At 73.5% G+C, this 45,339-nt stretch carries 32 protein-coding genes and 1 pseudogene; 15 read left to right on the plus strand and 18 right to left on the minus strand.

Features of this window, described 5'->3' with window-relative positions; translation table 11 throughout:
- Positions 1-125: 125 nt before the first annotated feature.
- Both ACFWJO_RS13750 and ACFWJO_RS13755 read right to left on the minus strand, forming a co-directional pair.
- Positions 126-1,838, minus strand: a complete 1,713-nt coding sequence (locus ACFWJO_RS13750; protein WP_386864906.1) for an alpha/beta fold hydrolase — start codon at positions 1,836-1,838, stop codon at positions 126-128.
- Complete coding sequence (locus ACFWJO_RS13755) at positions 1,835-3,253, minus strand: alpha/beta fold hydrolase (protein ID WP_386864907.1); 1,419 nt, start codon at positions 3,251-3,253, stop codon at positions 1,835-1,837. The genes ACFWJO_RS13750 and ACFWJO_RS13755 overlap by 4 nt, the downstream gene beginning before the upstream one ends.
- Positions 3,254-3,972: 719 nt before the next feature.
- On the opposite strand from ACFWJO_RS13755, the gene ACFWJO_RS13760 reads away from it, so the two are divergent.
- Both ACFWJO_RS13760 and ACFWJO_RS13765 read left to right on the plus strand, forming a co-directional pair.
- A complete protein-coding gene (locus tag ACFWJO_RS13760; protein ID WP_386864908.1) occupies positions 3,973-5,232 on the plus strand; it encodes an extracellular solute-binding protein in 1,260 nt (419 codons plus the stop codon).
- A 107-nt stretch (positions 5,233-5,339) separates the two neighbouring features.
- Positions 5,340-7,829 carry a glycoside hydrolase family 9 protein gene (locus ACFWJO_RS13765; protein ID WP_386864909.1) on the plus strand — a complete coding sequence of 830 codons (2,490 nt, stop codon included), beginning with the start codon at positions 5,340-5,342 and terminating at the stop codon, positions 7,827-7,829.
- Positions 7,830-7,981: 152 nt separating this feature from the next.
- Here ACFWJO_RS13765 and ACFWJO_RS13770 read toward each other — a convergent pair whose 3' ends face one another.
- Both ACFWJO_RS13770 and ACFWJO_RS13775 read right to left on the minus strand, forming a co-directional pair.
- A complete protein-coding gene (locus ACFWJO_RS13770) occupies positions 7,982-8,467 on the minus strand; it encodes a universal stress protein (RefSeq protein ID WP_386864910.1) in 486 nt (161 codons plus the stop codon).
- Positions 8,468-8,470: 3 nt separating this feature from the next.
- Positions 8,471-9,730: an SLC13 family permease gene (locus tag ACFWJO_RS13775; RefSeq protein WP_386864940.1), complete on the minus strand. Its 1,260-nt coding sequence runs from the start codon at positions 9,728-9,730 to the stop codon at positions 8,471-8,473.
- 204 nt (positions 9,731-9,934) lie between these two features.
- Here ACFWJO_RS13775 and ACFWJO_RS13780 point away from each other — a divergent pair, with 204 nt between their 5' ends.
- Positions 9,935-11,260 (plus strand): cytochrome P450, encoded by a 1,326-nt coding sequence (locus tag ACFWJO_RS13780; protein WP_386864911.1) that lies wholly within the window; start codon positions 9,935-9,937, stop codon positions 11,258-11,260.
- A gap of 98 nt (positions 11,261-11,358) precedes the next feature.
- Here ACFWJO_RS13780 and ACFWJO_RS13785 read toward each other — a convergent pair whose 3' ends face one another.
- The 4 genes from ACFWJO_RS13785 to ACFWJO_RS13800 form a co-directional block, all read right to left on the minus strand.
- Entirely contained in the window at positions 11,359-12,435 is a 1,077-nt protein-coding gene (locus ACFWJO_RS13785; protein WP_386864941.1) for a polyprenyl synthetase family protein, read from the minus strand.
- 47 nt (positions 12,436-12,482) lie between these two features.
- Positions 12,483-13,634: a tetratricopeptide repeat protein gene (locus ACFWJO_RS13790; RefSeq protein WP_386864912.1), complete on the minus strand. Its 1,152-nt coding sequence runs from the start codon at positions 13,632-13,634 to the stop codon at positions 12,483-12,485.
- Positions 13,635-13,851: 217 nt separating this feature from the next.
- Complete coding sequence (locus ACFWJO_RS13795; protein WP_386864913.1) at positions 13,852-14,964, minus strand: LacI family DNA-binding transcriptional regulator; 1,113 nt, start codon at positions 14,962-14,964, stop codon at positions 13,852-13,854.
- Positions 14,965-15,149: 185 nt separating this feature from the next.
- Positions 15,150-15,479 carry an L-rhamnose mutarotase gene (locus ACFWJO_RS13800; RefSeq protein WP_386864914.1) on the minus strand — a complete coding sequence of 110 codons (330 nt, stop codon included), beginning with the start codon at positions 15,477-15,479 and terminating at the stop codon, positions 15,150-15,152.
- 150 nt (positions 15,480-15,629) lie between these two features.
- On the opposite strand from ACFWJO_RS13800, the gene rhaI reads away from it, so the two are divergent.
- The 9 genes from rhaI (at position 15,630) to ACFWJO_RS13845 (ending at position 26,262) form a co-directional block, all read left to right on the plus strand.
- Positions 15,630-16,796: an L-rhamnose isomerase gene (gene rhaI / locus ACFWJO_RS13805; RefSeq protein ID WP_386864915.1), complete on the plus strand. Its 1,167-nt coding sequence runs from the start codon at positions 15,630-15,632 to the stop codon at positions 16,794-16,796.
- A gap of 97 nt (positions 16,797-16,893) precedes the next feature.
- On the plus strand, positions 16,894-18,939 hold the full coding sequence (locus ACFWJO_RS13810; protein ID WP_386864916.1) for a bifunctional aldolase/short-chain dehydrogenase: 2,046 nt from the start codon (positions 16,894-16,896) through the stop codon (positions 18,937-18,939).
- Entirely contained in the window at positions 18,936-20,444 is a 1,509-nt protein-coding gene (locus ACFWJO_RS13815) for a rhamnulokinase family protein (RefSeq protein WP_386864917.1), read from the plus strand. The genes ACFWJO_RS13810 and ACFWJO_RS13815 overlap by 4 nt, the downstream gene beginning before the upstream one ends.
- Positions 20,444-21,175: a (Fe-S)-binding protein gene (locus tag ACFWJO_RS13820; protein ID WP_386864918.1), complete on the plus strand. Its 732-nt coding sequence runs from the start codon at positions 20,444-20,446 to the stop codon at positions 21,173-21,175. The genes ACFWJO_RS13815 and ACFWJO_RS13820 overlap by 1 nt, the downstream gene beginning before the upstream one ends.
- Positions 21,172-22,590, plus strand: coding sequence for a lactate utilization protein B (locus tag ACFWJO_RS13825; protein ID WP_386864919.1), 1,419 nt, complete (start codon positions 21,172-21,174; stop codon positions 22,588-22,590). The genes ACFWJO_RS13820 and ACFWJO_RS13825 overlap by 4 nt, the downstream gene beginning before the upstream one ends.
- A gap of 86 nt (positions 22,591-22,676) precedes the next feature.
- A complete protein-coding gene (locus ACFWJO_RS13830) occupies positions 22,677-23,318 on the plus strand; it encodes a lactate utilization protein C (RefSeq protein WP_386864942.1) in 642 nt (213 codons plus the stop codon).
- Between the two features lie 5 nt (positions 23,319-23,323).
- Positions 23,324-24,493, plus strand: a complete 1,170-nt coding sequence (locus ACFWJO_RS13835; RefSeq protein WP_386864920.1) for a Gfo/Idh/MocA family protein — start codon at positions 23,324-23,326, stop codon at positions 24,491-24,493.
- On the plus strand, positions 24,490-25,401 hold the full coding sequence (locus ACFWJO_RS13840; RefSeq protein WP_386864921.1) for a PmoA family protein: 912 nt from the start codon (positions 24,490-24,492) through the stop codon (positions 25,399-25,401). The genes ACFWJO_RS13835 and ACFWJO_RS13840 overlap by 4 nt, the downstream gene beginning before the upstream one ends.
- Before the next feature lie 129 nt (positions 25,402-25,530).
- Positions 25,531-26,262 (plus strand): rhamnogalacturonan acetylesterase, encoded by a 732-nt coding sequence (locus ACFWJO_RS13845; RefSeq protein ID WP_386864922.1) that lies wholly within the window; start codon positions 25,531-25,533, stop codon positions 26,260-26,262.
- A 23-nt stretch (positions 26,263-26,285) separates the two neighbouring features.
- Here ACFWJO_RS13845 and ACFWJO_RS13850 read toward each other — a convergent pair whose 3' ends face one another.
- Entirely contained in the window at positions 26,286-27,965 is a 1,680-nt protein-coding gene (locus ACFWJO_RS13850; protein ID WP_386864923.1) for a rhamnogalacturonan lyase B N-terminal domain-containing protein, read from the minus strand.
- Between the two features lie 341 nt (positions 27,966-28,306).
- Here ACFWJO_RS13850 and ACFWJO_RS13855 point away from each other — a divergent pair, with 341 nt between their 5' ends.
- A complete protein-coding gene (locus ACFWJO_RS13855) occupies positions 28,307-31,189 on the plus strand; it encodes a glycoside hydrolase family 2 TIM barrel-domain containing protein (protein WP_386864924.1) in 2,883 nt (960 codons plus the stop codon).
- A gap of 25 nt (positions 31,190-31,214) precedes the next feature.
- Here ACFWJO_RS13855 and ACFWJO_RS13860 read toward each other — a convergent pair whose 3' ends face one another.
- From ACFWJO_RS13860 to ACFWJO_RS13900, 9 genes and pseudogenes are all read right to left on the minus strand, one after another.
- Complete coding sequence (locus ACFWJO_RS13860) at positions 31,215-32,267, minus strand: rhamnogalacturonan acetylesterase (protein WP_386864943.1); 1,053 nt, start codon at positions 32,265-32,267, stop codon at positions 31,215-31,217.
- A 14-nt stretch (positions 32,268-32,281) separates the two neighbouring features.
- Positions 32,282-35,022, minus strand: a pseudogene (locus tag ACFWJO_RS13865) (Tat pathway signal sequence domain protein).
- Positions 35,023-35,236: 214 nt separating this feature from the next.
- Positions 35,237-35,854 carry a hypothetical protein gene (locus ACFWJO_RS13870; protein WP_386864925.1) on the minus strand — a complete coding sequence of 206 codons (618 nt, stop codon included), beginning with the start codon at positions 35,852-35,854 and terminating at the stop codon, positions 35,237-35,239.
- Positions 35,851-36,687: a carbohydrate ABC transporter permease gene (locus ACFWJO_RS13875; RefSeq protein ID WP_386864926.1), complete on the minus strand. Its 837-nt coding sequence runs from the start codon at positions 36,685-36,687 to the stop codon at positions 35,851-35,853. Before ACFWJO_RS13875 ends, ACFWJO_RS13870 begins: the two co-directional genes overlap by 4 nt.
- Positions 36,684-37,730, minus strand: coding sequence for a carbohydrate ABC transporter permease (locus ACFWJO_RS13880; protein ID WP_386864927.1), 1,047 nt, complete (start codon positions 37,728-37,730; stop codon positions 36,684-36,686). Before ACFWJO_RS13880 ends, ACFWJO_RS13875 begins: the two co-directional genes overlap by 4 nt.
- Positions 37,730-38,956: an ABC transporter substrate-binding protein gene (locus ACFWJO_RS13885; RefSeq protein ID WP_386864928.1), complete on the minus strand. Its 1,227-nt coding sequence runs from the start codon at positions 38,954-38,956 to the stop codon at positions 37,730-37,732. Before ACFWJO_RS13885 ends, ACFWJO_RS13880 begins: the two co-directional genes overlap by 1 nt.
- A 242-nt stretch (positions 38,957-39,198) precedes the next feature.
- Positions 39,199-40,722: an alpha-N-arabinofuranosidase gene (locus ACFWJO_RS13890; RefSeq protein ID WP_386864929.1), complete on the minus strand. Its 1,524-nt coding sequence runs from the start codon at positions 40,720-40,722 to the stop codon at positions 39,199-39,201.
- 84 nt (positions 40,723-40,806) lie between these two features.
- Positions 40,807-42,072, minus strand: coding sequence for an MFS transporter (locus ACFWJO_RS13895; protein ID WP_386864930.1), 1,266 nt, complete (start codon positions 42,070-42,072; stop codon positions 40,807-40,809).
- 11 nt (positions 42,073-42,083) lie between these two features.
- On the minus strand, positions 42,084-43,463 hold the full coding sequence (locus tag ACFWJO_RS13900; RefSeq protein WP_386864931.1) for a rhodanese-like domain-containing protein: 1,380 nt from the start codon (positions 43,461-43,463) through the stop codon (positions 42,084-42,086).
- A 108-nt stretch (positions 43,464-43,571) separates the two neighbouring features.
- On the opposite strand from ACFWJO_RS13900, the gene ACFWJO_RS13905 reads away from it, so the two are divergent.
- Complete coding sequence (locus ACFWJO_RS13905; protein ID WP_386864932.1) at positions 43,572-44,348, plus strand: ArsR/SmtB family transcription factor; 777 nt, start codon at positions 43,572-43,574, stop codon at positions 44,346-44,348.
- Positions 44,349-44,406: 58 nt separating this feature from the next.
- Positions 44,407-45,339 (plus strand): DUF5937 family protein (locus tag ACFWJO_RS13910; protein ID WP_386864933.1); only part of this gene is annotated, 933 nt, incomplete at its 3' end.

The raw sequence follows: 45,339 nt of genomic DNA on the forward strand, positions 1-45,339 counted from the left end.
AAGAGAAAGACACCACAATCCCGTCTTCGACTTTCCTGTTGCCCGCGGGGAAGACCGAGGGGGTGTTTCGTGTCCCCCTTGGGGGGGAAGCCCGTCCCGGGCCGGTGCCGGGAGGGGTCGGGCGCCTACGGCGCGATCTCGAACGTGGGCGGCCTGAGCCCTGCGAGACAGCTGGTGTCCGGCGCGTTCGGACGGTCGAAGAACGAGACGGTCATCGTCTGCGCGCACTTCGAGTCGGCGAAGACCACGTGGGCCACGTAGGGGACCGTGACGGCGGTGGAGCGGCTCAGCGTACGGGCGGCGTACGGCCCGCTGCTCGGCGCGGTCTGGGCGTCGAAGCCGCCCGAGAGGACGAGGGTCGGGATGTCGCTGTACGTCCGCTGCCGGATCGAGGGGTCCGCCGGGGGAACGTCCCAGGCCCGGCAGTCCGCGTGCATCCAGCTGAGGAGCGGTGCGTTGGCCAGCACCGAGCGGGGGAAGGACGGGAACAGCCGCCGTCCGGCACGGATCACGTCGGCCTCGCTCTCGAACGGTGTCCACTCGCTGCAGAAGACGCCGAAGACGAGTCCGTGGGAGACCCTGCCGATGGCCTGCGGGCTGAGCTTGCCGCCCGCGTACTGCTCGGCGATCCGCCGGGGGTTGCCGTGGGCCAGTTCGTCGATGGAGCGGGGCACGCCGGCCGCGAGATGGCTGGCGAAGGTCAGCCAGTTCACCAGGAGTCCGCCGTCCAGGACGACCTTCACCGGCTCCGGGTGGCCCGGAACCGTGACGGTGGTGGTGACCGGCCGGGCCTCGAGTTCGACCACGAGGCGCTCGAAGGTGGCCTTGAGGTTCGGATAGCGGGTGTTGCAGGCGGGCTGTTGCTCGCACGCCCTGAAGATGCCGTCGAAGCCCTCCCGTGCCGCCTTCCAGGTCACGGCACCGCCGGCCAGGGACGGCGGCAGGACGCCGTCGATGCCGACCGACCGGATGCCCTCCGGGTGCAGACGCATGTACTGGAGTGCCAGATCGGTGCCGTACGAGATGCCGAACACGTTCCACTGCCTGATGCCGAGCGCCTTGCGCAGGGCGTCGTAGTCGGCGGAGCTCTCGGTGCCGTTGTACGCGCTGAGGTCGACGCCGCGGCTCACCAGCCGGTCGCGGCACTTGCGCGTCTCCTCGACGTGCAGGCGGCCGGTGGACGGCGCGCCGAAGACGAGGTCGAGGGACTCCGCGGCGAACTCGTCGATGTTCCGGCAGGTGAGCTCCGGGTCGGCCGAGTACGTCCCGCGCTGCGACATGAAGATGACGTCGCGGTCGCGGTTCAGACCGCCGGCGAGCGCCATCGGGATCTCGGAGACCGCGTCGTCGCCGGGCCCGCCGGCGAGCCACACGATCGGGTCGGGTGCCGGTCGGCTCGTGGCCGCGGGGATGATCGCGACCGCGAGGGTGATCGTGCGGCTCGGATGGTCCTTCCGCCCGTGCTGGTCGTCGCGGTCGTGACCGTGGGGCCAGTGGTGATCCACGGGAGCCTGGTGACCGTCGTGGCCCTGGTTTCCGTCGTGGCCCTGGTGACCGTCGTGCCGGGAACGCTTCTCCGGCACCGTGAGCGTGCCGCAGCGGGCGCGCTCCAGCGCGGGGATCGGGTCCGCCGTCCTCGGGCAGGGGCCGGGCTCGAAGCGGGCGCCGCTCGCCGTCCGGGCGACCGTGCCGAGCGGCGCTCCGCCGTCGGACCCGGCCTGTGCGGGCGTCGCGCCGAGGCCGGCGACGAGGACTCCGGCCGTGGCTCCGGCCAGGGTGGCCGCGAGCCGGCGCGACGCGCGCCGGGGGTGGGGGCGGGGTGGGCGAGGAGACGTCATGTTCTCTCCGGGTCTGGGGTGATGGTGAACGGTGCCGGCGCGAGTCCTGCCACGCAGCCGGTGTCGGGCGCGGTCGGGCGCGCCAGGAAGGAGGCGAGGACGCGTTGCGCGCAGGGCGACTGAGGAACCACGAAGTGGCCGATCCCGGGAATCAGCACGGCCGTCGAGCGGGGCAGGGTGCGGCCCGCGTACGGTCCCCAGCTCGCCCCGGTCTTCGCGTCGAACGTTCCGGTGATGATCAGCGTCGGCACCTTGCTGCGGGTCGGCACCCGCTGGATCGCGGTGCGGTCGGGGACGTTCCAGACGCGGCACAGGTCGTGCTCGAAGGGAAGCTGCGGTGCGTGGGCGAGCACCGTGTCCGGCCATCCGGGAAAGGCCCGGCGTCCCGCCTCCAGCAGGTCCGACTTGCCGTAGCCCGGCACCCATTCGGCGCAGGCCACCGAGTGCGTCAGGCCGTGGGCGAACTCGCCGATGGCGGGGGTGGCGCCGGCGGCCCGGATCCGCGCGAGGCGCTCGGGGTTGCCGCGGGCGAGTTCGTCGAGTGCCGCGGGGACGTCCGCGGCCGGCAGCGCACGGCCGTCGGCGACCAGCAGGTTCACCAGCGTGCCGCCGTCCAGGACGACCTTCACTGGATCTCCGCCCCCGGGCGGCCGCACGGTCAGGCGCAGCGGTTTCGCCTCGAGGCGGCGGACCTGCTCGGTCAGGGTGCGGTGGAGGTCCGGGTAGCGGCTCTTGCAGCGGGGCTGGGCCTCGCAGGCCGCGAAGATCGCGTCGATCCCCTCCCGCGCGCTGTCCCAGGTCCAGGGCAGGCTCACGATCTGTGGAGGCACCACGGAGTCGATCGTCAGCGAGCGGATTCCCCGGGGGTGCCGGCGCAGGTAGGTGAGGCCCAGGTCGGTGCCGTAGGAGTAGCCGTAGACGTTCCACTTCCTGATACCGAGTGCCTTGCGCAGGGCGTCGAAGTCGGCGGCGTTCTCCGTGGTGTTGTAGGCCCGCAGGTCGATGCCGTCGGCGGTGAGGCGGTCCCGGCACTCCTTGGCGGCGCGCACCAGCAGCCGTCCGGTCGAGGGCGCGTCGTAGGGCAGTCCGACGGCCTTCGCTTGGAAGCGGTCGATCTCCGGGCAGGCGAGGTGGGGCTGGGAGTAGGGCCCGCCGCGCTGGGTCATGACGATCAGGTCCCGGTCCTGGTTCACGCGGGAGGCGATCAGGAAGGGGATGGCGTCGATCGCGTCGCCGCCGGGGCCTCCTTCCATGAACACCACCGGATCGTCGGCCGGCTTCTTCGACACGGCCGGAACGATGACGACGGCCAGCCGGATGGTCCGCCCGCCGCGGTGGGCGCGGTTCTCCGGCACCTCCAGGACCCCGCACCGGCCGGGGACCGGCTCGGGCGCGTCCGGGCAGGGGCCGGGCACGAACCGCCCCGGAGCGCCCGGGTGGGGCCCGGTGCCGGGCGGTGACGCGGCCCCGGCCGGTGCCGGAGCGACGGCACCCAGGAAGGCGAGACCCGCCGCGGCGAGCGCCGCCCCGGTACGCGCGCCCCGGAGGCGTCGCCGCGCGTACCGGTGGTCCCCCCGCTTGCGTACGAACCTGCCGCTCCCCCGAACGGACGGCAGGCGGCCCGTTCTGATGCCGTGTTGCGTCATGTGAACCCGTCTCTCGCGCGTGGTTGAGCGTCCCGGCCGTCACGGCCGGGTGTGCCGTCCGGCTCCGCGCGGCATGGTCCGGGCGGGCGGGGACAAGGGTCAGCCTGCGTGCGATGCGGGAGGTCCACCACCGGTGAACTCCACTCGGAGCAGCGCCGTGGTCACTCTCCGTGTCCGCTTGGGTGCCGCCCCGGGCATGATCGGCGGGCCCCAGCCGTGGCCGTGCCGGAGTGGGCTCCGGTTCCGTCCCCGGGTCCTCCGTTTCGTCAATGTTCCTTTCCGAAGTCCTTTTGGACACGGTGGAGGGTTCTACGCGCGTCGGATTCGACGGCCCCATATCGGAAAACACCAAAGGGAATGACGCCAGTTGGAGCTACGACCACAAAAGCTCCGCGGGGGGCGCAATTACGGCCACCGCCGGGCGAGAATTTCGGACGCACTGTCCAAAAAGATCAAGAGGAAAATCCGTGCGACCGAGACTCTTCGGCATGACCGCCTCCGTGGCCGCGTTCGGACTGCTGGGCTCCTTCGTCACCGCCTGCGGTTCGCTGTCCGGGAGCGACGGGACGACGCTGCGCCTGGTGGCCCCCGAGTACGGCGACAGCCCGGCGACCAGCTCCAAGGCGTACTGGGACAAGCTGACCGCCGCCTTCACCGCCGCCCACCCCGGCACGAAGGTGGAGGTGACCCTCTACCCGTGGGCCGACGTCGACCGCGAGGTGACCCGGATGGTGGAGGAGGACGACGCCCCGGACGTGGCACTGATGGGTGCGTACTCCGACTTCGCCGCGCAGGGCCGCCTCTACGCCGCCAGCGAGGTGCTGTCGATCAGGACGGAGGCGAACTTCCTGCCGCCGCTCGCGGAGGCGGGCTCGGTCGACAACACCCTCTACGGCCTGCCCTTCGTCGCCAGCAGCCGGCTGCTCTTCTACAACCAGGAGCTGTTCGAGAAGGCCGGAGCGGAGCCGCCGAAGACCTGGTCGGACCTGCGGGACGCGGCGGAGGCGCTGAAGGAGGAGGACGTGCCCTATCCGTACGCCCTGCCCCTCGGCCCCGAGGAGGCGCACGCCGAGGCCCTGATCTGGGAGCTGAGCAACGGCGGCGGCTACACCGACAACAACGGCCGGTACAACATCGCGTCCGAACGGAACGCGCAGACGTTCCGCTGGATCAAGGACAACCTGGTCGCCCCCGCCCTGACCGGCCCGGTCCCGCCGGCGCAGCTCAACCGGCAGGACGCCTTCGCCGCCTTCCTGCGCGGTGACGTCGGCATGCTCAACGGCTATCCGTCGCTCCTCCACCAGGCAAGGGCGAAGGGCATGAAGGTCGGCACGCTGCGGATGCCGGTGTCGGACACGCTGGGCAAGGAGAAGACCCCGCCGGCGGCCGGCGTCGCCGACTGGATGATGGCCTTCAGGCACGAGGGCAATCGCGAACTGGTGGGCTCGTTCCTGAACTTCGTCTACGAGGACAAGAACCTCAACGAGTTCGCCGGGCGGTACCAGCTGCTGCCGTCGACGGTGACCGCCACCCAGGCGTCCCAGGGCGCGGCGGCGGACCCGAGCACCGAGCAGTTCCTGACCGCGCTGCGCACCGCCGAGCTCTACCCGGTCAACGAACCGTCCTGGCTGCAGGTCAGCAACACCATCAAGCGGAACATCGGCAAGGCCGTGGCGCCGTCCGCGGACCCGAGGGCCGTGCTGGAGCAGATCGCCCAGCAGGCCCGGGACGCGGCCCAGCAGAGGTAGGGACATCCCCTTCCGTCCTTCCCGCATCTTGACGTCACCGCTACCGGATGCGCCATGGTGGTGGGAGCGCTCCCAATCCTCTGCCCCCACCCGAGGAAGGCCCTCACGTGCCCCCTGTCCTCTCCGTCCGTCGGCTGCCACGTCGCGCGGCCGCGGCGCTCACCGGCCTCGCCCTGGCCGCCGGCAGCCTGACCGTCGGCGCGTTCACGGCGGACTCCGCCCGCGCCGCGACGGCGGGCGCCCTCGCGGCGCCCGCCGACTACCCCGTCCGGGTCAACCAGCTCGGCTACCTGCCCGACGGCCCGAAGCGGGCCACCGTGGTCAGCTCCGCGACCACGCCGCTCGCCTGGCAGCTGCTCGACGCCTCCGGTGCGCAGGTCGCGTCGGGCAGCACCGCCGTGCACGGCGCCGACCAGGCGTCCGGCCAGGCCACGCACCTGGTGGACTTCGGCACGTACACCGGCACCGGCACGGGTTTCACCCTCGTCGCCGGCGGCCGGTCCAGCCATCCCTTCGACATCTCCGCCTCGCTGTACGACGGCCTGCGCGCCGACAGCATGTCGTTCTTCCACCAGCAGCGCAGCGGGATCGCGATCGACGCGGCGCTGACGGGCAGCGCGTACGCGCGTCCCGCCGGGCACCTGGGCGTGGCACCGAACAAGGGCGACACCAGCGTGCCCTGCCAGGCCGGGGTGTGCGACTACCGGGTGGACGTACGCGGCGGCTGGTACGACGCGGGCGACCAGGGCAAGTACGTGGTCAACGGCGGCATCGCGACCTGGCAGGTCGTCAACTCCTTCGAGCGGGCGCGGCGCTCGGGCGGTGACGCCGCGCTCGGCGACTCGACGCTCCGGATTCCGGAGCGCGGCAACGGGATGCCGGACGTGCTCGACGAGGCCCGCTGGGAGCTGGAGTTCCTGATGCGGATGCAGGTCCCGGCGGGCCGGCCGTCGGCCGGCATGGCCTTCCACAAGGTGCACGACGCGGAGTGGACGGCGCTGCCGACGCGGCCCGAACTCGACGACAAGCAGCGCGAGCTCCACCGGCCCTCGACCGCCGCCACGCTGAACCTGGCGGCCACGGCCGCGCAGTGCGCCCGGGTGTACGCCCCGTACGACGCGGCCTTCGCGAGCCGGTGCCTGGCCGCGGCGCGCACCGCCTGGACGGCCGCCAGGGCCAACCCGGGCGTGCTCGCCCCGGCGACCGACAACACGGGCGGCGGCGCGTACGAGGACGCCGACGTCTCGGACGAGTTCTACTGGGCCGCGGCCGAACTCCTCGCCACCACCGGCGAGGCGCAGTACCGCGACGCCGTGACCTCCTCGCCTCATCACGGCAAGCCCGCCGACGGGTTCTGGTGGGGCGGCACGGCGACGCTGGGCCGCATCACCCTCGCCACCGTCCCCGGCGTGGCCCTGCCCGCCGACGACCTGGCCCGGATGCGCGGACTGCTGACCGCCGCCGCCGACGGCCACCTCTCCACCATGGCGGGCCAGGGCTACGGGGTGCCGATCCCAGCCACCGGTTACGTGTGGGGCTCCAACAGCGCCGTCGCCAACAACGCGATGGTGCTGGCCGTCGCGTACGAGCTGACGGGTGCCCAGCGCTACCGGGCGGGCGCCCTGGAGTCCCTGGACTACCTGCTGGGCCGCAACGCCCTGGACCGCTCGTACGTCACGGGCTACGGCGAGCGGGCCTCCGAGAACCAGCACCACCGGTTCTGGGCGCACCAGAACGACGCCTCGCTGCCGCACCCGCCGGCCGGTTCCTTCGCCGGCGGGCCGAACGCGGGGCTCGAGGACCCGGTGGCCAAGGAGCAGCTGTCGGGCTGCGCGCCGGCGGCCTGCTACGTGGACGACATCGGTTCGTACTCCACGAACGAGGTGGCGATCAACTGGAACGCCCCGCTGGCGTGGCTGGCGGCCTTCGCGGCGGAGCGGCGCGGCGCACCGGCCGTGCCCGCCGTGCAGGTGACCCCGGCGGCCGTGACGGTCGCCGAGGGCGGCTCGGCGACGGTGGGCGTACGGCTCTCGGCCGCGCCGCCGCAGAACGTCACCGTGACGGTGGCCCGGGCCTCCGGCGACCCGGACCTGTCCGTCACGGCGGGGGCGACGCTGGTGTTCACGCCGGCCGACTGGGCGACGGCACGGCAGGTCTCGGTGAGCGCGGCGCAGGACACGGACGCGCTGGCGGGCAGCGCCGCCTTCACGGTCGGCGGGACCGGCGTGCAGCCGGCGACGTTCACGGCGACCGAGGCGGACGACGACGCGGCGCCGCCTTCGGCGTCCTGCGCGGTCGAGTACCGGGTGGACAACGCGTGGGGCAACGGCTTCACGGCGACCGTGACCGTGAAGAACACCGGGGCGGCGCCGATCTCCGGCTGGACGCTCGGCTGGGCTTTCGCGGGCGACCAGCGGATCGGCAGCGCCTGGAACGCGACGGTGAGCCAGTCGGGCACCACGGTGTCCGCCCGGGACGCCGGCTGGAACGGCACCCTGGCGCCCGGCGCCCAGGCGAGCTTCGGGTTCCAGGCGACGTACTCGGGTACGAACGCGTCCCCGTCGCGGTTCACGCTGAACGGCGCGGTCTGCTCCTGAGCGGCGCGGACGCCCGGGCCGCATGAGGAAAGGGCCCGCCCTGCATGCGAGGGCGGGCCCTTCGGCCGGGGGGGGACGGGTGGCGTGCGGTGCGGCCGGGACGGTCCGCTTCGACTGGTTCGCCTACGAGCCGGGGTCGTCCTCCTGACGGATCACCCGGTCGGCGGTGGCGGAAGCGTGGCCAGGCCGGGGGACGGTTCCGGCCACACCAGCAGGACCGGGCAGGGCGCGTGGTCGACGACGAAACGGGCGGCCGGGCCCAGGCTGTGCGGGCCGAGGTGCGTGCGGTCGCCGTCGCGGGCGAGGACGAGGAGCTCGGCGCCCTCGGTGGCGGCGACGACCTCGCGTTCGACGCGGCCGGTCCGTTCCACGGAGGTGCTGGGGCGACCGAGGCGCTCGGCGGCGGACCGCAGGAGCCGTTCGGCCGACGCCGTGGCGAGGCCCTCCATGCGGGTGCCGGGGTCGCGCTCCGGGTGGCCGCGCCCGAGCAGTCCGGCGAACGCGCCGTGCGCCGCACCGGGCACTTCGGTCGGGCTGACGTGGAGCAGGACGATCTCGGCGTCCGCCGGGGCGTGGGCGCGCGCGGCGTCCACGCAGGCGGGCCAGGTGCCCTCCACGATCCAGACGACCACGGCCATGGCTCAGCCTCCTCCGATGACGGCCAGCGAGGCCCACAGCGCGACCACCGCGACGCCGAGGCTCATCGGTACGGTGTACACCCCGAGCCGGGTGAACTCCTTCAGATCGACCTCGGTGTCGTGGGAGTGCACGATACGCCGCCACAGCAGGGTGGCCAGCGAGCCGGCGTACGTGAGGTTGGGGCCGATGTTGACCCCGAGCAGCACCGCGAGCACCGCGCCCGGGCCGGAGGGCACCGTCAGCGGCAGCAGCACCAGCACCGCGGGCAGGTTGTTGATGAGGTTGGCCAGGAGCGCGGCCAGCGCGGCGAGGGCCAGCAGCACCGGCAGGGAGTCGCCCTCCGGGATGACGTGTCCCAGGGCCCCGTCGAGGCCGTTGTCCACCACGGCCCTGACCACGATCCCGAGGGACAGGACGAAGGCGAGGAACGGTACCGACGCCGACCGCAGCAGGGCCACGGGGGTCACCCGGCGCCGCAGAAGGGCGCGTACGGCGAGCACGAGCGCCCCCGCGAACGCGATCCACGCCGGGTCGACGCCGACCGCGGAGGACACGGCGAACCCGACCAGGGTGCAGCCGACCGTCACCAGCGCGAACAGCGGCGTCTCGGAGGCCTCGGTGGCCGGCGGGGCGTGTGCCCCGGCGTCCAGGTCGGTGGCGAAGAAGCGGCGGAAGACCAGGTACTCCACCGCGATCGCGGCCAGCCACGGCAGCGCCATCAGGGCGGCGAACCGGGTGAAGCTCAGCCCGCTGACCGTGAAGGCCAGCAGGTTGGTCAGGTTGGACACCGGCAGCAGCAGGGAGGCGGTGTTGGACAGGTGCGTGCAGGCGTAGACGTGCGGCTTGGGGCGCACGCCGAGCCGCGCGGCGGTGGCGAAGACCACCGGGGTGAGCAGCACGACCGTGGCGTCCAGGCTCAGGACGGCCGTGATCGCGGACGCCGCGAGGAACACCTGGGTGAGCAGCCGGCGCGGCCGGCCCGCGGCCCGGCGTGCCATCCACGCGCCGCAGGCCCGGAACAGGCCCTCGTCGTCGCAGAGCTGAGCCAGCACCAGTACGGCCGCCAGGAAGCCGACCACCGGGCCGAGCCGCTCGGCCTCGGCCAGCGCGTCGTCCGGGGAGACCGCGCCGGTGACCAACACGAGCCCTGCCGCGGGGACCGCGACGACGGCCTCCGACCAGCCGAAGGGCCTGATGACCGCGCAGGCCAGCACGAGGGCGAGCAGCGTGACGGACAACGCCTCGGCGAGCGGGGTGTTCAGGGCGGGTCCTTCCACGTGACGACCGATTTGCGGCTTGTGAACCGGGCAGACCCTATCCCAGGTGCCCCGGCGCGTCGGACGGGGCCCGCCCGGACGGGCGCGGGTCCGGTGCCGCGACGGCCCGGCCGCGGCCGGGCCGTCCGCGGGTGATCCCCCGCACACACCGGCCGGTACGCGCCCGTTCGCGTGCTAGCGTCCGCCGGCGTGACCTCCGCCCTCGACACCGCCGCGTCCCGCCCGGACACGGCCGGCACCTGCCCGTACGCGCACCGGGCGACCCCGCAGGACCCCCTCGGTCTGCTCGACCTGTTCGACGAGGGCTTCGTCCGCGACCCGTACCCGTGGCTGGACCGTCTCCGGTCCGAAGCTCCGGTCCACCGCGACGACGCCACGGGCCTGTGGCTGGTCAGCCGGTACGAGGACGTCCGCCGCGTACTGCTCGATCCGGACGCCTTCCGGCCGGACAACGCCCAGCACGCGGTGACGCCGCTGGGCGTTCCGGTGCTCCGGGTGCTCGCCCGTGCGGGATTCCGGCTGCGTCCCGCACTCGCCAACAACGCGTCCGGGAGCCACGCGGGCCTGCGGCGCGTCGTCATGCGCTTCTTCAACGCCCAGCGGGTGGCGGCGGCGGTCCCGGTGATCGAGCGGGTCGCCGACGAGCTGCTCGACATGGTGCGGGCGGAGCTCGACGCGACGGGCCGGAGCGACCTCTTCTCCGCCTTCGCGCACACGCTGCCCTGCCGGGTGATGACGGAACTCCTCGGCATCGAGGGCCTTGACACGGCGACCCTGGTGCGGTGGAGCGACGCCTCGCTCGAGCTGTTCTGGGGACGGCCTTCGCCCGAGCGCCGGCTCGAACTGGCCGTGCTCGTCGGCGAGTTCCACCAGTGGCTGACGGACCTCGTGAACGACCCCGCGGCGCCGGCGGACAGCTTCGTCGGGGCGCTGGTCCGCCACCGGCTGCCCGACGGGACCCTGCTCGACCCGGAGACGGCGGTCGGCGCGTGCTTCTTCGTCTTCATCGCCGGGCAGTCCACGACGGGACAGCTCATCTCCACCGTCCTGCGCCGTGCGCTGGCCGAGCCCGGGCTGTGGCCGCGCCCCGCCCACGACGAGGCCTTCGCCGCGGCGTGGGTCGAGGAGGTGCTGCGGCGCGAGCCGCCCGTCACCTCGTGGCGCCGGGTCACCGCCCGGCCGGTGGAGCTGGGCGGTGTGCGCCTCCCCGCCGGCGCCGAGCTGCTGCTGATGCTCATGGGCAGCGGCTCGGACCCGGAGGTCTTCGAGGCCCCCGGGCAGATGCTTCCCGGCCGAGCCAACATCCGCCACCACCTCGCCTTCGGCGTGGGTCGCCACCGCTGCCCGGGCGCGGCCCTGGCGCGTACGGAGGCGGCGGTGGCGCTGCGCGCGGCCGCCCGCCGGCTGCCCGCCGTCCGGCTCGCCCCCGACGCGGCGGAGGCACCCACGCTCGGTCTGCTGTCCTTCCGCGCTCCGCTGCGGGTCCCGGTCGTCGAGCCGTCACCGGCGGGGTGACCGGCGGGGGCCAGGCCGTCTCTTCCTGATCCCGGCCGGGTCCGCGACGCCCGGCACGGCCGGTCCGGCCCGATCCGAGAGAGACGGCCTGGCGGTGATCACCGCGTCCGGTCGAGCACGTACGTGAACAGGCCGTCCAGGCGCCGTGCGGCCGTGGGCGTGAGCGACGCGTCGCGCAGCGCGCGGCGGGCGGTGTCCAGCTGCCGGCGCGCCTCCTCGCGGGCCGCGGTCCGCCCGCCCGCCTCCTCCACCAGTGCCGCGACGCGTGCGGCGGCCTCGTGGCCGAGCGGCCGGGGCGGGTCGAGCAGCGCCGCGAGTTCGCGGGCGGCCCCGCCCGCGCCGGACAGCGCGGCGAGCATCGGGTACGTCTTCTTTCCCCTGCGCAGGTCGGCGTGGACGGGTTTGCCGGTCACGGCGGGGTCGCCCCAGATGCCGAGCATGTCGTCCACCGCCTGGAAGGCGAGGCCCAGGTGGCGGCCGGCCCGTTCGAGCGTGGTCACGGTCGTGCCGGGGGCCCCGCCGAGGACCGCGCCGAGCGCGAGGGCGCAGCCCAGCAGGGCGCCGGTCTTGTGCTCGGCCATCGACCGGTACTCCTCGGGTGCGACGGCGCCGGGGCCGCACCACGGACGGTCCTCGAAGGACAGGTCCTGGGCCTGCCCGGACACCAGGGCGTTCAGGGTCCGGCACAGGCACCGGACCGCGGACGCCGCGTGCGGGCCCGCGGTCTCGGCCAGGGTGGTCACGGCCCGGGCGAGGAGCGCGTCGCCGGCGAGGACCGCCGGGCCCGTCCCGTAGGCCTTCCACACCGCCGGGCGCTGCCGGCGCAGGGCGTCGCCGTCCATGATGTCGTCGTGCAGGAGCGAGAAGGTGTGCACGAGTTCGACGGCCACGGCGCCGGGGACGGCGTCCGCGCCGTCCGCCCCGACCCCCTCGGCGCCGAGCAGGACGAGCGCCTGGCGCACTCCCTTGCCCTCGGTCGCGCCGGGATCCGGCGTCCCGGCCGGGTCGGACCAGCCCAGCGCGTACGCCGCCATCTCCCCGGTCCACGGCTGGAGGCGGCCCACCGCCTCCACCAGCGCGGGCCGGACCAGGGCACGGCAGCGCTCCAGGACGCGGACCGGCGCGTCGTCATGTTCGGGACGGTGCTCACGAGTAGGACGCGCCGGGGGCGGCACCGCGGCGCCCGGCGAGTACGCCGGCGTCAGCGGCGTCGGGACGGCGCTCACCGCAGGCCCGCCACGTCGGCGGCACGAAGGGCGTCCGCCCCGACCGCCGGCAGCACCGGCCTCGCGGCGCCCGGTTCGTGGCCGCCGTGGTCCGGCAGGGGTCCGACGCCGAGCTCGGCCGCGGCCTTGTCCACCATGTCCCGGGCGTGCCGCAGCCCTATGCGGTCCAGCGTGGACCGCAGTTCGGCCAGTTCCGCGGCGGTGTGCGCGGCGTCGCGTCCCAGGCGGGCGGAGGCCTTGACGAGGCCGAGGCGCGACAGCGCCGTCCCGCGCGGCTCGTCCATGTCGCGGAACTCCTCGAGCGCCCGCGCGTACAGCTCACGGGCCTGCTCGTACCGGCCCGCCCGGTACAGCACGTTGCCGCGCATCTTGTGGTTGTAGGCGAGCGCGCTGGACAGCCGCATCTCCCGGCAGGCCTCCTCGGCCAGGGAGAGCAGGGACAGGGCGCGCTCGGTGTCCCCGTCGCGTACGGACACCACGTCCGCTATGCCGCGCAGCGCCCAGGCCCAGCCACGCCGGTCCTCGGCGCGGGACGCCGTCTCGGCCGCCTCCTCGAACAGGGCCAGGGCCTCGTCGTACTCGCCGGTGTTGCGGTGCATCTGCGCGATGCCCTCCAGCGCCCACACCGTGTGCCGGGCCTCGCCGCGGCGGCGGGCCTCGGCGAGGAGCTGCTCGTGCAGCCTCCGCACCGCCGCGTAGTCGCCCTGGATGCGCCCGGTCTCGGCGAGTCCGGCCAGCGAGTAGCCGCGCACGACGACGTCACCGCTCCGCTCGCCCGCCTCGGCCGCCAGCCGCAGCAGCCGGTACGCCAGCCGGAACGCACCGCGCTGCCGGGCCAGCGTGCCGCCGCTCCACAGCGCCCACGCCATGGCGCCCTCGTGGCCGGCCGCACGCGCCGCCCGGTAGCTCGCCTTCCACGCCCGGTCGGCCTCCTCGATCCGGCCGAGCCTGCGGCAGGCCTCCGCCACGGCCAGCCCGCAGCGCGCCTCCTCCCGCCGGTCCCCCGCCCGCTCCGCCGCCCGGAGCTCCTCGATGCCCCGGGCCAGCACCTCGGGCAGGGAGGCGTTCACCGACAGCGACTCGAGAGCCCCCTGGTACTCCGGCGCCGACGCCTTCGCCCGCCTCGTTTCCCGCACCTGACCTGCCATCACACCCTCCTCGGGTCGACTCGACGATCAAGTCGACACGAGGACCAAGACGGCGGCCGCGGGCCGGGGTTCCGTTCCGGGCGAGAAGTCAGTCTCCGTACGGGCACGGGGTCATACTCAAGTGCTACGCGGCCGTCGGGGTCTCCTCAGCCAGATGTACACCGGGCCCCGGACCGGCCGGTCCGGCTCGCCCTGTCCGGCTCCGTCGCGGCGGCGCTCAGCGGGGAGTGAGGCTCGAACGGCGGACGACCAGCTCCGGCTGGAGCACCAGGTGCTCGTGACGGTGGTCCTCCGCCTGGTCGCCGGTCTCCTCCAGGAGCAGCTCGGCGGCTCGCGCGCCCAGGGTGACGGCCGGCTGCCGCACGGAGGTCAGGGGTACGGTGGCGGCCGCCGCGAACTCGATGTCGTCGTAGCCGACGATCGCCATGTCGTCCGGGACCCGCACGCCGGCCGTGTAGAGGGCCTGGAGGACGCCGAGGGCCAGCAGGTCGTTGGCGCAGAAGACGGCGGTGGGGCGGTCGGGGAGGCCGAGCAGGCGGGAGCCCGCGTCGCGTCCCGAGGCGACGTCGAGGCGTTCGACCGAGATCTCCCGGAGGGCCGAGGCGGGCAGCCCGGCCTCGGCGAGCGCGAGCAGGGCTCCCTCGCGCCGGTCGCCCACCTGCTGGAGGTGGGACGGCCCGCTGACGTACGCGAAGGTGCGGTGGCCCGTCGCGGTGAGGTGACGGATCGCCAGGGAGCCGCCCACGACGTCGTCGACGGAGACCGAGCAGCCCGCGCCCGCGCCCGCGCCCGCGCCTGCGCCCGCTCCCGTGCCGTCGCCGTCGCCGGATACCTCGGCCTCCGGGCCGCCCTCCGGCTCGCCCTCTCCGGCGACGCGGTCCACGAGCACGTACGGGATGCCGTGGCGGCGGAACTCGCGCAGGTTCGCCCCGCTGGGGTCGGCGGGGGTGACGAGGACGCCGCGGACGCGCTGCTCGGCGAAGAGCGCGAGGTAGTCGGCCTCGGCCTCGGCGCTCTGGTCGCTGTTGCAGACCATGACGCCCAGGCCGGCCGCCCGGGCCGTGCGTTCGGCGCCCCGCGCGATGTCCACGAAGAACGGGTTGCCCATGTCGAGGACGAGCAGCGCCATGATCCGGCTGCGGCCGGCCCGCAGCTGCCGGGCGGACTCGCTGCGCACGTAGCCGAGGCGCTCGATGACCCCGCGCACGTGCTGGAGGGTCGCGGGCGAGACCCGGTCCGGCTGGTTGATGACGTTGGACACGGTGCCGACGGAGACGCCCGCCTCGCGTGCCACGTCCTTGATGCCGACCGTCCGCGCGGTGCCCGCCATCCGTCCCACCTGGTCCGTTCCTGCCCGTCCCGCCCCGCCCGTACGAGGTCCGTCGCCTCGTGTTTCATCCTATGCGGACCCGTTCGGGGCCCCTCTCGGCCGACGCCTCCCGGCCGACCCCGTCGGAACCCGTGCGATCCCGCCGGTCCCGCCGGTCTCGCTGGTCCCGCCGGTCCCGTCCGAGGTCAGTCGAGGTGGAAGACCTCGGTCAGCGGGCGCATGGCGGCGTCGGGCGCCCGTCCGTCCAGGTCCTCGAAGAACTCCGCCATCCCGGCCTGCCAGCGGGCGTTGACCTCCGTGGCCTCCATCGCGGCGCGCGAGCGCTCGAAGTCCTCGGTCTCCAGGTAGCCGACGAGGAGGCCGTCCTCCCGCAGGAACAGGGAGTAGTTGCGCCAGCCCGCCTCCGTGAGGGCCGTGCGCATGTCGTCCCAGACGTGCTCGTGGCGCCGCCGGTACTCCTCGGCGCGGTCGGCCCGCACCTTCAGCAGGAAGCAGACCCGCCGTGCGTCCGCCATCCGACCCTCCTCGGCTGAAATGTTTCATTGAGAGGACCACGACGCTAGGGCGCGCGCCTTTTCAAGGTCAAGAGTCTTGACGGCACTCAGGCCGCTGGCTAGCTTCCCTGGTGCAGTGAATCGATTCATTAACGAGGCTCCGAGGTGGACATGCCCGACATCGCCGCGGTGAAGGCCGCACTCGCCGCCCAGCGGATCGAAACTCCCTCGTGGGGCTACGGGAACTCCGGCACCCGGTTCAAGGTGTTCGCCCAGCCGGGCGTGCCGCGCGACCCGTACGAGAAGCTGGACGACGCGGCCGAGGTGCACACGTACACGGGCGTCGCACCCCGGGTCGCGCTGCACATCCCGTGGGACCGCGTCGACGACTACGCCGTCCTCTCCTCGTACGCCCGGGAGCGCGGCCTCGAGCTCGGCGCGATCAACTCCAACACCTTCCAGGACGACGCCTACCGGCTCGGCAGCGTCTGCCACCCGGACGCGGCCGTGCGGCGCCGGGCCGTGGACCATCTCCTCGACTGCGTCGACATCATGGACGCCACCGGCTCGGCGGACCTGAAGCTGTGGTTCGCCGACGGCACCAACTACCCCGGCCAGGACGACGTCGTGGCCCGGCAGGAGCGGCTGGCGGAGAGCCTGGCCGAGGTGTACGGGCGCCTCGGCGAGGGGCAGCGGATGCTGCTGGAGTACAAGCTGTTCGAGCCGTCCTTCTACACGACCGACGTGCCCGACTGGGGCACCGCCTACGTGCACTGCCTCAGACTCGGCCCCCGGGCCCGGGTGGTCGTCGACACCGGCCACCACGCGCCCGGCACCAACATCGAGTTCATCGTCGCCCTGCTCCTGCGGGAAGGGCGGCTCGGCGGCTTCGACTTCAACTCGCGCTTCTACGCGGACGACGACCTGATGGCCGGCGCCGCCGACCCCTTCCAGCTCTTCCGGATCATGTACGAGGTCGTACGGGGCGGCGGCCTCGCGGACTCCGCGGGCGTCGCCTTCATGCTCGACCAGTGCCACAACATCGAGGCGAAGGTCCCGGCGGTGATCCGCTCGGTGCTCAACGTCCAGGAGGCCACCGCGAAGGCGCTGCTCGTCGACCGCGAGGCGCTCGCGGCCGCGCAGCGGGACGGGGACGTGCTCGCCGCCAACGCGGTGCTCATGGACGCCTTCCACACCGACGTGCGCCCGATGCTGCGCGACCTGCGCGAGGAGCAGGGCCTCGATCCGGACCCGGTCGCCGCCTACCTCCGCTCCGGACGGCAGGAGCGGATCGCCGCCGAGCGGGTGGGCGGCGCGCAGGCCGGCTGGGGCGCGTGAAGCCCGTAGGGGGTGTCTCGCCGCCCCGATCCGCCGGACGGGGCCGAGGCCCCGCCCGGTCCCGCACTCCTTCGCCCTCGCATCCCTAAGGAACGTCATGGCCTCCGCCACTCCCCCCGAAGTCGCCGCACTCCTGGAACGCGCCCACCGCCTCGGCGCGGATCCCCGCACCACCAACTACGCGGGCGGCAACGCCTCCGCCAAGGGTGTCGTCACCGACCCCGTGACGGGCGGCGAGACGACGCTCATGTGGGTCAAGGGCTCCGGCGGCGACCTGGGCACCCTCACCGAGGAAGGGCTCGCGGTCCTGCGCCTCGACCGGCTCCGCGCGCTCACCGCGGTCTACCCGGGCGTCGAGCGCGAGGACGAGATGGTCGCCGCCTTCGACCACTGCCTGTACGGCAAGGGCGGCGCCGCGCCCTCCATCGACACCGCCATGCACGGCCTGGTGGACGCGGCGCACGTCGACCACCTCCACCCGGACGCCGGCATCGCCCTGGCCTGCGCCGCGGACGGCGAGAAGCTGACGGCCGACTGCTTCGGCGACACCGTCGTGTGGGTGCCCTGGCGCCGCCCCGGCTTCCAGCTCGGCCTGGACATCGCGGCCGTGCAGGCGGCGAACCCACGGGCGATCGGCTGCGTCCTCGGCGGTCACGGGATCACCGTCTGGGGCGGGACCTCCGAGGAGTGCGAGCGCAACGCGCTGCACGTCATCCGCACCGCCGAGGCCTTCCTCGCCGAGCGCGGCCGGCCGGAGCCCTTCGGGCCGGTCGTCGAGGGGTACGCGGCGCTGCCGGCCGCCGAACGCCGGGAGCGGGCCGCCGCCCTCGCCCCGTACGTGCGGGCACTGGCGTCCCAGGACCATCCGCAGGTCGGGCACTTCACCGACAGCGACGTCGTCCTCGACTTCGTCTCGCGCGCCGAACACCCCCGGCTCGCGGCCCTCGGCACCTCCTGTCCCGACCACTTCCTGCGGACCAAGGTGCGGCCGCTCGTCCTGGACCTGCCCGCGGACGCGCCGCTGCCGGACGCCGTCGCCCGGCTGCGGGAGCTGCACGCCGCTTACCGGGAGGAGTACACGGCGTACTACGCGCGGCACGCGACGGCCGGCTCGCCCCCGATGCGCGGCGCGGACCCGGCGATCGTGCTGGTGCCCGGGGTCGGCATGTTCTCCTTCGGCCGGGACAAGCAGACCGCGCGGGTCGCGGGCGAGTTCTACGTCAACGCGATCAACGTGATGCGCGGGGCGGAGGCGGTCTCCTCGTACGCGCCGATCGACGAGGCGGAGAAGTTCCGCATCGAGTACTGGGACCTGGAGGAGGCGAAGCTGCGGCGGATGCCGGCGCCCAAGCCGCTCGCGGCCCGGATCGCGCTGGTGACCGGCGCGGGCAGCGGGATCGGGCGGGCGATCGCGCACCGGCTGGCCGCCGAGGGCGCCTGTGTGGTCGTCGCCGACGTGGACGGCGGGAAGGCGGCCGCGGTGGCCGGGGAACTCGGCGGTCCCGACCGGGCGGTGGCGGTCACCGTGGACGTCACCTCCGAGGAGGCGATCGTCGCGGCGTTCCGGGACGCGCTGCTCGCCTTCGGCGGGGTGGACCTGGTCGTCAACAACGCGGGCCTCTCGATCTCCAAGCCCCTCCTGGAGACCACGGCGCGGGACTGGGACCTCCAGCACGACGTCATGGCGCGCGGTTCCTTCCTGGTCTCCCGCGAGGCGGCGCGGGTGATGACCGCGCAGGGCCTCGGCGGCGACATCGTGTACATCGTCTCGAAGAACGCGGTCTTCGCCGGTCCGGACAACATCGCCTACTCCGCGACGAAGGCCGACCAGGCCCACCAGGTCCGACTTCTCGCCGCCGAGCTGGGCGAGCACGGGATCCGCGTCAACGGCGTCAACCCGGACGGCGTGGTGCGCGGCTCGGGCATCTTCGCGGGCGGCTGGGGCGCGCAGCGGGCGGCCACGTACGGGGTCGCGGAGGAGGAGCTGGGGGCGTTCTACGCCCGGCGGACGCTGCTCAAGCGGGAGGTGCTTCCGGAGCACGTGGCGGCCGCCGTCTTCGCGCTGACCGGTGGCGACCTCACGCACACCACCGGGCTGCTCGTGCCGGTCGACGCCGGCGTCGCCGCCGCGTTCCTGCGATGAGCGGGGCCGTGGACGTCCGCCGCGAGGGCGTGTTCGCCGCCGCCGATCTCGGCGCCACCAGCGGCCGGGTGATGCTGGGCCGGGTCGCGCCGGGCGCACTCGGCCTGGAAGAGGTCCACCGCTTTCCCAACTCACCGGTCCGGCTGCCCGACGGCGGTCTGCGCTGGGACGCCCTCGCGCTCTTCCAGGGCGTCCTTGACGGGCTGCGGTCGGCGGCGCGGGCGGCGGCGGGGCAGGTCGACTCGGTCGGCGTGGACGGCTGGGCGGTGGACTACGGGCTCCTGGACGCGGACGGCGAGCTGCTCGGCGCCCCGTACCACTACCGCGACGGGCGGACCGACGGCGTCGCCGCGGAGGTGTGGGAGCGGGTCGGAGGTCCGGGCGAGCTGTTCCGGGTCACGGGTCTCCAGCACCTGCCCTTCAACACCGTCTTCCAGCTCGCCGCGGCCGACGGCTCCGCACAGCTCGCCGCCGCCCACCGCCTGCTGCTCGTCCCGGACCTGATGGTGCGCTGGCTGACCGGTTCGGTCGGCGCCGAGGAGACGAACGCGTCCACCACGGGGCTCTTCGACGCCCGCGCGGGGACCTGGTCGCAGGCGCTGCTCCGGCGGCTCGGGCTCGAACCCGGACTGCTGCCGCCGCTGCGCGCGCCGGGCGACCCGGCCGGCCGGATCCTGCCGTACGTTTCCGCGTACACCGGCCTCGACGCCGCGACGCCGGTCACGACGGTCGCCTCCCACGACACCGCGTCGGCCGTCGCGGCCGTACCCGCCACGGCGCCGGACTTCGCGTACATCTCGTGCGGCACCTGGTCGCTGGCCGGTCTCGAACTGCCGGCCCCGGTGCTGACGGAGGAGGCCAGGGCCGCGAACTTCACCAACGAACGGGGCGTCGACGGCACGATCCGGTTCCTGCGGAACACCATGGGCCTGTGGCTGTGGGAGGAGTGCCGCAGGACCTGGGCGGCACGAGGGCGGCCCGCCGCGCACGAGGACCTGCTGGCCGAGGCCGAACGGGCCGAGCCGTTCGTCTCGTTCGTGGACACGGACGCGCCGGAGTTCCTGCCGCCCGGCGACATGCCGGGCCGGATCCGGGCGTACTGCCGCCGGACCGGTCAGCCGGTGCCGGAGGACCGCGGCGCGGTGCTCCGGTGCGTCCTGGAGAGCCTGGCCCTCGCCCACCGGCGCACGCTGCGCGAGGCCGCCGCCCTGGCGGGCCGGGACATCGGCCGGATCCATCTGGTGGGCGGCGCGGCCCGCAACCGGCTGCTGTGCCGGCTCACCGCGGACGCGACCGGTCTGCCCGTCGTGGCGGGGCCCGTCGAGGCCGCCGCCCTGGGCAACGTCCTGGTCCAGGCCCGGGCGGCGGGGCTGGTCGGCGACCTGCCGTCGATGCGGGCACTCGTCGCGCGGACCCAGCCCCTGGAACACTACGCACCGGAAGGCGACGGCGCGGTCTGGGACCGGGCCGCCGCCCGGCTCGAACCGTCTCCGAGGAACCACTGATGCGTGTCGCTCTCTTCGTCACCTGCCTCAACGACGCCGTCTTCCCGGCGACGGCGGTGGCCACGGTCCGGCTGCTCGAACGCCTGGGCGTGCGGGTGGACTTTCCCGCCGCCCAGACCTGCTGCGGCCAGCCGCAGTTCAACACGGGATACCGGGCGCTGGCCGCTCCCCTGGTGCGGCGCACGGTGCGCGCCTTCGAGGGGTACGACCACGTCGTGACGCCGTCCGGATCGTGCGCGGCCATGGTGCGGACGCACTACGGGCGGTTCGGCCCGCAGGCGGCCGAACTGGGCCCGCGGACGTACGAGCTGACGGAGTTCCTGGTCGACGTGCTGGGCGTCACCGACGTCGGCGCGTACTTCCCGCACAAGGTGACCTACCACCCGTCCTGTCACGGGCTGCGCCTGCTCGGGCTCGGCGACCGGCCGCGCCGGCTTCTGGAAGCGGTGAAGGGCCTGGAACTCGTCGAACTGCCCGGGGCGGAGGAGTGCTGCGGCTTCGGCGGCACCTTCGCGGTCAAGAACCCGGACGTGTCGGCGGCGATGGGCGCCGACAAGATCCGCAGCGCCGTGTCGACCGGGGCCCGGGTGCTGTGCGGGGCCGACAGCTCCTGTCTGATGCACCTGGGCGGGCTGCTGAGACGGCGGTCGGCGCCCCTGCGGGAGCTGCACCTGGCGGAGATCCTCGCCAGCACGGAAGAGGAGCCCTGGCGAGAGGAGTCGGGACGATGAGCGGGGTCTTCGTCGGCATGCCGGCGTTCCCGGAGGCGGCACGGTCGGCCGTGGGCGACGCGACGCTGCGGTCGAACCTGCGGCACGCCACCCACACGATCCGCGACAAGCGGGCGCGCGCCGTCGCCGAGCTCGACGACTGGGCCGACCTGCGCGAGGCCGGCCGGCGGATCAAGGACCACACCCTTCGCCACCTCGACCGCCATCTGCTCCAGCTGGAGGAGGCGGTGACCGCCGCGGGCGGCACGGTGCACTGGGCGGCGGACGCCGACGAGGCCAACCGGATCGTCGCCGGCCTGGTCAGGGCGACCGGCGAGACGGAGGTGGTCAAGGTCAAGTCGATGGCCACGCAGGAGATCGGTCTCAACGAGGCCCTGGCGGCCGAGGGCATCCGCGCCTACGAGACCGACCTCGCCGAGCTCATCGTGCAGCTCGGCGACGACCGGCCCTCGCACATCCTGGTCCCCGCGATCCACCGCAACCGGGGCGAGATCCGCGACGTCTTCCGCTCGGAGATGGCGGCGTGGGGCCGCCCGGCTCCGGACGACCTCACCGACACACCCGCCGAACTCGCCGAGGCGGCCCGCCTCCACCTCCGGGAGAAGTTCCTGCGCGCGAAGGTCGGCATCTCGGGCGCCAACTTCATGGTCGCCGAGACCGGCACGCTCGTCGTCGTCGAGTCCGAGGGCAACGGACGGATGTGCCTCACCCTCCCCGAGACGCTGATCTCGGTCGTCGGCATCGAAAAGGTCGTGCCCACCTGGCGGGACCTGGAGGTCTTCCTGCAGACCCTGCCCCGCTCCTCGACCGCAGAACGGATGAACCCCTACACCTCCATGTGGACCGGCACGACCGACGACGACGGGCCGCGGACCTTCCACCTCGTCCTGCTGGACGCCGGCCGCACCGACGTCCTCGCCGACGAGGTCGGCCGCCAGGCGCTGCGCTGCATCCGCTGCTCCGCCTGCCTCAACGTGTGCCCCGTCTACGAGCGGGCCGGCGGCCACGCCTACGGCTCCGTCTATCCCGGACCGATCGGCGCGATCCTCACGCCCCAGCTGCGCGGTACGGCGAGCGAGATCGACGCCTCGCTGCCCTACGCCTCCTCTCTCTGCGGAGCGTGTTACGAGGTCTGCCCCGTCGCCATCGACATCCCCGAGGTCCTCGTCCACCTCCGCGAACGCGTCGCCGAGCGGGGCGGCCCCGGCCACCGCCGCGAGCGGGCGGCGATGAAGGCGGCCGGCTGGGTCCTCGACCACCCGTCGGTCCTCGCCGCCGGCGAGCGGCTGGCCGCCCGCACCCGCGCTCTCCACCCGAAGAACCCGCCGGGCGCACGCGCCTGGACCGAGACCCGCGACCTGCCCGAGCTCCCCGCGGAGCCGTTCCGCGACTGGTGGAGGAAGAACCGCACATGACCACCCCGCCTCCCTCGTCTCCGTCATCTCCGTCATCTACGTCATCTGCTGCGTCTGCTGCGTCCTCCTCTTCCCGTGAGCGTGTCCTGGCCCGGATCCGTGCCGCCGTCGCCGGCGCCGGCGCCGGCGAGGCACCGGACGTGCCCCGCGACTACCTCACGCGCCACGTCCCGGACGACCCCGCGGCCCTGCTCGACCTGCTCCACGAGAACCTCGCCGACTACCGCGCCCAGGTGCACCGGACCACGGAAGCCGGGCTCCCGGAGCTGATCGGCCGGGTGCTCGGCCGGCGCGGCGCCCGCAGCGTCGCCGTGCCGGCCGGGCTGCCCGGGCAGTGGCTGGCCGCCACGGCCGTCGAGCGGCGGTACGACGAGCCCCGGCTCGGTCCGTACGAGCTCGACGCCACCGACGCCGTCGTCACCGGCTGCGCGCTGGCGATCGCCGAGACGGGCACGATCGTGCTCGACGGCGGCCCCGGGCAGGGGCGGCGGGCACTCACCCTCGTGCCGGACCTCCACGTGTGCGTCGTACGGGCGCCGGAGCAGGTGGTGGCCTCGGTGCCGCTCGCGCTGCCCCGCCTCGATCCGACGCGCCCGCTCACCTGGATCTCCGGACCTTCGGCGACGAGCGACATCGAGCTTGACCGGGTCGAGGGGGTCCACGGCCCCCGCACCCTCGAGGTGATCCTCGTGACGGGACGGGCGACCGACGACGAACGGAAGGGATGAAGCCCTTGCATCCGATACGCGCACACGAACCCCTGCCCGTCGTCCTCGCGGGGGCGCGCGGCCACGGTCGCAGTCATCTGCTCAACATCCACCGGCTCGAAGGGCTCGGTCTCGTCCGCCTCGCCGGGGTGTGCGAGCTGCGTCCGCTCGACGCGGCCGAGCTGGACGGCATCGGAAGTCCCGCCCAGTCCGCGGACTTCGACGCGTTGCTGGCCTCCACCGGTGCCCGGATCGTCGTGCTCAGCACTCCGATCCAGACCCATGCCGACATGGCCCTCACCGCCGCCCGGCACGGTGCGCACGTCCTCCTGGAGAAGCCGCCCGTGCCGTCGTACGCCGAGTTCCGCCGGCTGGTCGACGGGCTGGGCGCCGTCGGCGCCGCGTGCCAGATCGGCTTCCAGTCGCTCGGTTCGCACGCCGTGCCCGCGATCCGCCGGATGGTCGAGGAGGGCGTGATCGGCGAGCTCGTCGGGGTCGGCGCGGCCGGGGCCTGGGTCCGCGACGAGGCCTACTTCCGGCGCGCGCCGTGGGCGGGCCGCCGTCGGCTGGACGGTGCCGACGTCGTCGACGGGGCGCTCACCAACCCGCTCGCCCACGCGGTCGCGACCGCGCTCGCCCTCGCGGGCGCCGACCGGAGCGAGGACGTCGAGCGGGTGGAGACCGAACTCCTGCGGGCGAACGCCGTCGAGTCCGACGACACCTCGGCCGTGCGGATCACGACCACGGCCGGCCCCCGGGTCACCGTGGCGGCGACGCTCTGCGCCGAGCGGCCGGCGGAGCCGTACGTCGTCGTGCACGGCACCCGCGGCCGCATCACCTTCCGGTACCTGCGGGACCGGGTCGTCGTGCGACGGGACGGGCGGGAGCCGGTGGAGACCGCGTACGGACGCACCGACCTCCTGGAGAACCTGGTCGCGCACGTCACCGGTGACGAGCCGCTGTGGGTGCCGCCGGAGGCGACCGGAGCCTTCATGCGGGTCGTCGAGGCGGTGCGCACCGCCCCGGATCCCACCGAACTTCCCCCGGAGCTCTGGCACTTCGAGCCCGGTGAGAGCGCGCGACGCAGGGTCGTCGACGGGATCGACGCCCTGGTCGACGCGAGCGCCGACTCCCTGCGCCTCTATTCCGAACTGGGTGCCCCCTGGGCCCCTCGGCTCCGGACGGTGGCGGGGTGACGTCCTCGGGCGCCGTCGCCGTCCTGCGCTGCGCCGGGCGGAGCGTCGCCCGCTACCTCACGCGCCCCGCGCTGGCCCCCGGACACGCGCCGCGGCCGTATCTGCACCCCGTGACCACGCCGGCCGGGCGGACCGTGACCGAGGCGCTGCCGGCGGACCATCCGCACCATCTCGGCGCCGGTGTCGCCGTCCCCGACGTCGCCGTGGTGGCAGACACCTCGGTGACCGGTGGCGCCGGAGACGATCCGGCCGGCCGGGATCCGGCCTCGTACGACTTCTGGGGCGGGCCGTCCTTCGTCCGCGGCCGGGGCTACGTCGAGCTCGGCCGCCACGGCGTCCAGCGGCACGACGGCTTCAAGCTCTGCGACCCGGACGGCTTCGTGGCGGAGCTGAGCTGGACGGCGGCCGGCGAGCGATGGCTCCGCGAGTACCGGACGGTGGCGGCCACGTGCCTCACCGGTTCGGCGTGGGCGCTCGACCTCACCTTCTCGCTCACCAACGTCTCGGGGCGCGGCCTGTCGCTCGGCAGCCCCGCCACGAACGGCCGCCCGGGTGCCGCGTACGGCGGCTTCTTCTGGCGCGCGCCCAAGGAGGCATCGGCCCCGGTGGCGTTCGGTCCGGCGGGCGACGGCGAGGAGGCCCTGCACGGTGCCCGTGCCGACTGGGTGGCCCTCGCGGGCGCGGGCTGGACGCTGGTGTTCGCCGGGGCCACCGAGGAGACCCGGCGTGATCCGTGGTTCGTGCGGGCCGCCGAGTACCCGGCCGTCGGCTCGTCCCTCGCCCATGACGCCAGGCTCGCCCTGGGGGCCGGCGAGAGCGTCGTACGGCGGGTGGTGACCGTCGTCGCCGACGGCCGGCTCGGCCGGGAGGAGGCGGCGGCCCTCGTCCGCAAGGCGGTGACGGCGTGACGACGTGACCGCTTGACGACGTGACCGCGTGACAACGTGACCGCTTGGCGACGTGACTGCTCGACGACGTGACCGCGTGATGCCGGACACGACCCCGTACCCATTCCCTCCTGACAGAAGAGAGTGACGATGTCCGTCCGTGACGCCGAAGTCCCGCGCCCCCGTGCCCTGTTCATCGCCGGGGACTCCACCGCCTCGCAGAAGTACGCCGACGCGGCCCCGGAGACCGGCTGGGGCATGGCACTGCCGTTCTTCCTGGACGGGAGCACGGAGGTCGTCAACCACGCGGTCAACGGGCGCAGCACGCGGACCTTCCTCGACGAGGGCCGGTTCGACGCGATCCTCGCGGCGGTCCGCCCGGGCGACCTGCTCCTCGTCCAGTTCGGCCACAACGACCAGTCCGACGACCCGAACCGGCAGACGGATCCCTGGAGCGTGTACCAGGACAACCTGCGGGCGTACGTGGAGGGGGCGAGGTCCCGGGACGCGGTGCCGGTCCTCGCCACCTCCGTGGAGCGGCGGCAGTTCGACGCGTCCGGCACCGCGCTGCGCACGCTCGGGGCCTATCCGGAGGCGATGCGCGAGGTGGCGAAGGAGACGGGCGTTCCGCTGCTCGACATCGAGGACGCGTCGCTGGCCCTCTGGCAGGAGCTCGGCCCCGAGGCCACCAAGGAGTACTTCCACTGGACCGCGACGGCGCGGGACAACACGCACTTCAACCCGCCGGGCGCGATCGCGGTGGCCCGGCTCGTCGCGCGGGCGCTGCTCCGCGCGGAGCTGCTCGCACCCGGCGAGGTGCGCCGCCTGGACGACGCGGTCCCCGCCGGCTGGATCACCTGGCCGGAGGCCGAGGAGGTCTGACGTGCGGACGGGAGGTCACCTGGTCACGCGAGCAGGTCGACGCAGTCGACCGAGGTGCCGGGGCTGAGGAAGCCGGTGCCGGTCGAGCCGCTGACGACGTTCAGCCGCAGCACGTTGTACTGGCCCGGGTCCGTCTTCCAGGCGCTCGCCGGGACGACGTAGGTGAAGGTGTGGTTGTTGCCGCGGTAGGAGCCGTTGGTGAGGGAGCGGGTCGACGGCTGGGCGGGCGGTGAGGGGATCGCCGAGACCCAGTCGTTGACCGTGACCTGGGGCCGTCCGTTGAGGAAGGCCGTGGTGACCCCGATGCGCAGGGTGTGCGCGGCGGCGGCCTGGGCGGCGGTGAGCCTGAAGTAGACGAGAACGCCGTCGTTGACGTCCTTCCAGAGGTAGCAGGGGAAGGACGACCGCACGTCGGTGCCGTCGAGGACGACGTTGCCGGTCCAGGGGGCGGCGCGGACGTCGGCGGGGTGGGCGTACGTCATGAGGGCGGCGTTCTTGAAGCCGGCCGGCGTGCCGTTCCAGTCGCCGATCCGCCAGATCGCGGGGGCGGTGCTCGGGTCGCCGGTCAGGGTGATCGTGTGGAGGGCGGTGGCCGTGCCCGCGGTGACCGTCACCGTGCCGGTGTGGACGGCGAGTTCGCCCTTGTAGACGGTGAGGGTGTACGTGCCGGGGAGCATGCCGCGGCAGGAGAAGGCTCCCGTGCCGGCGGCCGCGCGGGTCCAGTACTGGGCGTCGGCGTTGGCGAAGCCGACCGTGTACGGGTGGGCCGGGTCCATGCCGGCGAGCCCGACGCCCGCGACCCGGCCCCGCCCCGCGGCGCCGACCCATCCGGGGATGCCGAGGCCGTCCACCCACGAGGTGTCGTGGTGGGCGGCGGACAGCGCGGGGTCGGGCGTTCCGCCGTCGGTGAAGGCGAGGACGTACGGGCCCTGGAGGCCGAAGCGCATGGCCTCGGTCTGCGACTGGTTGTAGTGGAGGATCTCGTAGAGGCCGACGCCGAGTTCGTTGGAGTGGCGCAGCAGAGAGCGGTAGAAGGGGCCGCCGGAGGCCTTCTCGTGGTTGGAGCGCACCATCCAGAGGCCGACGGTCCCGGTGGTGTACCCGATGTGGTCGTAGTCCATGACGCGCAGCCCGGAGTAGTGCTTGGAGCGGGTCTGGCCGTCGGACCGCTGCCAGACGTCACCGGCCTCGATGACGGTGTCCGCGCCCTCGACCCAGGAGTCTGGGCCCTCGTTGGGGAAGACGCCCGGCCTGAGGCGGACGATGTAGCGGGTGGCGGTGAAGGACGTGTCGGCCTTGTCGGTCCACAGGTAGACGTTGTTCAGTCCGGCGCGGGCGGCGTAGTAGTGGCGCAGCGTGCCGTGGACGACGGTGACGAGGATGGTGGAGCCGGCCTGCCGCAGGGTGACGGTGGAGGAGCCGAGGCCGGACTCGACGTGCGAGTGCTTGCCGCCGTAGCCCTCGTACTCCTTGCCCTTGTATAGGAGGGAGGTGAGGTCGCCGGTGGACTTGGAGATTTTGAAGACGAGCCCGGCGCCGGTGTCGAGGACGTACTGGGTGCCGTCGTCGCTCCAGCCGAACGAGGCGGCGGCGGCGCGCGCGGGGGCGGGTCCGCCGGTGGCGGCGAGGGCGGTGCCGGCCGCTGCCGCGCCGAGGAGGGTGCGGCGGCGGACCGGGTGCGACGGGGTGTCGTACGGGTTCACGGGTGCGGCTCCTTCGCTGGTGTGGGGGTGAGGCGCCCGTAGGTCGCCGCCGCGCGGCGTGGGGTTGCCGCCTGGATAAAAACGATTCAAGAACTGTCCAGGCGGGGCGAGAAGAGTCCAAGGGTCCGAGGCCCGGCCGGGGTTGTGCGCGACGGGACGGAGCGGTGGGATGGGAGCCGGAGCCGCGCGGCACATGCTTCGGCCGGAAGCCGGCGCTCCCCCTTCCCCGTCTCCCCATTCCCCTTCCCGTCTGCCCCTCCCCTTCCCGTCTCTCCATCCCCTTCCGTCTCTCCATCCCCTTCCCGTCTCTCCATCCCCTTCCCGTCTCCCGCAGGAGGACCATGTCCGCGCTGCCCTGGTACGAAGACGTCTCCCCCGGCCGCGGCACGCTTCCGCCCCGTGCCTGGTACGCCCGTTCCGACGCTGCCGCCCTCTCCCTGAACGGCGAGTGGGCCTTCCGTCTCTCGCCCGCCGCCGACAGCCACGACGACTCCTTCGCCGCCCCGGACTTCGACGCGAGCGGCTGGGACCGGATCGCCGTGCCCGGCCACTGGGTCCTCCAGGGCAAGGACGGCGCGTACGGGCGACCGGCCTACACCAACGTCGTCTACCCCTTCCCCGTCGACCCGCCGCACGTCCCCTCCGAGAACCCGACCGGCGACCACCTGTGCCGCTTCGACGTGCCCGGGGACTGGCCGGCGACGGGCGGAGCCGTCCTCCGCTTCGACGGCGTGGAGTCCTGTGCCCGGGTCTGGCTCAACGGCACGGAGCTCGGCGACTTCAAGGGCTCTCGTCTGGCCCACGAGTTCGCCGTGGGACGGCTGCTGCGCGCACGGGACAACGTGCTCGCGGTCCGCGTCCACCAGTGGTCCTCGGGCTCCTACCTGGAGGACCAGGACCAGTGGTGGCTGCCGGGGATCTTCCGGGACGTCACGCTCCTGCACCGGCCGGAGGGCGCGCCCGCCGACTTCTTCGTCCACGCCTCGTACGACCACGCCGGGGGCACGGGCGGCCTGCGCGTCGACTGCGACGTGCCCGGCCGGGTGGCGGTGCCGGAGCTGGGTCTCGACCTGGCGACCGGCGAGACGGCGACGGTGCCGGTCGAGCCGTGGAGCGCCGAGGTGCCCCGCCTGTACGAGGGCGAGCTGGCCGCCGGCGGGGAGCGCATCGCGCTGCGGATCGGCTTCCGCTCGGTGTGCGTCGAGGACGGGGTGCTGAAGGCCAACGGGCGGCGGGTCCTCTTCCGGGGCGTGAACCGGCACGAGTTCCATCCGGAGCGCGGGCGGAGCCTGGAGCTCGCGACGATGCGCGAGGACGTGGAGCTGATGAAGCGTCACAACGTCAACGCCGTCCGCACCTCGCACTATCCGCCGCATCCGGCCTTCCTCGACCTGTGCGACGAGTACGGCCTGTGGGTGATCGACGAGGGCGACCTGGAGACCCACGGGTTCGAGGAGCTGGCGTGGCGGGGCAACCCGGTGGACGACGCGCGCTGGACGCCGGCGCTGCTCGACCGGGCGGCCCGGCTCGTCGAGCGGGACAAGAACCATCCGTCGGTGATCATGTGGTCGCTGGGCAACGAGTGCGGCACCGGCGCCGGTCTGACCGCGATGGCGCGGTGGATCCGCGAGCGGGACCCGTCCCGGCCCGTGCACTACGAGGGCGACCGCTCGTGCCGCGACACCGACGTCTACTCACGGATGTACCCGCCGCACGCCGAGGTCGACGAGATCGGCCGGCGCGCGGACGGGGGCCCGGCGGCGCGCGGCGCACTGCCCTTCGTCCTCTGCGAGTACGCGCACGCGATGGGCAACGGGCCGGGCGGACTCTCCGAGTACCAGCGGCTGTTCGAGACCTACGAGCGGTGCCAGGGCGGCTTCGTGTGGGAGTGGATCGACCACGGCCTGGTCCACCCGGAGTACGGGTACGGCTACGGCGGCGACTTCGGCGAGGAGCTGCACGACGGGAACTTCGTGTGCGACGGGCTGCTCTTCCCGGACCGTACGCCGTCGCCGGGTCTGCTGGAGTACAAGAAGGTGATCGAGCCGGTCCGGATCGTGGCCGGGGAGGAGCCGGGCACGGTCTCGGTCACCAACGGCCACGACGTCGCCGATCTCGCGCACCTCGCCTTCACCTGGTCCTTCGGGGCCGACGGCGAGACGGTCGCCGAGGGCCCGCTGGACGTGCCCGGGCTGCCCGCCGGCCGGAGCGCGGTGGTGCGGCTGCCGGAGCCGCCCGCGCGTCCGGCCGGGGCGGAGACCGTGTGGACCGTACGGGCGGTGCTTGCCCGCGACACCGCGTGGGCGTCCGCCGGGCACGAGGTCGCCTGGGGCCAGGTCCCGGCCTCGGCGCCGCCGGCCCGGCCGCTGCCGCCGGCGGGCGCGCGGCCGGCCGGGGCGGCGGACCGGATCACCCTCGGCCCCGGTGTGTTCGACGCCCGCACCGGCGAGCCGCTGGCCTTCGGCGCCGTGCCCGTCACGGGCCTGCGGCTCGACGTGTGGCGGGCGCCGACGGACAACGACGAAGGCGCGCCCTGGCAGCCGGACGTGCGCAGCGCACCGTCGTGGCGCGCGCTGGGCCTGCACCGGATGCGGCACCGCACCGACGAGGTGCGCGTCGGGACGGACTGCCTCACGGTGCGGTCGCGCGTGGCACCCGCGGGCCGGGACCTCGGGCTCGCCGTCACCTACCGCTGGACCTCCGACGGCACGGCGCTTGGCCTCGTCGTCGACGTCGTTCCGGACGGCGGGTGGCCGGTGCCGCTCCCCCGGCTCGGCGTCCGGCTCGGCCTGCCGGCCGCCCTCGACCGGGTGGTCTGGTACGGGTGCGGGCCCGGCGAGGCGTACCCGGACACGCGGGCGGCCGCCCGGCTCGGCCGCTGGGAGTCGACGGTGGCCGGTCTCCAGACCCCGTACGTGCGTCCGCAGGAGAACGGGGCCCGGATCGACACCCGCCGGCTGGAACTGACCGACGGAACAGGAGGCGTACGGGTCGAGGGCGCCCCGGCGTTCTGGTTCACGGCCCGCCGCTGGACGACGGAACAGCTGGACGCGGCCGCCCACCGCACCGACCTGGTGCCGGGCGACCTCCTCTGGCTGCACCTGGACCACGCCCAGCACGGCATCGGCTCCCAGTCCTGCGGCCCGGGCGTGCTCCCGGAGCACCGCCTGTCGGCCGCGCCCGCCTCCTTCTCGTTCACCTTCACGGCGAACCCGGGGGCCTGACCGCCGGAGAGCATCGGTGCCCTGCTCAGCGGAAGAGGTGTTCCGGGACGATGCCCCGGGCCCGCAGTTCCCCGGCGACGAGGGCCGCGTACTCCGTGGCGCCGCGTACCGAGGTGTGGGTGTTGTCCCGCTTCTCGGCCGTGAGGTAGAGCGCCTTGGAGGCCTCGGGTCCGAGTTCTTCGACCCTCGCCTTGGTGAGGGCGGTGAGGTCGATGAGCGGGGTGCCGAGCTCGGCGGCGAGGGCGCGGATCTCGGCGGGATGGTCGACGCCGAGGCCGTTGACGAGCAGGGCGATGCCGTTGTTCAGGGTGCCGTCGGCGCTGAACCAGCGCCGGACGACCGGCGTGACGAGGACCGGTTCGCCGCCCCGGGCCCGGACCCGCTCGACCAGGGTGGTGAGGTTGGCCCGGTAGGTGGCGGCGTCGGTCTGCTTGTCGTTGTGGGCGAGCTGGATCAGGACGGGGTCGCCGGGCCGGATCGCGGCCTCGACCCGGTCGAAGAGCGCCGGGTCGGCGAGGAAGGTGACGGTGCTCTCGCCGGAGTCGGCGTGGTTGGCGACCGCGATCCCGCGCCGCAGGTGGGCGGGGAGCATCTGGCCCCAGCCGGTGTACGGCCCGGCCGGCTGGTCGCAGACGGTCGAGTCGCCGACGAGGAACAGCCGCGGGGCGGCCGGCGCGGGGGTGATCCGCACCGAGGTCACGCGCGGCGCGGCCCCGCCGACGACCAGGTCGAGCCCGGGGCTTCCGACGGCGCCGGTGGGCTCGCCCTCGGGATCGCGGACGTCGACGGTGAACGAGCGCCGGACCCGCTCCCCCGCCCCGGTGACGGTCTCGGCTAGCAGGGCCCGCCGGGTCTCGCCGGAGACCGCGGTCGCCCCGGCGGTCTCTCCGCCGAGGGTCACGGTGACGTCGTACGTGCCGGGGGCGACGTCGAAGTGGCAGGCGAGGCCTTCGGCGGCCGTGGGGACGCAGTGGTCGAGCCCCTGGCCGAGGGGCCCGTCGGCGTGGGCGGCCGGCGCTGCGGCGAGCACACCGGCCAGGGCCGCCGACGCGACGACAAGAACGGTCCTTCTCATCATCATCCTCCCGGACGTCACTTCGGCAACCGGTCGCCGACGAGGGCGAGGTTCTGGATGGCGGCGAGCCCGTACAGGGCGGTGGTGTTCGTGCTGATCCACAGGTGCTCGTAGCCGGGTTCGAGGGCGTCGGGGCCCCGGACGGGCGTCTTGTCCCAGACCATAGCCGCGGTGTAGCCGTCGCTCCTGTCGAACCTGGCCCAGGCCCGCTGGGCGAGCGTGGCGTCGTTCAGCTGGGCCGCCGCGTAGGCGTCCTGGCGGGAGTGGCCCTGGAAGAGGAGGAGGGTGCCGAAGTTCTGGCCGTACCGGGCGGCCTGTTCGGCCTTGGTGGCGTTGAAGTAGCGGCAGTAGTCGAGCCACGCCTCCTTGAACGCGGGCATGTCGATGAGGTCGATGAGCTCGGCGCACATCTCGACCAGTCCGAACATGGCGGAGAGGTGGGAGACTCCGACGACGGGCTTGTCGGCGACGGCGAAGCGGCCGGTGTCCAGGTCGTAGAGGCCGGTGCCCTGGACGAAGCCGTTGGGCTGGGCGGCGATGGTCTCCATGGTGGACCGCAGCCGGGCCTCGGCCTTGGCCGCCTTGGGGCCGCCGCGCTCCCATTCGGTGAGCCAGGCCGCGGCGAGGCCGCTCCAGTCGGTGCCGAAGCCGACGGAGAGGGCGTGCCGGTCGGGGGTGTAGGGCTCGGTGCGGATCTTGCGGATGGGGTCGAGCACCAGGAAGGTCTCGTCGGAGTCGACCAGGTCGTGCATGAGGTCGCCGACCCGCTCGTCGGCGGTGAGGAAGTAGTAGGGACGGCGGTAGACGGCCGTGGAGATGCGCTGCTGCTTCGCGCTGTCGGCGAAGTGCTGAACGCCGTGGCGGGTGCCGAGGCCGGCCCAGGTGCCGAGGTGGTAGACGTCGACCTCGCCGGTGTGGCGGGTCATGGCCTCGGCGAACCGGAAGATGTCGGCGCGGCCGGACCGCAGGTAGGCGTACCAGAGCCAGAGGTCGGGCGAGAGTTCGGAGTTGTCCCAGGCGTAGCCGCCGACGTCGTACCGCCACTGGTGCCGGTCCTCGTCGTAGGTGTGCATGATGTCGCCGTAGTCCCAGAAGCCGTACCAGCGGCGCTGTTCGGCCTGGTCCTTGTAGTAGGCGAAGAGGTAGTCGAGGCGGTCCTCGATCCTCGCCCGGGCCGAGGTGGAACGGTCGACGGGCGAGAACAGCCCGCCGAACACCCGGGCGCGGACGAGGTCTTCCGGGCTCGCGGCGAGCTGCGGCGGAGTGCGTACGGCGGCGGCCTGGGAGACGAGGACGTCGGCGGCGGGAGTGCTCGCGTTGGCCCAGAACATCAGCTCGCTGGTCCGGGCGATGCCGTACGGGGTGCCGAACCCCGGCTCGTGGTCCTCGTACGTGATGTTCAGGCCTTCGAGCTGCTCGGCGTAGGTGTCCTGCCCCATGCCGTCGTGGTAGAAGCGCAGGTCCATGGGCTGCGCCTCGGGCGACCAGAGCCAGAGGGTGACCTCGGCCTCGTCGCCGGCGGCGCCGCGGACGTCGAGCTGGGCGGGATGCTTCTGCCAGAAGTCCCGCAGCCCGAACGAGAGTCCGCCGGTGACGCCTCCGACGTATCCGAAGCCGCTCGCGCGCCTGCCTCCTCCGGCGGGGATCCACCCGTGCCCGGTCTTGGTGCGCTTGCGGATCGCGAACCCGTCGGCGGAGAGCTGGGCGAGGCTGTAGTCGCCCCAGGTGGGGACGTACTGCAGCCGGCTGGTGACCCGCTGGTCCCAGGTGGCGGGGTCGGGCAGCTTCTCCCCCCTGACCTGGGCCTTGCGCACGGCGGCGCCGGGGTCACGGCGCAGCCCGGTGATGCCCTGCACGGCCTCGGTGAGGAACCCGGCGCCCTCGCCCGCGAGACGGACATGACGGTCGTACGAGGCGTCGCGCATCGGGACGCCGAAGCGGACGCCGAGCCCACGGATGAAGTCCTTGTTCTGGTCACCGTCGAAAGTGATGGTATGGACCATGCGGAAGGACTCGGATCCCGCGTAGAAGTAGAGCCGCACACAGAACGGCAGCCAACTGCGGCTGCCCTTGCGGTGCTTGCCGTCGATCCGGACCACGGCCCGCACGGGACCGTCCTGTTCGACCACGGCACCCGAGATCTCGCCGTCGAACCGCTCCCACTTGGCGTTGCCCTGGTCGCCGTCGTCGATGTCGCCCTGCCGCAGCAGCACGAGCCGCCCGTCGGTGGCGATCTTCACACCTCCGCGCGTGACGGACTCGACGAGCTTCCCGCCGTCCCTGGAGACGACGACACGAACGACTCCGGTGTCGACGCTGATCCGCCGATCCGTCGCGGAAACGGTCACGGCCTTCGCAGCCGCCGCGGGAGTTCCGGGCGCGAGGCTGAAGCGCTCGATGCCGCCCGCCTCGGGCCCGACGGCGTGCGCGGTCCACTTGAGCGACCCGTCGGGCCAGCGCGCGGTCGTCCACGTCTGTACGGGCACGGGGTCGCCGTCGGCGGACGTCAGGACGAAGGCGGTGTCACCGGCGTGGACGCCCTTGGGCCAGGCGCACCGAAGGTGGAGCCGGCGGCGGCCCCGAGCCCTCCGGGCTCCAGCCAGCTGATGGTGGCGGGCCGCCCCTCGGAGACGGCCTCGGAGACGGCCTCGGCGGCGGGAGCGGCCTGGGCGTCGCGCCCGAGCACCCAGCTGAACTGCGCGGCGGCTCCGGCGACGGCGGCCGCCTTCAGAAGCGAGCGGCGAGGTATGGCGGACATGAGCGAACCTTTCGACGAAGACGTACGGAAGCGGGGGCCGCGCAGGGGGTCGCGTTCGGGACGTGACGCGTGTTTTGTGGCGCGGGAGAAGAGCGTTCAGCACGCCACGGACCAGATCCGCGCCGTACATCACGCAGTCCCGAATGCGGCCCCCGGAGCGGCCCACGCGGCACCACGACGGGTTGACCAGCGGCAGCTCTACACGGCGGCAGCTCTACGCGGCGCCAGGCAAGGCCGCACGCTGCTCGACCGCCAGAACGGCAGCGACACAGACACCGAGCGCCGGCACGGCCAACGGCGCCGAGAACCAGGCCGAGGCCCCGACGACGGCGAACCCGCAGACCACGAACAGGGACCCGGCCGGATCACGCAGGGCCCGGCGGCCGCCGGCCGCGAGCAGCCCGCCCCAGCGGGCTCCCGCCCGCCAGGCGCCGCAGGCCCGCAGCAGACCGACGGCGGCCCACAGCCCCGCCAGGACCCCGACGACCCCGACGACCCGCCCGCCGGGCAGCCCTCCGCTCCGTACGACGGCGAGATCGGCCCACAGAAGAGCGAGCCCCGCCCAGAGCCCGAGCCCCACCGCCCAGCCGCCCCCACGCAGCGCGACCCGCAGATCGCGGGCGAAGTACCGCAGACCCGCGGCCTCCCCGGCCGTCCAGCGCCGCAGGTGACCCGCGCCGGCTGCCAGCGCTGCAGGCAGGGTGACCAGCGGCAGCGCGGCGACCGCGATCCACACGCCCACGAGGAGGGCCTCGGCGAAGACCCCGAAGCGCTCCAGGAAGCGCCCCCGTCCCCCGCCGGGCGGGCGCCCTTGCCGACGCGGCGCGCTCATCCCTTGAGCCCCGAGGTGGCCATGCCGTCGATGAGATAGCGCTGGAAGGCGAGGAAGAAGGCGACGACGGGCAGCAGCGCCACCAGCGACATGGCGATCATGCCGCCGTAGTTGGCGACGCCGTCCTGGTCGACGAACATCTTCAGCCCCAGGGAGACGGTGTACTTCTCCGGCTCGTTGAGGTAGATGAGCGGGCCGAGGAAGTCGTTCCACGCGTTGATGAAGGTGAAGATCGCGCTCGTGATCAGGGCCGGCCGGCACAGCGGCAGCACGATCGACCAGTAGATCCGCGGATGTCCGCAGCCGTCGAGCCGGGCCGCCTCGTCGAGCTCCTTCGGCAGCCCGCGCATGAACTGGAGCATCAGGAAGACGAAGAAGGCGTCCGCGGCGAGGTACTTGCCGAGCAGCAACGGCGTGTACGTGTTGACGAGTTCCAGCTTCTGGAACAGCACGTACTGCGGGATGAGGAGCACGTGGTACGGAAGCAGCAGCGTGCCGATCATCAGCGTGAAGAGGAGGCCGCGCCCCGCGAACCCGACCTTGGCGAAGGCGTAGGCGGCGAGCGAGCTGGACGCGAGCACGCCGACCACCGAACCGACGGCGAGGAGGAGGGAGTTGCCGAAGAAGGTGGCGATGGGGATGTCGGCGATGCCGTCCGCGAGCCGCCGGTAGTTGTCGGTGATGGGGTCGGTGGGGAACAGCTCCAGGCTGCCGACGATCTCGTCGTTGGGCTTGAAGGAGCCGCCCACGACCCACACCACGGGGTAGAGGACGACGGCGAGGACGGCGAGCGCCCCCGCGTGCCAGGCCGCCGAGGCCGCCTTGGGACTCATCGGGCGTCCTCCTCGTAGTGCACCCAGCGCCGCTGGGACCAGAACAGCACCGCCGTGACCAGGCCGACGGCGAGCAGCAGCATCCAGGCCATCGCCGAGGCCAGGCCCATGCGGCTGTTCTCGAAGCCCTGGATGTAGAGGTAGCAGGTGTAGACGAGGGTGCCGTCGGCCGGGCCGCAGGCGTTGCCCTGGCTGCCGATGATGTAGGCGGAGCCGAAGATCTGGAAGGAGTGGATGGTCTCCAGGAGCACGTTGAAGAAGAGCACCGGGGAGATCATCGGCAGGGTGATGTTCCAGAACCGCCGCCACGGTCCCGCGCCGTCGACCTGGGCCGCCTCGTACAACTCCCGCGGCACCTGCTTGAGTCCGGCCAGGAAGATGACCATCGGGGCGCCGAACTGCCAGACGGTCAGCGCCACCAGGGCGTAGATGATGCGGTCGGGGTCGCCGATCCAGCCGCCGGGCGCCAGGCCGAGGGCCTGCTGGGCGCGGTCGACGGCGGCGCCGTCGGAGAAGAGCGCCCGCCACACGATGGCGACGGAGACGCTGGCGCCGATGAGCGAGGGGGCGTAGAACGCGGCCCGGTAGAAGCCCTGGCCGCGCCGGCTCTGGTTGAGCAGCAGCGCCACGCCGAGGGCCGCGGCCAGCTTGAGCGGGGTGCCGACGACCACGTACCAGCTGGTCACCTTCACGGAGGTGCGCCAGCGGGGGTCGCCGAACATCTCGGTGAAGTTGTCGAGACCGATCCACCGCGGGGCGTCGAAGAGGTTGTAGTCGGTGAAGGCGAAGTAGAGCGAGGCGACCATGGGTCCCGCGGTGAGCAGCAGGAAGCCCGTGATCCACGGGGAGAGGAACAGGTAGCCGGCGAGGTTCTCGCGGCGGGTCCCGCGGGCCCGGCGGGGCGGGGCCGCGCGGCCCGGCCCCGCTCCGCCGGTGGTGGGCGCCGGCGGCGGTGCGGGGTGCGACGGCGGTGCGGGGTCCGGCGGGCCCGGCGGGGAGCCGGGTGCCGGGCCGGTCGGTACGGAGGTCACGGCGGCGTCCATCAGGCGGCGAGGGCCGTCTTCGCCTCGGTGAAGAACTGCTTCACCGCGTCGGCGACCGGCCGGGTGCCGAGGGACATCTCCTCGGAGAGCCGCAGGAAGGCGGCCTCGACGACGTCGGCGCCGGCCGGGTGCGGGGTGATGGGCTCCAGGACGCGCGACTCGACCAGTTGCTTCTCGTACGCGGCGATCTGCTGTCCGACCGGGTCGGAGGGCACGTACGCCTCGTACTGGGCGACGGTCGAGGGGACTCCGCGGTCGTAGCCCATGATCTTCGCGACCTCGGGGTCGTGGACCATGAAGTCGATGAACCGGGCGACTTCCCTGGGGTGCTTGGTGCGCCGGGAGCCGCTGAGCATGAGGGAGCCGAGGTACTGGCCGGTCTTGTGGCCGTCCGTGGTGGGTATGGGGGCGAGCCCGTACTGGCTCTTGCCCTCGGAGGAGTAGCGGACGGAGAAGTTGTCCCACGTGAACTCGCAGCCGGCGAGTTCGGCGGTGACGGCCGACTTGGGCTTGGCCTGGATGGTCTTCTTCGGGTCGGCGTAGAGGCCTGACTTCACCCGCTCGAACGCCTTGGTCCACCAGTCGGTCAGGTCGGCCTCGGTGAAGCCGAGTGCGGAGGTGGTGAAGAAGGCCTTGCCGTGCTGGCGGAGGTAGAGGTCGTAGAGGTACATGATCCCGTACGGACCGGCGTCGCCGGCCCGGCCCTGGCTGTCCTGGATCCTGGCGAGGGCCGCGTGGTACTCGTCCCAGGTCCAGCCGGGCTTCGGCTTCACGCCGGCCCGGGTGAAGACGGTCCGGTCGACGACGAGGGCCATGGAGTTGCTGCCGACGGGGATGCCGAGCAGCTTGCCGTCGACCTCGCCGAACTTCTCCAGTCCGGCGCGGAATCCCTCGAGCCGGAGGTTCCCCTCCTCGACCTGCCCGCGCAGGTCGAGGAGGACGTTCTTCTTGTCGTACTTGCGCAGGAAGCCGATGGCGTTCTGGAAGACGTCCGGCGGGTTGCCGCCCGAGGCCTGGGTGTTGAACTTCTTCCAGAAGTCGGCGTAGGGCTGGAAGTCGGTCTTGATCTTGATCTTCGGGTACTTCTTCTCGAAGAGGGCGATCGACCGGTTGATCCGCTTGGCCCGGTCGTCCGAGCCCCACCAGGCGTACCGGAGGGTGACGGTGCCGTCTCCCGAGCCGGATCCGGTGCCGCAGCCCGCCGCGGTCAGGCCGAGGGCCGCCATGGATCCGCCGGCGACCTTCAGCAGATTCCGACGGTCAACAGTGCCTTGTGTACGCACAGTTCGTCCTCCCGCGCGTGATTGGAACGTTTCAGGAAAGCGCTTGCTGGGACAAAGTAGGGTCGCCGGCCAGCGCCGTCAACGCTTCGGACAGGATCTCCGAGATCTTTCGCAGCGCTGACGGCTCGCACGCCCTCGTGTCGTATGAATGGATTCAACGCCGAGGGACGCCACGCGACGGCCGGTCAGGCCAGCCGGATGACGTTCCAGGACAGCGGCTCCAGGACGGCCCGTAGCCGTCCGTCGGCGATGCCGGTGCCGCGGACGGCGTGCGGCACCACCCGGTCCGGCGCGTCGAGGGTGTTGCACGCCTCGGGGTCCGCGTCGGCGAGGGCGGTGTGCTCCAGCACGCGGCTCACGCCGAGACCGCGCAGCGCCACCTCCAGGGGCAGTTCGGCGTGCTGGTCGCGGTTCACGGCGAAGACGGTGACGGTCCCGTCCTCGCCGCGCACGGCGGTGGCGTGCAGCAGCGGCACGTCCCCGTACTTCGGCGTGGGGTACGTGGGCGCGTCGACGCGTACGTCGAGGACCGTGCCCTGCCCGTACCGCGCGGCCTGGGCGAAGGGGTGGAAGACGGTCTGGCGCCAGGCCGGGCCGCCGGGCTCGGTCATGATCGGCGCGATCACGTTGACGAGCTGGGCGAGACAGGCCACGGCGATCCGGTCGGCATGGCGGAGCAGGGCGATCAGAAGGGTGCCGAAGACGACGGCGTCGGTCACCGTGTAGACGTCCTCCAGGAGGCGGGGGGCCTCCTGCCAGTCCTCCACCGGGTGCGGGTTGGGCCGTCGCTGGTACCAGACGTTCCACTCGTCGAAGGAGAGGGTGAGCCGCTTCGGGGACTTGAGCCGGGCGCCGACGTGGTCGCAGGTGGCGATCACCTCCCGGATGAAGGCCTCCATGTGGACGGCGGAGGCGAGGAAGGAGTCGCGGTCGCCGTCCTGCTCCTCGTAGTAGGCGTGCAGGGAGACGTGGTCGACGACCTCGTACGTCTCCTCCAGGACGGTCGCCTCCCACGCGGCGAACGTGGGCAGGTCGCGGGCGGAGCTGCCGCAGACGACGAGCTCGAGGCCGGAGTCGAGCCCGCGCAGGGCGCGGGCGGTCTGGGCGGCCAGCCGGCCGTACTCCGCCGCCGTCTTCTGGCCGGTCTGCCAGGTGCCGTCCATCTCGTTGCCGAGGCACCAGAGGCGGATGCCGAAGGGGTCCTTGTCGCCGTGCGCGATGCGGCGGTCGGAGAGTTCGGTGCCGCCGGGGTGGTTGGCGTACTCGACGAGGTCCATGGCCTCCGCGAGGCCGCGGGTGCCGAGGTTGAGCGCCATCATCGGCTCGGCCCGCGGGCCGATCTTGCGCAGGAAGGCCATGAACTCGCTCAGGCCGAAGCGGTTGGTCTCGGTGGAGCGCCAGGCGGCGTCGAGCCGGCGCGGCCGTTGATCGGCCGGCCCGACGCCGTCCTCCCAGCGGTAGCCGGAGACGAAGTTGCCGCCGGGATAGCGCACGACGGTGACGCCGAGTTCGCGGACCAGCTCCAGGACGTCGGTGCGCAGTCCGTCCTCGTCGGCGGCGGGGTGGCCGGGCTCGTGGATGCCGGTGTAGACGCAGCGCCCGAGGTGCTCGACGAAGGAGCCGAAGAGACGCGGATCGACGGGGCCGACGGTGAAGTCGGGATCGAGGGTGAAACGAGCGGTGCGAGTGGCGCGTTCGGTGCGGGGCACGCGACTCCCTTTCGTTCGAAATTTCGACCAACAGCCGTATGTCCGAACGAAAACGTAGGAGTGCGGCCTCCGCACGTCAATGGATCAGCCCTTCGGCCGTTCGGTGATCCAGCGGGCGGCGAGGAGACCGGAGGCGGCGGTGAGGGCGGCGGCCGCGACGACGGTGGCGTCGAGCCCGAAGGCGTCGGCGAGGACGCCGGCGACGAGAGCGCCGGCCGCGTAGCCGATGTCGCGCCAGAAGCGGTAGGTGCCCAGGGCGTTGGCGCGCCACGCGGGATGGGCGTGGTCGGACACGGAGGCGATGAGGGCCGGGTAGACCATGGCGGTGCCGAGGCCCAGGGCGACGGCGGAGAGGATGCCGGCGAGCAGCGGGCGGTCGAGGAGGGCGAGCGCGAGGACGAAACCGGCCGACTGGACGAGCATGCCGGTGACGACGAGGGGCTTGCGGCCGATGCGGTCGGCGAGATGGCCGGTGGGGATCTGTCCGAGGCCCCAGAGGATGGGATAGAGGCCTTTGACGAGGCCGACGGCGGCGAGTCCGAGCCCGTGGTCGGTGAAGAGGAGCGGGAAGACGCCCCAGGTCAGACCGTCGTTGAGGTTGTTGACGAGTCCGGCCTGGCTGGCGCCGCGCAGCGAGCGGTGGCGCCAGGAGGTGCGGAGGAAGGCGGCTCTCGGGCCGGTGTCCTCGCCGGCTGTCAACGGCTCGGCGTGCCGGGCGAGTTCGAGGGCGACATGGGCGGCGGTGTCCCGCACGGCGAGCGTGAGGGCGAGTCCCGCGGCGACGAAGGCGACGCCGACGAGCTCCGGCACGGGGCGAAGGCCGTACGCGGTGGCGAGGTAGCCGGTGAGCAGGGCGGTGGCGCCGACGGCCGTGTAACCGGCGGCTTCGTTCAGGCCGGTGGCGAGGCCGCGGCGGGCGGGGCCGACGAGGTCGATCTTCATGTTGACCGTCATCGACCAGGTGAGGCCCTGGTTGAGGCCGAGCAGCACGTTGGCCGCGACGATCCAGCCCCAGGAGGGCGCGTAGGCGAGCGCGAAGGGGACGGGGACGCCGATCAGCCAGCCGGCGACGAGGAGCTGCCTGCGGCGGAAGCGGGCGGTCAGCGCTCCGGCGGCCAGGTTGGTGAGGGCCTTGGTGAGGCCGAAGGCGATGATGAACGAGAAGACCGCGAGGTCGCTGGTCAGGCCGAAGGTCTCGGAGCCGATGAGCGGCACGGTGGTGCGTTCCAGGCCGACCAGGCCGCCGACGCAGACGTTGACGATGACGAGCAGGGTGAACTGGAGCCGGTTCTCACGCAGTCCGAGACGTACGGGCGGACGGCCGGAGGCGGCGGGTACGGGGGCGGGCACGCGGCCGTTCCTCACGGGCGGGTGTCCTCCGGCCCCACGGCGAGGCGCAGGCCGTGGGCGGCGGCGTAGTCGGCGGGACCGCCGCGGAGCACCGTGAGACGGGTGTGGCCGGCGCGTTCGAGGAGGCTGGCGGCGGTCATGGCGCGCTCGCCGTGGGCGCAGGCGACGACGGCTCCGTCCGGGACGTCCGCGGCGACCCGGCCGAGGCCGCCGAGTTCGACGTGGAGCGCCCCCGGGACGTGGCCGGCGGTGAACTCCGCGGCCTGGCGCACGTCGAGGTACGGACGGCGGCCCGCCCGGTCGGCGGCGACGAGGGCGGTGGTGGCCTCCTCGTTGCCGTCGGCGAGCCAGGCCGCCATGCCTCCGGCCAGGCGCCCGGCCAGTCGCTCGTACCCGATCTTGTACGCCTGCCAGACGAGCTCGCCCAGGTCCTGGCCCTCTCCGGTGACGAAGGCGAGCGGCGCCGTGTCGGGCAGGAGCCAGCCGAGCCAGGTGGCGAAGGCGCCGCGCAGCGGGTTGGAGAGGGCGCCGGGGATGTGGCCGGCGGCGTACTCGGCGGCCGGACGGACGTCGACGACGTGTCCGCCGTCGGCCATGAGGGCGCGGACCTGTTCGGCGGACAGTTCCGCCAGGAGCGGGGTCCCGGTCAGGACGGCGGGGCCGCGCCGGTTGACCTCGGCGAGCCGGTCGAAGTAGGCGGGGTACGTGCCGAGGCCCGCGAGCAGCTGCCGGACGAAGGCGTCCTCGTCACGGGCGGCGAGCAGCGGGTTCGCCCGCTTCTCGGCGCCGATGGCGGAGGTGCGCTCGCTGCCGGGCGGCGCCGAGCAGAAGGAGCCGGCGCCGTGCGTGGGCCACACGGCGGTCGCGTCCGGCAGCTCGGCCAGCCGGCGCAGGGAGCGGTACTGGGCCCGGGCGAGTTCCTCGGTGCGGTCGGCGCCGAGGAGGTCGGTGCGGGCGGCGGAGTTCACGATCAGCGAGCCGCCGGTGAAGACGCCGAGCTCCCGGCCGCCGTCGAGGAGCAGGAAGGACAGGTGCTCGTCGGTGTGACCGGGGGTGGCCAGGGCGCGCAGGGTGAGCCCGCCGAGATCGACCTCGTCGCCGTCGGCGAGGCCCCGGTGGGGGAAGGCGCGGTGACCGGCGGCGGAGGCGAGCACCCTGGCGCCGTACTCGTGGCCGAGCTGGACGGCGCCGGAGAGGAAGTCGGCGTGCAGATGGGTGTCGGCGGCGTACGCGACGGTCAGTCCGCGCCGCTCGGCGGCGGCGCGGAGGGCGCGCAGGTCGCGGCAGGCGTCGACGGCCAGGGCGCGGCCGTCGCCCAGGTCCACGAGGTAGGCGCTGTTGCCGAGGCCGTCGTCGACCAGGGGAATCAGGTGATCGTCGGCGAAGCCCATCGTGCTCTCCTTGTCCGAGGCCTGAGGGCGCCTGCGAGTGCGTCACCGGGCGGGGAGCGTCACCGCAGGGCGTCAGTTACAGTCATCCATGGATAGGTGGAGGAAGCAATGCGGGACGCCATCGCGAGGGCCGGCGGGAGCGCCGCCGAGACCGGCACGAAGGCCACCGAGACCGGCACCACGGCCGGCGCGAGGGCCGGCGCGAGGGCCGGCGCGAGGGCCGGCGCGAAGGCCGCGCTGTACGACGCCTTCGCCGCCAGCGGCAAGGCGCTGGCCAGCGGAAAGCGACTCGAACTGCTGGATCTGCTCGCGCAGGGCGAGCGCACCGTCGACGCGCTCGCGAAGGCCGCCGGCCTGAACCTGACCACCGCCTCCGCCCACCTGCAGACGCTCAAGCAGGCCGGCTTCGTCGCCACCCGGCGCGAGGGCGTCCGCATCCACTACCGGCTCGCCGGCGACGACGTCGCCCGGCTCTTCGCCCTCCTGCGGACGGTCGCCGACCGCCACCAGGCCGCCGTCCCCGCCGCCAGGACCGCCTACCTCGGCGACGACGCGGCCACCGCCGTCACCCACGACGAGCTGCTCGACCGGCTCGCGGCCGGCGACGGCGACGTGGTCGTCCTCGACGTGCGCCCGCCGGAGGAGTACCTCGCCGGACACATCCCCGGCGCCGTCTGCATCCCCGTCGCCGAACTCGCCGACCGCATCGGCGAGCTGCCCGAGGAGACCGAGGTCGTCGTGTACTGCCGCGGCGCGTACTGCGCGCTCGCCCACGAGGCGGTCCGCCTGCTGTCCGACCACGGCCGTCGGGCGGTCCGGCTCAGCGACGGCATGCTCGAATGGCGCCTCGCCGACCTCCCCGTACACGCGGGCGAGAGCGCGTGAACCCGGCGACCGCTCGCATCCGCCTCCGGCCAGGGGCACCACGGGTACGCTCCGACACGTGATCGACATCATCTTCGGGCCCGACGATCTGACGCGGATACGCTTCGCGCGCTCACCGCTCGAGGAACTGGTGCACAGCGTGCCCGTGCTGGCCGGCACGCGGCGGCCGCTGGTGCACCGGCCGTGGCTGGAGTTCGCGGCGCCGAGGGTGACCGGGCTCGATCTGCGGGTGCTGCTGGCGCTCGCGCGGGGGCCGCGGATCGTGCCGGACTTCCTCGCGCCGCCGCCGGAGGCGCTGACCGGGAACTTCGGCGACGAGCTGGCGGCGATCGCCGCCACGCCCGGCGAGGTCGTGCGCACCTCGCTCGACGAACTGCGCACCGACGGCGAACTGCCGGCCGTGATCCGCCCCCTGTACGAGGATCCCGAGCACGGACTGCTCCGTCTCGTCGACACCATGGCCGCCTACTGGCGGGCCGCCGTCGAGCCGGTCTGGCCCCGGCTGCGGGCCCTCGACGACGCCGACATCGCCCACCGGGCACAGCAGCTCACGACCGGTGGCCTCGCCAAGGTCTTCGACGACCTGCACCCCGAGGCGCGCTACGAGGTGGACCGGCTCCGCATCGACAAGCCGCTCCACTCGGCCCGGCGCGAGGCCGCCGGTGCGGGACTGCTGCTCGTGCCCTGTGTGTTCGCCTGGCCCCACCTGCTCGTGCTGCACAACGAGCCGTACCAGCCGACGCTCACGTACTCGCCGCGCGGGATCGGACGGCTGTGGACGGAGCAGTCGTCCCAGGCGTCCGCCGAGCCGCTCGGCGATCTGATGGGGCGCAGCCGGGCCGCCCTGCTCACCCATCTCGACCTGCCGCTGTCGACGACCCAGCTCGCGGCCTACCTCGACCTCAGCGCGGCGGCGGTGTCGCAGCACCTCGCGGTGCTGCGCCGCTGCCGGCTGGTGACCTCGCGCCGCTCGGGCCGCTGGGTGCTGCAC

The organism is Streptomyces sp. NPDC127092 (genome assembly GCF_042722475.1).
Classification (GTDB): domain Bacteria; phylum Actinomycetota; class Actinomycetes; order Streptomycetales; family Streptomycetaceae; genus Streptomyces.

What these genes read in the sequence shown, in the direction of transcription:
- ACFWJO_RS13855 (WP_386864924.1), top strand. Translation starts at nt 28,307, where the DNA reads ATGTCCGCGCTGCCCTGGTACGAAGACGTCTCCCCCGGCCGCGGCACG.
- ACFWJO_RS13750 (WP_386864906.1), bottom strand. Translation starts at nt 1,838, where the DNA reads ATGACGTCTCCTCGCCCACCCCGCCCCCACCCCCGGCGCGCGTCGCGC.
- ACFWJO_RS13880 (WP_386864927.1), bottom strand. Translation starts at nt 37,730, where the DNA reads ATGGACGCCGCCGTGACCTCCGTACCGACCGGCCCGGCACCCGGCTCC.
- ACFWJO_RS13800 (WP_386864914.1), bottom strand. Translation starts at nt 15,479, where the DNA reads ATGGCGGACGCACGGCGGGTCTGCTTCCTGCTGAAGGTGCGGGCCGAC.
- ACFWJO_RS13900 (WP_386864931.1), bottom strand. Translation starts at nt 43,463, where the DNA reads ATGGGCTTCGCCGACGATCACCTGATTCCCCTGGTCGACGACGGCCTC.
- ACFWJO_RS13875 (WP_386864926.1), bottom strand. Translation starts at nt 36,687, where the DNA reads ATGAGTCCCAAGGCGGCCTCGGCGGCCTGGCACGCGGGGGCGCTCGCC.
- ACFWJO_RS13795 (WP_386864913.1), bottom strand. Translation starts at nt 14,964, where the DNA reads ATGGCGGGCACCGCGCGGACGGTCGGCATCAAGGACGTGGCACGCGAG.
- ACFWJO_RS13820 (WP_386864918.1), top strand. Translation starts at nt 20,444, where the DNA reads ATGCGTGTCGCTCTCTTCGTCACCTGCCTCAACGACGCCGTCTTCCCG.
- rhaI (WP_386864915.1), top strand. Translation starts at nt 15,630, where the DNA reads ATGCCCGACATCGCCGCGGTGAAGGCCGCACTCGCCGCCCAGCGGATC.
- ACFWJO_RS13885 (WP_386864928.1), bottom strand. Translation starts at nt 38,956, where the DNA reads ATGGCGGCCCTCGGCCTGACCGCGGCGGGCTGCGGCACCGGATCCGGC.
- ACFWJO_RS13815 (WP_386864917.1), top strand. Translation starts at nt 18,936, where the DNA reads ATGAGCGGGGCCGTGGACGTCCGCCGCGAGGGCGTGTTCGCCGCCGCC.
- ACFWJO_RS13845 (WP_386864922.1), top strand. Translation starts at nt 25,531, where the DNA reads ATGTCCGTCCGTGACGCCGAAGTCCCGCGCCCCCGTGCCCTGTTCATC.
- ACFWJO_RS13810 (WP_386864916.1), top strand. Translation starts at nt 16,894, where the DNA reads ATGGCCTCCGCCACTCCCCCCGAAGTCGCCGCACTCCTGGAACGCGCC.
- ACFWJO_RS13760 (WP_386864908.1), top strand. Translation starts at nt 3,973, where the DNA reads ATGACCGCCTCCGTGGCCGCGTTCGGACTGCTGGGCTCCTTCGTCACC.
- ACFWJO_RS13860 (WP_386864943.1), bottom strand. Translation starts at nt 32,267, where the DNA reads ATGATGAGAAGGACCGTTCTTGTCGTCGCGTCGGCGGCCCTGGCCGGT.
- ACFWJO_RS13825 (WP_386864919.1), top strand. Translation starts at nt 21,172, where the DNA reads ATGAGCGGGGTCTTCGTCGGCATGCCGGCGTTCCCGGAGGCGGCACGG.
- ACFWJO_RS13870 (WP_386864925.1), bottom strand. Translation starts at nt 35,854, where the DNA reads ATGAGCGCGCCGCGTCGGCAAGGGCGCCCGCCCGGCGGGGGACGGGGG.
- ACFWJO_RS13790 (WP_386864912.1), bottom strand. Translation starts at nt 13,634, where the DNA reads ATGGCAGGTCAGGTGCGGGAAACGAGGCGGGCGAAGGCGTCGGCGCCG.
- ACFWJO_RS13905 (WP_386864932.1), top strand. Translation starts at nt 43,572, where the DNA reads ATGCGGGACGCCATCGCGAGGGCCGGCGGGAGCGCCGCCGAGACCGGC.
- ACFWJO_RS13770 (WP_386864910.1), bottom strand. Translation starts at nt 8,467, where the DNA reads ATGGCCGTGGTCGTCTGGATCGTGGAGGGCACCTGGCCCGCCTGCGTG.